The sequence below is a fragment of the Nocardia wallacei genome (assembly GCF_014466955.1).
Classification (GTDB): Bacteria; Actinomycetota; Actinomycetes; order Mycobacteriales; family Mycobacteriaceae; genus Nocardia; species Nocardia wallacei.
Map to the genome: position 1 here is coordinate 7,559,083 of NZ_AP023396.1, position 57,671 is coordinate 7,616,753.

The following is a 57,671-nucleotide window of genomic DNA, read 5'->3' on the forward strand; positions in this document are numbered from 1 at the left end:
TTCGAACTCGGCGGCAACTCGCTGAGCGGAGCCCAGGTCGTGGCACGACTGACGGATGCCTTCGGGACTCGCACGACCGTCCGGGACCTGTTCGAGGCCCCGACCGTCGCCATGCTGGCCGAACACGTCGAAAGCGCGGCGACAGAACCGCCGCGTATCCCGCTGGAAGCCCGGCCGCGCCCGGCTCGCATTCCACTGGCGCCTGCTCAACGACGCATGTGGTTGCTCAATCAGCTCGACCCCACGTCACCGGTCGACAACATGCCGTTGGCGATTCGACTCTCCGGCGAACTGAACGTGCCTGCCCTCGAACACGCCGCGCGTGACCTCGTCACACGTCACGAAATTCTGCGCACTCGATATCCCGAGACGCCCGAAGGACCTGTGCAGCAGGTACTACCGCCGGATGCGGTGCGGATCGACCTGGAGCCGCATGTAATCGATGCCGAACGGGTCTCAGCTGCGGTGGACGACCTCGTCGGCGCCGGATTCGATGTAACCATCGAAGTCCCCTTTCGCCTGCGCCTATTCCGTACGGCCGCAACGGAATACATCTTGGTCGCGGTTGTCCACCACATCAGTGCGGACGGTTGGTCGATGCTGCCTCTGACACGGGACCTGATGGCCGCCTACACATCACGCTGCCGGAACGAAATGCCGACCTGGTCACCACTGCCCGTCCAGTACTCCGATTACAGCATCTGGCAACGTGCGCTGCTGGGGTCGGAGGACGACCCGGACAGCTTGCTGTCCACGCAGGCGGAGTTCTGGCGCCGCGCCCTGGCCGGGCTGCCGGACGAGATCGGCCTGCCGACAACTCGTCCGCGTCCTCCAGCACGATCGTTCCGCGGGGGGCGCGTGCGGTTCCGAATCGGAGCCGACCTCGACAAACGGCTGCGCCAGTTCGCGCACCGGCAGGACGTGACGTACTTCATGGTCGTGCACACCGCGTTCGCTGTGCTGCTTGCCCGCTTGTCCGGAAACGACGATGTCGCACTCGGTGCGCCGATCGCCGGACGCGGCGAGGCCGAACTCGATGGTCTTGTCGGCATGTTCGTCAACACTCTCGTGCTACGGACGCAGGTGTCGCGGGAGCTGACCTTCATCGAGCTGCTGGCCCGCACAAGGGCCGCGGACCTGGAAGCGTTCGCGCACGCCGACATTCCTTTCGAGCAGCTGGTGGACATGCTTCGTCCGCAGCGTTCGCCCGCACGGCATCCACTGTTCCAAGTGGCGCTGGTCTTCGATAACACACCGGACAGTACATTTCAGCTGCACGGATTGCGCATCACACCCGTCGATCTCGGATCCGGCGCCGCGAAGTTCGACCTCACACTGAGTCTTCGCGAAAGTGCCGACACTGGATCGGATCTGGCGGCGACATTCTCATTCGCTCGCGATCTGTACGACGAGGCCACGATCGAGGTGTTCGCACAAAGGTTTGTGCGGCTGCTGTCGGCCATTGTCGCCGAACCTGATATACCTGTCGGTGACCTGCCGATCCTCTCCGCCGAGGAGTACCGGCTACTCACCGCGGGACCTTGCGACCAAGACGCCGCCACCGGTCTCCTTCCGGATCTCATGACCCATGGACTGCGGCTCGGTCGCGATCGGATCGCCCTCCGCGCGGCCGGCACATCGATGACCTACGGCGCGCTCGACGAATCGTCATCCCGCTTGGCGCGCGCGCTGATCGCTGCGGGTGTCGGCCCGGAAACCGTTGTGGCCGTGGCCTATCCGCGCTCCCACGACTTGGTGGTCGCGGTCCTGGCTATCGCCAAGGCCGGCGGGGCGTACCTTCCGATCGACCCGGCGTATCCGGCGGAGCGGATTCGCCACATGCTCACGGACTCGGTCACTGTGCTCGGACTCACCAGCTCCGAGCACATCGACTCCCTGCCCGGTGATGTGCCATGGCTGGCTCTGGACGATCCCGCGACGGTGCGAAGCTACGCGGACATGTCCTCCGCACCCGTCGATGATTCCGACCGTCGCGCACCGCTGCGGACGATGCATGCGGCATACGTGATATTTACGTCCGGGTCGACGGGGAAACCCAAGGGGGTCACCGTGACCCATGGGGGACTAGCCGGTCTCGTTCGGGAGCTGACCGGAGTCATGCGGGTGACACCAGACCATCGGTTCCTGAATATCTGCTCCCCCAGTTTCGATCCGTCGCTGCTCGAGTGGCTGTGCGCTCTTCATAGCGGAGCCACACTGCTGATCGCGCCTCCAGAACTCGTGGGCGGTCCGGATCTGGCCGAATTCCTTCGTACGGAACAGGTAACGCATGTCGCGACCACGCCCGGTGTCCTCGCGACAATGGAGCCGGACGGCCTGGACCAGCTGATCGCATTAGGCATCGGCGGGGACCTGGCAGCAGCCGAGCTGGTCGACAAATGGGCACCGGGGCGCACCTTGTTCAACTTCTACGGCCCCACCGAGACCACGATCGTTTCCTCGTACACACGACTGACGCCCGGTAACCACATCACCATCGGTCGGCCTGTCCGCGGCATGTCGGCGCTGGTACTCGATTCACGGTTGCACCCCGTGCCGCCGGGAGTGACCGGCGAGTTGTACCTGGCGGGCCCGGGGCTCGCTCGCGCCTACAGCGGAGCACCGGGTGCCACAGCCGAGCGCTTCCTGCCGAACCCGTGGGGCGAGACCGGATCGCGGATGTACCGCACCGGCGACCTGGTGCGCTGGTACACCGGGCCGGACGCATCGACCGACAATACCTTGATCGACTCCGTCGACTGGCGACTCGATTTCCTCGGGCGCTCCGACACCCAGGTCAAGATCCGCGGTTTCCGGATCGAGCCAAGTGAGATCGACGCGGTCCTCGGACGGCATCCGCGAGTCGATTTCGCGGTGACGATCGGACGCCGTAGCCCAGCCGGCACCACTGCGCTCGTGTCCTACGTGCTCCCCACCTCCGGTGGGGCGTTCGACCCGGGCGAACTCGTGGAGCATGCGGCATCGAGCCTGCCGCGGCACATGGTTCCCTCGGCCGTCGTGGTATTGGACCAGTTGCCGCTAACTCCGGTCGGAAAGCTGGACCGCGATGCGCTGCCGGAACCACCCACCCCGCAACGGGATTTCCGGGCGCCGGTGGGCGGAATCGAGCAGACCATAGCGGAGACATTCGCTACTGTTCTCGGGCTCGAGGTACCGGTGGGTCGCGACGAGGACTTCTTCGAGCTCGGTGGAAACTCACTGATCGCCACTCAGGTCGTGGCCCGGTTGGGGGTAGCGCTGGATGCCCGGATTCCGGTGCGCCTGTTGTTCGAGGCGTCGACCGTCGCTGGGCTGGCGCGGACCGTGGCGAGCCGGGTCGGCCGTGGTCGCCACGTCCTGCGGCGCGGTGCCCGGCCCGAGCGAATTCCGCTGTCGCCGGCGCAACAGCGAATGTGGTTCCTCAACAGATTGGATCCGCAGTCGGCCGCCTACAACATGCCGGTAGCCGTGCGACTGTCCGGATTGCTGGATGTGGAGGCGTTGCGGGCGGCAACGGCTGACCTCGTGGACCGCCACGAGGTTCTGCGAACCGTGTATCCCGCGACCGACGGTGGGCCGGTACAAGTGATCTTGCCACCGGACCAGGCCGTCCCGGCACTCGTGCTCCGATCCGCCAGTCCGGACACGGTCGAGGCGGCCGTGCGGGAACTGGCCTCGGTAGGTTTCGATGTCACTACCGAAGTACCGGTACGGGTAGCGCTGATCGAGATTTCGAATTCTTCGGACACCGTCGAGCCATCCACGGAAACTGCCGTACCGCCGACTGAATACGTGTTGGCGATGGTGATTCATCACATCGCCGGCGACGGATCATCGATGACGCCGCTGGCTCGAGACCTGTTGACTGCCTACGCCGCCCGATCCGCAGGCACCGCACCGAGTTGGGCGCCACTGGCCGTGCAGTATGCCGACTACACCATGTGGCAGCGAATGCTCCTGGGCGACGAAGGCGATCCGGCGTCGGCCGCGTCCCGCCAGATCGCGTATTGGAAACAGGCGCTGGCCGGACTGCCGGATCAACTGGCCCTCCCGGCCGACCATCCGCGCCCGGTCATGCAGACCTTCAAAGGTGCGCGAATCCCGGTCGCGATCGATGCCGAGACGCACCACGGCCTGACAGAGCTGGCACGATCGCAAGACGCGACTCTGTTCATGGTGCTGCATACCGCCTTCGCGGTGCTGCTCGCACGATTGTCCGGCAGCAACGACATCGCGATCGGCACCCCGACAGCCGGACGCGGCGAACCCGAGCTGGACCACCTCATCGGGATGTTCGTCAACACCCTGGTATTCCGAACCCGGGTCGACACGAACGAAACATTCACACAACTACTTGCCCGGCAACGCGAAACCGACATCGAAGCCTACGCACACGCCGACGTACCCTTCGAACGACTGGTCGAAATACTCAACCCACCAAGATCAACCGCCCGCCACCCACTGTTCCAAGTCGGACTGTCATTCCAAAACCTACGCCGGACGTCCCTGGAGTTACCCGGTCTCACCGTATCGGAGGTGGACTTCGACAGCCGATTTTCGCAGTTCGATCTACACCTGATCGTTTCCGACGGCTATGACGAGTCAGGGGCCCCGGCCGGGCTCCACGGTGCCATCACCTATGCCACCGATTTGTTCGACGCTGCCACCGTCGAAAGGTTTGCCGAGCGGTACGAGCGTTTGCTTCGAGAGATCGCTACCACGCCGTGGTCACCGGTGGGTGACCTGGACTTGATGTGTACCGACGAGCGTGCGGCAGTGGTGTCCGGGCGGAATGCGACCGAACATGATCTGGATGTCTCGCTGACGCTGGTGTCGTTGTTTGCGCGCACCGTGTCGAAGACGCCCGACGCGGTGGCACTCGTGTCTCCCGCAGGTGAAACAGTGACGTACGGCGAAGTCGGCGATCGAGTGAATCGCCTTGCACGGCATTTGGTTTCGCTGGGTGTTCGCCCGGAGTCGCGGGTGGCTCTCGCGTTCCATCGATCGGTGGACCTGGTTGTGGCAATGTACGCCGTGGCGGTCGCTGGTGGGGCATATGTGCCGGTCGACCCGAACCAGCCGACGGAACGGACGGGGTACGTCCTCAGGATTGTCGATCCCGTGTGCGTGTTGACTACATCGTCGACTGCTGCCGACTCGACTGTGGTCTCCGGGGCGGCGACCGCTGGAATGACGGAACGACTTGTGCTGGTGGACAAGGTGAATCTGTCGATGTGGTCGGGCGCTCCGGTCGACGATGCGCAGCGAGTCACACCGCTGCACCCCGCGAATACGGCCTATGTAATTTTCACATCTGGTTCGACCGGACGACCGAAGGGCGTGGCGGTACCCCATGCGGCAGTGGTGAACCAATTGTTGTGGAAGATGACCGCACTCGGGCTGAGCGCCGATGACGTGATCTTGTTGAAGACCGCGGCGACGTTCGATTTGTCGGTTTGGGAGTTCTGGACCGCACCGGTCACAGGTTGCCGTGTAGTGATCGCCGCGGCCGATGGGCATCGGGATCCGGCGTACCTGAACAGCCTCATGGCTCGAGAGGGTGTAACGACTCTGCACGCGGTGCCATCGATGCTGGACGCATTGCTGACGGTATCCGGTGACGCGTTAGCGCCTTCGTTGCGTCGAGTGCTGGCGATCGGTGATGTGTTGCCGGGTGCGGTGGCGCAGCGGTTCCGTAGTGCCCATCCCACAGTGAGCTTGGTCAATCTGTATGGACCGACGGAGGCGACGGTGTCAGTCACCAGTCATACGGTGACCGACGCGGACCAGCATTCGGTGCCGATCGGTGCGCCGGAGTGGAACAACCGGGTATACGTCTTGGATTCGCGTCTGCACCCTGTCCCGGACGGCGTCGCGGGTGAATTGTATATTGCCGGTTCACAATTGGCACGTGAATACTTCGGTCGTGCGGATTTGACAGCGGTACGGATGGTTGCGAATCCATTCGAGCCGGGGGCGCGGATGTATCGCACCGGTGACCTGGTCGCGTGGAATGCCGAGGGCGAGCTGAATTATCACGGCCGCACCGACTTCCAGGTAAAGATTCGCGGCTTCCGTATCGAGCCGGGCGAGATCGAAGCCGTGCTACTCAGGCTGCCTGAGATTGCACAGGCCGTGGTACTCGCTATATCGGCTGGCCATATGGGCGACCGCCTCGTGGCCTACCTCGTACCGGCAGATGCTGGCCTCGACGTGGATCGGGTGAAGGCCGAGCTGAGTTCCGTCCTCCCGTCGTACCTGGTGCCATCCACATTCGTAGTGCTGGATATGTTGCCGCTCAACATGAACGGCAAGCTGGATCGCAACGCTTTGCCCGACCCGGAGTTCGAGAGGATCACCTATCGTGCGCCGTCGACTCCAACCGAATATTTCGTGGCACGCGTGTTCGCCGAGGTGCTCGGCGCCGAACAAGTCGGCGCCGACGACGACTTCTTCGCGCTTGGCGGCAATTCCTTGCTCGCAACGCAGGTGGTAGCCCGACTCGGCGCCGACCTGAATACCCAGGTGCCGGTTGGGGCGGTGTTCGAGGCACCGACCGTCGCCGGCTTGGCGGTGCGGGCCGCGAAAGGTACGTACGCGAACCGTCTTCCCGAGCTGACGGCTGGGCGGCCGCGACCGGAACGGATTCCGTTGTCACCCGCACAGCAGCGCATGTGGATTCTCAATCAGATCGATACCACATCACCCGTTTACAACATCCCGGTCGCGTTACGCCTGACCGGCGACCTGAACCCCGCTGCCCTGCGGGACGCCGTCGCGGAGGTGATCATGCGCCATGAGATCCTGCGCACCGTCTATCCGGCGTGGGGGGAGACAGCACACCAACTGATCCTGCCGACCACCGAGATCCTTTCCGATCTCACACCAGAACCCGTCAGCGCGGACAAACTGCTCGATCGCATCACCGAGATGATTTCCACCGGCTTCGATGTGGCGACCGAGGTACCGTTTCGGGTCGGATTGTTCCGGATCGAATCGGACGGGATCAGCGGCGAGTACGAGACCCAACACGTCCTTGCGTTCGTAGCGCACCACATTGCGGTCGACGGCTGGTCCTTGCGTCCACTGACCCGGGACGTCATGGCGGCTTACGCTGCGCACGCCACCGGTAGGACACCGGTGTGGCCCGCACCCGCGGTCCAGTACGCCGACTTCAGTTGCTGGCAGCGTGATGTCCTCGGCTCCGAGGACGATCCGCACAGCCTGATCTCCGAACAGATCGAGTACTGGCGTGCCGCACTCGCTGGGCTGCCGCTCGAATCCACCTTCCCCACCGACCGACCACGTCCCGCCGCCGCGTCTCGAGCGGGTGGCACGGTCGCCTTCACCATCGATGCCCGCACCACGCAAGGGCTGAGAGAGTTGGCCCGCGCACACGGTGCGAGCATGTTCATGGTTGTGCACACGGCGTTGGCCGTATTGCTCGCACGGTTGTCCGGCATGTCCGACGTGGCCATCGGCACACCTATCGCAGGTCGTGGTATCGGCGCGCTCGATGACTCGATAGGCATGTTCGTCAATACCTTGGTCTTGCGCACTCGACTCGACCCGGCCCAGCCATTCACCGAAGTGCTGGCTCAGCAACGGGATAGCGACCTGTCCGCATTCTCACACGCGGACGTGCCATTCGACCGCGTGGTGGATTCCCTCGACTTGCCTCGGCATCCTTCCCGGTCTCCGTTGTTCCAGGTCGCGTTGTCGTTCCAGAACTTTCCCTCCGAAGCCTTCGAATTGCCGGGTGTGCGTACGAACCTCATCGACCTACCGGTAGGCACCGAGATGTTCGATATCACCGTCGTTCTCGACGCCGGTACCCAGGAAGGCGCAATGATCGGCAGCATTTCCTATGCCCGCGACCTGTTCGACATCCAGACGGCACACCAGTTGGGCGAGCGGCTACTACTCATCCTGCGAACCGTTGTCGCCGAACCGGCCACAGCTGTCGGCGATATCGCGCTACTGCTGCCCGGTGAGGCTGACAGGACCCGTCACGATGCGGATCTTCTCGTGGTCAACCCGTCACACAACACCCTGGTGGACCTCATAGACGCACGGATACGCGAACAGCCGGAGAACATCGCCGTTCGAGCGGGCGCACAATCTATCACCTATGCCGAGCTGTCGCGCCGCGCAGACACACTCGCCCACCTACTGATTTCGCATGGCGTCCAGCCGGGATCAGTGGTCGCGGTCGGGCTGGACAGATCGGTATGGGTACCGATCACCCTACTTGCTGTCCTGCGAGCGGGGGCAGCATACGTGTCCCTCGAGCCGTCATATCCCAGGCCGCGGCTAGAGTTCATCATGGCCGACGCCGGACCCGACTGCCTCGTCACCAGTGCGTCATTGCTCGATGTGATGCCCAGCGGAGAAACACCGGTGTTGCTGGTCGAAGACTCGGAGTTGCAATCCGGGGTCGCGGCCCCCGGACTGCCCGTCTCGATCACGGCCGACGACCTCGCTTATGTCATATACACCTCAGGGACCACGGGCGTTCCCAAAGGCGTCATGGTGACACACCGCAATGTCGTGCATCTGCTGGCGAGCGCTCTGCGGCACTTCGACGTCGGCACTCAGGACGTATGGACCGTCTTCCATTCGTTCGCGTTCGATTTCGCGGTGTGGGAGTTGTGGGGCGCGCTGAGTACCGGCGGTACCGCTGTCGTCGTCGACTACATCACGTCGCGAACACCGGATATGTTCCGGGACCTATTGGTTCGCGAGCATGTCACCGTCCTGAGTCAGACTCCGTCCGCGTTCTATCAGCTCGATCAGGCCGACCGAAGCGCCGCCGCAGACGATTCTCCGCTCGCGCTGCGTTACGTGGTTTTCGGCGGTGAGGCGCTGGAACTGTACAAACTTGCGGGCTGGTTCGAGCGATACGCCGACAGCGCACCGTGCTTGATCAACATGTACGGGATCACCGAGACCACCGTGCATGTGACGATCGAGCCGTTGGCCCGGCACATGGTCACGGTCCCGGCAGTGGGCAGTCCGATCGGTCGAGGTCTCCCGGGCATCGGAGTCCATGTCCTGGACAACCGGTTGCATCCGGTGCCGACCGGCACGACGGGCGAAGCCTACGTCACTGGGCCTCAAGTCGCGCGCGGCTATTTGGGGCAGGCGGGCCTCACCGCTGCTCGCTTCGTGGCGGATCCGTTCGGCCCTCCAGGGGCACGGCTGTACCGCTCCGGTGACCTCGTCCGTCGGACCGCACAACGGCTGGAATATCTCCGGCGAGCAGATCACCAGGTCCAACTGCGGGGTTTCCGGATCGAGTTGGGCGAGATCGAGGCAGTGCTCGGTCGGTTCGGTGACGTCAAAGTCATCGTCCGGGATGGTCGGTTGCTCGCTTACGCCCGCGGGGTCGATCCCGCCGGGGCGGACGAACTTCGGCGCACAGCCGTTCAGCATCTGCCCGAGCACATGGTTCCTGCCGCGGTCACGGTGGTAGACCGCTGGCCGATGACCGTCAACGGCAAGCTTGACAGTCGGGCGCTACCGGAGCCCGACTTCGCGGCGTTGTCCACCGCCCGAGCGCCACGCAACGATCGCGAACGGGCCTTGGCCGCGATCTTCTGCGAAGTACTCGGCCTGACCGATATCGGTATCGATGACGACTTCTTCCAGATGGGCGGTGACTCGTTGAGCGCGGTGCGACTTCGCGCCCGGATCCGCCACATACTCGCAGTGGACGTGCAGGTGCAAGACATATTCGAGCTCCGCACAGTCGCGGGTCTCGCCACTGTCTCCGCTCGCCCGCCTGGACTTCCCGCGCGGGCGGACAGCGTTCGCGCCGCGACACTGCCGCTGTCCTACCCTCAGCGGCGGCTGCTCGACCTGAACGCCCGCGAGCAGTTCGAGCGGGGCCCCGGACGTGCCTATGTACTCCAGCTCCGGCTCCACGGCGCGACACCACCGGACGTCGTAGCACAGGCATTCACGGACCTGACGATGCGCCACGAGGTACTGCGTACAGTATTCCCTGGAGCACAACTGGTTCTCGACGATGCTCTCGATTTCGAGACGGTCCTGACAGACGATATCCCGGCGGCGACAGCCGCGTGCATCGCGCAACCGTTCGATCTGCAGACCGAGGTGCCACTTCGGGTACGGCTGTATCCGGACGACGACTCTGATCTACTGTTGATCATCCTGCACCACATCGCCGCGGACGGCTGGTCACTGACGCCTCTGGTGCACGACGTGGCGACCGCGTTGCTCGCACGCCGCAGCGGCGCTCGACCGGACTGGCGACCGTTGCCGATGCAGTACGCCGAGCACGCGATCTGGCAACGGCGGATCACCGAAAGCGCTCCGGGCCGTCCGGTCGTCGATGCAGAGCTCAACTTCTGGCGCCACACTCTCGCGGACCTGCCCACAGCCGCTCGGTCGGCGCGCCACATCGACTCCTCACAGCCGTATGCAGAACGAGTCTTCCTCTACATACCACCGGAGCGATATCGCCGGAGCATGAGTTACGCGGCAAGGCACGACGCCAGCGTCTTCATGGTGGTTCACACCGCAGTCGTGCTCACGCTCAGGGAATTCGGATACGGAAATGACATCACCGTCTGCGCACCGACGGCTGGACGTACCGAGGTCGGCATGGAGGAGATGATCGGTCGTTTCACGAATTTCCTCGTGCTTCGCACGGAAGTTCACGATGACCCCGACTTCACGCACCTGCTGGAGCGAGTCCGAGTCACCACCCTTGCGGCCATGGACAACCAGGACATCCCCTTCGAGTACCTGACCGACTCGCTCGGCATCGGCGACCGTCTCCGAATCCGTCTCGCATTTCAGAACATCCCGACCTCCGACCTACGGCGGGCAGGCTTGTCGGCAACATGGGAACCCGTCGAAGTGCCCACGCCGGCCGATTGGGATATCTCATTCATTCTCAGCGAGGAAAAGGACGCACAGGGTCGACCGCGAGCGCTGTACGGCTACATCGAATATGTCGCAGATTCCATCGATGCATCGACTGCGCAGCGCATGGCCTCGAGTTTCGATTCTATTCTGTCGGCCGGTATAGGCGCCGATGACGCCGAGTAGCCGGGCCATAAGCGCCGGCCACGATGCCATACAGGCTTTATAGCGCAGTTGTGCTACCATATCGCCACTGCCACTGATACCCGCCCGGGAACAAGGAAGAGGTCCGGCCGTGAACGCATGGTTGACAAACGCATCGGCGAGTAAGGCAACCGAGTGACCATCGGCATAATTCGAATGTTGACAGCCGCCGCAGTTGCCGGCGCATTCACAGTGGCGTGCGCACCATTGCCGCCATCGCCCACAGCAGCATGGTCCGAATGCGAAGATCGGCCGGGTATCGTCGGCGATGTTCACTGGGAATGCGCGACACTGACCGTTCCTCTCGACTATGGCGAGCCCCAGGGGGCACAGATACAACTTGCGCTGATTCGGGCTCGCACAGCCGAACCAGCCAAACGACTCGGGTCACTGCTGTACAACCCGGGCGGCCCGGGAGGCTCCGGATTGGACACCGTATCCGCCGCCGTCTCCCGGTACCGATCCGTACTCGAGAGATACGACCTGGTCTCCTGGGATCCACGTGGCGTCGGGCGGAGCACACCCGTCCGCTGCCCGGAGTCCTCACTGCCGGAACGCATGCCACGTACGGACGAGGAATGGGCCGCACTGGCAGCGGCCGCTGCACAGTTCGCCGATACGTGTCACCGGGAGACCGGTGACCTGCTGGAACACGTTGGGCTTTTCGACTCCGCGAACGACATCGAACGAATCCGCGCGCTGCTCGGTGACGAACGGCTCGGTTTCCTCGGTGTCTCCTACGGTGGGCAGCTGGGTGCCGCATACGTGAGCCTGTTTCCACAGCGCGCCGGGCGAATCGTCCTCGATGCTCCCGGCAGTCCGTTCCGGTCCTACCGAAGTAGCCTGCTCGATCAAGCGGCCGGCAGCGAACGAGCTCTGCAAGATTTCCTCGCGTTCTGCGGTACAACTGGTGATTGCGCTCTGGGCAATACGGAATCGCACGCGTTGGAGCGGTTGGACCGCTTCCTCGCCGACCTGGACCGCAGCCCGCTGCCGACCGACCGCGGCTACGCAGTGGACCGCCCCGGTGCCGTCACCGCGCTGAGTGTGGCTGTCGCCGCGCCCGAAACCTGGCATCAGTTGAATGCCGCTCTGGCGCAAGCACTTTCGGGTAACGGTACGCAACTCGCGGGATTCGCCGATCTGTTCACCGGTCGGCGGCCCGACGGGTCATCCTCGAATTTCTCCGCAGCGAATACGGCGGCGAATTGCGCAGACTACCCCGACAGTTACAATGTTGCGGAAATTCGCGCGTTCATTCCGGAATTCACTGCGGCCTCTCCGCACTTCGGCGAGCTAACTGCGTTGCGGCTACTAGAATGTGCGCATTGGCCCGTACACGGAGTGGGGCGTGGAGTTATCGAGGGCCGCAGTGCCGAACCGGTGCTCCTCATCGGGAATACCGGTGATCCTCAAGCACCGTACTCGTGGGTCTCCGAACTCGCTGATCGGCTCGATTCCGGTGTGTTGCTGACATACAACGGCGTGGGCCACGGAGCTTACGGGGGCGTCGATCGATGCGTCGACGCCGTCGTCGACCGCTATCTACTCGAACATGCCGTACCACCAGCGAATACAAAATGCCCGTGACCGAGGCAGCCCAACCGCTCGCCGCTTCCAGCGCGTCCAGGAAAGATGTGAGTAACAAACGAGAGCCCCGATCCGGCCGCCGCTTCGAGTTGCTGGAGCGCGTAACCGACGCCATTGTCGAATCCGGGATCGAAGGTGTCAGCGTCCGTGATCTCGCGGCGCGAGCAGGCGTCTCCATCGGAACAATCCAGTACTACTTCCCGACCAAGACCGCACTGCTGCTGTCGGCCTGGAATCACCTGCATGGTGGGGTAACCCATCGATTTGCCGGAGTCGGAGCCACGGGCCTCACCGCCGCCGAGGAGCTCCGCTACCTTACGAACCTCCTCCTGCCGCCGACTTCCGGGGACCGGTTGTCTCACCTCTGGCTGGCACTGGTGGCTCGGGCCGGACACGATCCGGAGGCCGCAGTGCTCCACCGGGAACAGTGGCAGCGTATGGAATCTACGCTCGAATCAGCGCTCAGGCGCGCGAACCCGGCTCGCGAGCTCGAGTCCCGCGCTGCCGCGGCGGAATTGCTCGCCTTGCTCGACGGCCTAGCGATCTCGGTCCTCATCGAGCCCGGCCGGATTTCGCCCGACCGAGCACAACGAATCTCACGGAGGTGGTTGGCCGAATGGCTCTCCGAGTAAGGGGACCGCCAATTCGGCTGCGCACCGAGCGATCTGAGGTTGCCGTTCCGGCTCGGCGAGCAGACCCAGAAGCGCAAATTCGGCGATCTCTGCCGGATCGACCGTAGTCTGCGGCAACGCCAGCGCATCGAACAACGCGAGCACCATCCGAGCCGCCGATACAGCATCGACCGATCGAATGTCGCCTTCGCGACGACCGGCATCCACCAGCTCCACGACCGCCCGTTCGAGGCGCCCAAGCAACTCGCGTTCGACATCGAAACGGTCTTGCTGCAATTCAGGGGTTATGAGAATCGAGGCGAGCACATACGGTGCGCCGTGCATGTGCCACAGGGAATCCAACAACCAGCGACGCAGCTTGACGACAGCGGGCGCGTCCACCGCTCGCAACCGCTCCGCTGTTGCCAACGGTTGCTCCAGGCCCAGGTGGACCAGAGCAGCCAGAATATCGTCCTTGGTTGCGAAGTGCTTGTAGATCGCCGGTTGCCGGACACCGGCCCGCCTGGCGATGTCACGAGTTGAGGTGGCCGAGTACCCCTGCACAGCGAAAAGCTCCGCGGCCGTGCGCAAAATGCGTTCAGCCGAGGAGCTCCACCTCGAGGTACTCGGCGGCATACGAGTCACGGCCGGTCCTCGACGGCTGACATATCAACCTTCCTTTAGGCGATCGTCCGATAACCTCACAAAGTATCAGCTGTCATCCGGCGCCGACATCCCCGGCGCATGCACGCCCTGCGGTGGCTCGTCATCGGTACGGTCGCCGCACGGTGCAGGCACTTCGATCACGGCTGCCGGAGACTCCGGTCGTTCCCATGCGAATTTTCGGCGCTGACACCGGTGACGGGACGAGTGTGTCGGACATGGATGACTGCGTCGAAGGTTTCACGCGGGTCGATATCGACCAGAAGGTGTTGACCACGCATGGTGGATACGATTGCCAGTGCCTCAGGGGCCGAACGGGCAATGTCGGTGAAGTGCAGCGCTCCGCGCCGATCGAGCACGGCATCGAGGCAGTCTTCCGGGAAAGGGGCGGGCAGCTCCGTGGTAAACCATTGAGAGGGGTTGTGGTCGGAATCGGTCCGTGGTTCCCCGGGAACTGTTTCGCCGGCGTGCGTCGTGCCGATAACTACAAGATCCGAGCCGAGCTCGTTAGCGAGGATCTGCCCGATCGGAGCGGTTCCGTCGAACGACGGAGTGCGTTGGATATGGACGTTGTGGGCGCTGACCACAATCCGCTCGCCCCGCTCGAGCAATACGCGCAGGTTCTCGGCCATCGTCTCGTTGCGAAGGTTGCGTCCCGGGCCAGGGTACAGACCATGGTCGAGAAACTCTATAACGGCCCGCGCTCCGCGCGCGCATTGCAGAGCAATCCGATCACCGCTGTCCTGACAACGATTGATCAGGTTGTCGACACCGGAGCGGAGCACGTCGGGCACCGGTGAGACGCCACCTGTGGTGGGCGGTATGTCAGTGCCCGAACCGAGGTCGGCCACGTTCAGCAGTTCCCTATCGCCAGGTTGCGGCGGTATCCGCTGCAAGCAGGCGCTGATCGCCGGCAGCGGAGTTGTCAGGCACCCGGGAACGTCCATCCCGAGAAACCCGATCCGTCTGGCAGAAGCCTCGTTCCACTCGCGCATCCAGCGCAGTTGAGCGTGACGTTCGGCCGAACAACCGAACGACCAGGTCATACCAGTGCGAGCGACCTCGTCGAGGCTGCCGGGGCCGCCGCAGATCCACTGGTCGACCAGCAGTCCCTCCGGGTAGCCCGATTCGAACGCGAGAACAGTGAAACCATGCTCGGCTACCAGGTACCGACTGATCCGATCGTGCAACTTCACAAGCTCGGACAGGTGATGTGCGCTCTCCCCCAAACACACCAGGCGCGCCCCGCCGATCGAGTCCGAGAACGCAGACAGGTCGGTGTTGTCGATTTGTTGCGGATCCACATTGTTCAGAGACTTCGAAAACAGACCCATAATCAAAGATACCTCAGGCCATTTCCTCTTCTCCGGCGATTTCCATCGCCGCATCATCCCACTCGTTGTAGCGGGAGAACAATTCAGACCCGGAACGGATAGCGACGGCCTCAGCGATAACGTCCCAAGGCACGAATCCATCGATGCTTCGCGAACTCGCGTAAAGCAGGTCTCTCCGAGGATTGATCTCGGGCCGGTCGTCACCCTCCCATGGTGACGAGGCTTCCCACTCCCACGCAGGAGACCATCCCCACCCGCCCCAGCCGCGGCACATCACCTCGCCGAAATAGGCTGCCGCCCTATCTACGAACGGACGTGTCTCCGTACCAGCCAACTGAGCTGGATCGCTGAATCGACGTAAGACCTCCGACTCGAGCCTGTCCAGTGACACCGGCGTGAAGTCCAACCTGAGTTGGGGTAGATCAGCTGCCAACTCCTTCGCGAACCGCTCGGCAACCCCAGGCCATTCGTCTTCCAAACTCACACGGTCAGCCTAGCCAACCGCTGTATATTTCGGAGGCGAGTGTCATGGTTTCAACTCGCGCATGTGCCGGAGACAATTGCGCGGCAGGATGTTCGGCTCGTGGCCGATGTGCTGTGCAGGGCAGGACGATGGATTCGGACCGCGCGGAACACGCCGGAGCGGCCGGTACGCCTGGCACAGCCGCCCGCGGACTGTGACGCGGATCGCGTCGTGCTCGAGCCTCCACAGCCGGGGATCGTGAGCAATCTACCGCGTGCGCGGGGCTAGCACTCGTGACAGAACGGGTCCGATACCCAGAATTCCTGCGCGAGCAGGGAGGTTACACTGCTCGACGGCTCATCTGCTATTGTCTTCCGGGGCCCACGGGGTCGCCGCCGGTGTAGTTTAGTGGTAGAACATCAGCTTCCCAAGCTGAGAGTGCGGGTTCGATTCCCGTCACCGGCTCCAGCGCGGTATTGCCCCTTACCAGCGGCGACGATCACGTTCACAGTCGAGGCATTGGCGGCGCTGTAGCCGACCACACGGTCTGCTGACACTTCGTGCGGTCCGGCCGGACAGCATGGGCTTCGGCGGGCTCGAGCATTGACATCACAGTTCGTCTGGGACCGGTGAGATGGAGTCACCGGCGCGCAGGGTGTGCGGTCGCGGGGCAATGGGGGCGACCGGCTCGAAGGGGTGGGAGCGTGCAGGCCCTACCAGTTCACGCCGGGGGACGGGCGTGGACTGCTGGGAGATCGCCCGGAAGTTCGGGGGGACAACGTATCCGGCGCGAGGGGCAGCGGGGGCAATGTCGGCGTGGTGGCGTCGAGCTGCACCCCTCATCAGTTGTCCACTCGATGGTCCCGCAGCCGGGTGGCCGTGTGCGCGGATGATCGTACCCCTGCCGCGTCGCGTTAACGCAAATCCATGCGATCGAGCACATAGCAACCGCAGTCCACTCACCACAGACCGAGGTATAGCGAAATTTGCCATCCGACAACGCAATTGGCGATGTGCAGCATGAGCGTGCACCGAATGTCCGGTGGTCGCTCGCGAAAAGCGTTGCATCCGCACCGGCGACGGCTTCGACGTGCACCGACTCAACCGCGGCGGCGCGGAAAAACATCGAGCCGGATCCCACCGGCGGTCCGTGGTCGGGGCAGATGCACTCCGAAATAGATTGCGGCGATGCGCAATACGAACACCAGGCCCGCCGACACGAACGCGGACGGACCGTCGGCGACGCCCGCCGCGTGCAGTGCCAGGCAGCACCCCGCGCCGAGCAGCGCGGCCACCGCGTAGACCTCCTCGCGCAGCAGCAACGGCGGGAACTCACCGCACAACACATCGCGGATCACCTCACCCGTCACGCCGGTCATGACCGACAGGATCAGTACGGCGAGTGGCGTGACGCCTGAGTCGATGGCGGCGCGGGCTCCGATCACGGTCACCACCGCCAGGCCGAGCGCGTCGACCACCAGCAGCGACCGGCGGGGCAGTTGCCAGAATCTCAGGTAGATCATGGTCCCCACCCCGACACAGATGATGAGCGTCAACAGGATCCAGTCTCGCGTCCAGTACAGCGGATGCCGGTCGAGAATGAGATCACGCAGCGTGCCACCGGAGATAGCGGCGGCGAAGGCGAGCGCGAGCCCCCCGAACGGGTCCATGTTGGCCCGATACGCGGCCAATACCCCGCTGGCGGCAAACGCCGCGATACCCACCAGATACAGCGCGTACAGCATGCGCACATGATCTCAGCCCGCCGCTGAAAAGCGCGGCGGGCAACCAGAGGCGCTCCGCTCGGGCGACGGGCAACCAGAGGCGCTCCGCTCGGGCGACGGGCGAGCTGGAGGCGCTTGGCTCGGGCGGCGGCGAGCAGGCCGGAAGTTATGGGCGGCCAGCCAATAGGAAGGAGTCCGTGGGCGGCGGGCGAGCACGAGGGACTTCGAGGAGGCGGGTGGCTGGGCAGGGCTTGTGCGATGGGGTGGGTGGGAAGAAGAAGGCCCCGCGCGGTTGCCGGGTCGGGGGTCTGGCAACAGCGCGGAGCCGTCCTGAATATCGGCGTCGTGCGGGGAGCGTTACACGGAGGGTGGAGAAATTTCCGTACGGTCCACCTAGGACAATCGAGACGGCCCGCGGTGCGGGCGGCCGCCCGCTTCACCACGTAGGGTCGCGGACAGCGGCCGCCAGGCACTGCCAGCAGAGCTCGGACCTGCCGGAGCTCGGACGACTCGAGGAGATGGGTATGCAGCTTGGAATGATCGGGCTCGGCCGGATGGGCGCCAACATCGTGCGGCGCATCGTCCGCGACGGGCACACCGCCGTGGGCTATTCGCGCCACGAGGACCAGATCAAGGAGTTCACCGCCGAACTCGGCGAGAGCTTCACCGGCACCACCGATTACAAGACCTTCGTCGCCCTGCTCGAGAAGCCGCGCATCGTGTGGGTGATGATCCCGGCCGGCGCCACCGGCGCGGTGATCGACCAGGTCGCCGAGCTGCTCGATCCGGGCGACATCATCATCGACGGCGGCAACAGCCGCTACCACGAGGACATCAGGCGCGCGAAGGAACTGGCCCCCAAGGGCATTCACTACCTCGACATCGGCACCTCCGGCGGCGTATGGGGCCTCGAGCGCGGCTACTGCCTGATGATCGGCGGCGAGGCCGAGACGGTGAAGCACGTCGAGCCGCTGCTGCGGGCCATCGCGCCCGGCGTGGACGCCGCCGAGCGCACCCCCGGCCGCACCGGCGAGCCGTCCCCGGCCGAGCAGGGCTACCTGCACTGCGGCCCGGCCGGCGCGGGCCATTTCGTGAAGATGGTGCACAACGGCATCGAGTACGGCGCCATGCAGGCCTACGCCGAGGGCATGAACATCCTGCACAAGGCGAATATCGGCAAGACCGTCGCCGACGAGCACTCCGCCGAGGAGACCCCGCTCGAGCATCCGGAGCACTACCAGTACGACATCGACGTCGCGGAGGTCACCGAGGTGTGGCGGCGCGGGTCGGTCGTCGCGTCCTGGCTGCTGGACCTGACGGCCGCCGCCCTGCACGCCGATCCGGAGCTGAGCACGTTCGGCGGCCGGGTGTCCGACTCGGGCGAGGGCCGCTGGACCATCCACGCCGCCATCGACGAGGGTGTGCCCGCGCCGGTGCTGTCGGCGGCGCTGTACCAGCGCTTCTCCTCCCGTGGCGAGGCGCTGTACTCCGACAAGGTGCTGTCGGCCATGCGCAAGGCGTTCGGCGGGCACAACGAGCTGCCGGGTAAGTAGAGAGACGAGAGTGGCCCCCGACCGGCACGGGTCGGGGGCCACAACCGTGTCCGGGGTCAGTCGAAGGTGCTGTCCAGCCAGTCGATCGTCTGCATGCCGAACAGGTCGGTGCCCCAGCCGTAGAGGTCGGTGAGCATCTTGACCATGCTGCAGTCGGTCGGCTGATAGGTGACGTCGGTGCCCTGCGCACGGTAGGTGTCGGCCAGCCGCCGGGAGTCCGCGGCCGGGACCAGCGACATGAACGAGTCGTCCTTGGCGCAGGACGTGATGAGCACCTTCGACGTCGGCGCCCCGGACCGGCCGAGTTCGTTGTCGTCGAACACGTGCTGGAACGCCGGTTCGTCGGCGGGGTTCAGCCCGGAGGTGAACATGGTGTTCAGCGGAATGAACGGCATCCCGAAATAGACGTCTTGACACTGCTGTCGGAAGATGTCCGCGATCCCCCGCCCGACCGGGTTCAGCTTCGAATCCAGCGCCATCTCCGGGTATTTCGGCTCCAGCCCGAGCAGCGTGGCGAAGGCGAACCCCGAGCCGATCGACCCGTCGGCGACGCGCATGAAGTTGCGCTGATTCACGACCATGCCTTCCAGCACAGTCGATTTCACGTTCAGCTCCGGGGCGTAGGTCGGCTGCAGTTCGGCGGCGAAGCCCGCCCCGACCCCGCCGCCCGCGATGCCGAACAGCGCCAGCTGCGCCTCCGGATTCAGGCCCGCCTCGGTGAAACCCAGTGCGGCGCGGGCGCCGTCGAGCTGGGTGTGCGCGGCGTACTTGCCCGCGAACACACCGTGCGGGCGCGGATCGGCGTCGTTGCCGACATCGGAGATCATCACCGCGAGACCCTTGCCGAACATCAGCGCCAGCGGGCCGAGCGCCGACCAGGACGCCCCGTCGCCCGGGTCGCCGCCGGTCCACTGCGTGCTGGGATGGCAACGGGCGCCGACGCTGTCGTTGGCCTCCTGATAGGAGACGAGCCTGCGTTCCGCGGCGGGCTTGCCGTCACGCGGGATCATCAGGATTCCGGTGCTGATGGTCGGGGTCACGCCGTCGAGGTCGGTGGTGACGTACATCAGCTTCCAGGCATCCAGATCGGCCGGTTTCAGGCCCGTGAACAGCACGTCGACCTTCTTCGCCTTCAGGATCGTGCCCGGCTGCTCGGCACCGGTCAGCGGTGGTTCCTGATAGAACGGGTCGTTGGCGAGCAAGCCCTGGAAGATCTCCTGCGGCGAGCCGGGGGTGGCGCCGGTCAGCGCGCCGACGACGTAGCCGTTGAAGACCTGGTCCAGCCCGGGCGTCCGCGGCGGAACCGGTTCGGCGGCAACGGGTGCCGCGCCGGCACACATGATCGCGACCGCCGCGGCGAGAGTCCGCAGACGCATCTCAGTTCTCCTGTCCGGCCGGGGTGATCTTCAGCTCCTGCACGGCAGAGGTCAGCAGCTGCGGGATGTTCAGCAGCGGCCGATGCGACTCCAGCTGTATCTCGTAGGGGGTGCGCAGGGTGGCTTCCAATGCGGGCCAATTGTTCTCGACCTGCCATTTGTACTTCGGCAGCAGTTCGGTGGTGATGTAGTCCCAGCGGGAGTCCAGCACCGACCAGTTCCAGTCCGGCAGCGGCATGGTCAGGACCATGGCCCGTCCGTCGGAGGCGGTGAACGGGATACGCACCGGCCGGAATTCGCGGGGCGGCACCACCCCGGCGACCGAGGGCGACCCCACGGCGCCGCTGAGGTAGGTGATGGCCTCGCCGACCGGTCCCTTGTAGTTGCGGACCTGATCCCACTGATCGCCGATGGCCCACTGCTGTTCGCGGCGCAGCAGCGTGCCGTTGCCCGCGGCGATCCGGTCGTGGTCACCGGAGGCGACATCGCGCCACGCGTCCATGATGTCCGCGCCGAACAGGCCCGCCGCCTGGAATTCCGCCAGCGCCGGCAGTCCCCCGGTGACGTACGCGTCGTGCATCGGCATCAGGTCGGAGAAGATGTTCTTCTGCATCACCAGGATCAACCCGAGGATCCAGTGCAGGTCCTCCGGGGCGATCTGCGGCGCGGCCTGGGCGAGCGCCCGCAACCCCTCCGGCAGCAGCTCGACCGCCTGCGGGCCCGCGGCCTGCTGGACGGCGCCGAGCACGGCGTGCGCGGCGTCGGCGATGCCGGGCAGGTCGTACACGCTGCCCATCAATTCGAAATCGACCAGCCCGCCGCCGAAATCGGCGCCGACCTGGCCGCCCATTCCGGCCCATTGCAATTCACGGTGATCGAGCTGGAGATTCTCGTAATAGCGGTAGGACTTGATCAGGTTGTCGCGGTTGGCCTGTACGCCCGCGCGCGGATTCCAGGAGGCCAGATCGATTCCCGCCTTGCCGGTCGCGTCCACCAGCCAGTACTGGAACAGCAGGGCGGCATATCGGGTGGGCGCCACCCCTTCCGCGCGGGCCTGGTCGAGCAGCCGGCCCAATTCCGCGTGATCGTAGGGGAGGTCGGGGTTCACGCCGCCCGGCCCCTGGGCCGCGTCGCGGTTGACCAGCGGTAGGTCGAGGTAGCGATCCACCTCGCTCGCCGTCGCCGGGCCCGCCCCGACCAGGCCGAGTCCTACCACTGCCGCGAGAGCCAGTCCCGCGCCGCGCACCTTTGCGCCGATACGCATCGTTGTTTCAGCCTTCCGCTTGTGCCGTGAGTCGGAGAATGACATCGAAAGCCCTAGCCGTCGTTCAGCTGCACTGTGTCGATACCAGTTCCCGACGATTTCGCGAACGTGGCGCGCCGAGGCCGCCGTCGCGCCGGTACTTTTCGGTGAGGCTACCAATAAACGATCGACCGATAGATATACCGGTGGGTCCGGGCTGTCCCGGCGCCGCTCGGACCGCTACCGTCAACTCCCATGCGCACCGTTCCCGGGATCGTTCTCGCGGTATTCGCGGTCACCCTGACCGCTTGCTCCGGCGGCAGCAGCACGACCGCCGAAACCTCCGGCGCCACCAGCGCGCCACCGAGCCAGACCACCGCCGCCACCGGCACGCAACCCGATTGCACCGCGGGCTTTCTCGCGCAGTACACCACCCGGCAGAAGCTGGCCCAGTTGCTGACCGTCGGCGTGAACGGCCTCGCCGACGCGGAAGCGCTGGTACGCACCGAGCAGATCGGCGGCGTATTCCTCGGCAGCTGGACCGATCAGGCGCTGCTGAGCGAGAAGCAGATCGACCGCGTCGAGGCCGCCGCGCGCACCCCCCTGATGGTGACCATCGATGAGGAGGGCGGCCGGGTGTCGCGGCTGAGCAACCTCATCGGCCCCGCGCCCTCGGCCCGCGCCAGCGCACAGACGATGTCCGCCGAGGAGTACTACACGCAGAGCGTCGCCCGCGGCCGGGCCATGAAGGACCTCGGCATCACCGTCGACTTCGCACCCGATGTCGACGTGTCGAGCCAGCCCGACGACAGCGTCATCGGCGACCGCTCCTATTCCGACGACCCGGAGGTGGTCACCCGTTACGCCGACGCGTACATCCGCGCCATGCGCGACGCCGGGCTGGGCGCGGTGATGAAGCACTTCCCCGGGCACGGCTCGGGTTCGGGCGATTCGCACACCGGCGCGGTGCGCACGCCGCCGCTGGAGCAGCTGCGGCAGGTGGATCTGGTGCCGTTCCGCAACCTGATCGGGTCGGGCGCCGGGGTGATGGTCGGGCATCTGGACGTACCGGGCCTGACCACCGACGGCATCCCGGCCAGCATCAGCCCGCAGGTGATGACGCTGCTGCGGCAGGGCGCCGGTTACGGGGCCGCGCCGTTCGACGGGCCGATCTTCACCGACGACCTGAGCGGCATGGCGGCGATCACCAGCCGGATGGGCATCGCGGACGCGGTCGCCGCCGCGCTCGAGGCCGGCGCCGACAACGCGCTGTGGATCAGTTCCGACGCCGTCACCGCGGTCCTGGACCGGCTCGAACAGGAGGTCCGCGCCGGACGGCTGCCGATGCAGCAGGTCGACGCCTCGGTGCTGCGGATGGCCCGCTTCAAGGGCATTCCCATGCACTGCTGACCGGAGCCGCGAATCATCGGCAATTGTCTCGCATGGAACTTACCTTGGAGTAAGATAGGGGTTTCATCATGGTCTAGGAGAGCGAATGGCAGGCGGTACGAAACGGCTTCCTCGGGCGGTTCGTGAACAGCAGATGCTGGACGCCGCCGTAGAGGTGTTCTCGCGCAAGGGGTATCACGATACCTCGATGGATGCCATCGCCGCCGAGGCGAAGATCTCCAAGCCGATGCTCTATCTGTACTACGGGTCCAAGGACGAGTTGTTCCGCGCCTGCATCGCGCGCGAGAGCGTCCGGTTCATCGAGGCGGTCGCGGTGGCGGGCAACCCCAAGCTGACCCCGCACGAGCAGTTGCGCGCCGGTCTCGAGGCGTTCCTGTCCTATGTGGACAACAATCGGCTGTCCTGGCAGGTGCTGTACCGCCAGGCGCTGGGGCAGCAGCCCTTCGCCTCCGAGATCGCCAACAGCCGCGAGCGGGTCATCGAGCTGACGGGCAAACTGCTCGAGTCCAGCGCCAAATACGCCGAGCCCGGCACGAATTTCGACATCGTGGCGGTGGCTGTCATCGGCGCCGGTGAGGCCATCGCCGACCGGATCGCCGACGGTGAGGTCGCGGTGGCCGAGGCCGTCGACCTGCTCGACGATCTGGCCTGGCGCGGCCTGGCGGGCCGGAAGAAGGCCGAATAGCGAAGAGCCGCACACCTTCTCGGTACTCGCCGCCGATCGAATCCCCCTTGCGACTCGATCGGCGGCGGCCGAGAAGACGTGCGGCCGCTCCGCTCGGTCCCCCGACGAGACCGAAGATTCGATTCAGCGCAGCGTAGCCGTCAGGTGCGGGTAGCCCTTCTTCGGGTGTTTCAGCGACAGGTCCCAACCGGCCTCCACCTGGTCGGCGTAGGCGTTGACCGTGGCGGGCAGCAGCACCGGCTTGCCGAACTTCACCGAGTAGGTGGCCTGCGCCGGGACGCGGCCCTCGATGACGCCGAGAATCGCTGCCGCCGACCACATTCCGTGCGCGATCGAGCGCGGGAAGCCGAACGCCTTGGCGCTCAACGCGGACATGTGGATCGGGTTGCGGTCACCCGAGGCCGCGGCGTACCGATGGATCAGCGCCTGATCCACGCGCAGCGTGCGCAGCGGCGGCGGGGGCACCTCTTCCGGTTTGGGCTCGGGCTTCGGGCCGCCCGACAGCGACGTCTTCTGCTGGTGCAGGAAGGTGGTGACCTGCCGCCACACCAGCTCCCGGCCCACCCGGATCTCGCTGATGGCATCGACCAGCAGGCCCTTCGGGTGCTCGCGCAGATTTTCCACATGGGCGTGGATGTCCAGCGGCTCACTCACCGAGATCTCGCGGGTGCGCTCGATGACGTTCTCCGCGTGCACCGCGCCCACCGCGACGAACGGGAAGTCGCGGGCGACCACCAGTTGCATCACCACGGGGAAGGTGAGCACGAACGGATAGGTCAGCGGCAGCGAGTCGCCGAAGCGCTGGCCGGTCGCGTGGCAGTACGCGGCCAGGTTGTCGACATCGACCGTGACACCGTTCAATTCGATGGCGCGGTCGGGGATCTCGGACTTGCGGCCGGAGACCAGCGGCAGCGGCACGGCCCCGAGGGCGGCCTTCATATAGAGGTTGCCGGTCTTCGGCGGCTCGGTCAGCGAAATGGTCTGGGTCATGATGCTCCGATCAGGCGCCGATGAGGCTCTGGCCGCAGACCCGGACCACGTTACCGGTCACCGCGTTGGACGCCGGGCCGGCGAAGTAGGCGATGGTCTCGGCGACGTCGACGGTCTGGCCGCCCTGCGACAGCGAGCTCATCAGCCGGCCCGCCTCGCGGGTGCCCAGCGGGATGGCCGCGGTCATGGCGGTCTCGATGAAACCGGGGGCGACGGCGTTGATGGTGATGCCCTTCTCGGCCAGCTTCGGGGCCTCGGCGTTCACCATGCCGATGACGCCGGCCTTGGAGGCGCCGTAGTTGGTCTGGCCGCGGTTGCCCGCGATGCCCGCGATCGAGGAGATGTCGATGACCCGGGCGCCTTCTTTCAGCACGCCCTTGGACACCAGCGCCTCGGTGATCCGGTGCGGCGCCGCGAGATTCACGTTGAGCACCGCGTTCCAGCGGCCCTCGTCCATGTTGGCGAGCAGCTTGTCGCGGGTGATACCGGCGTTGTGCACCACGATGTCGAGGCGGCCGAAGCGCTCGGCGGCCAGCTCGGCGATCTTGTCGGCGGCGTCGGCGGCGGTGACGTCGACCGCCAGCGCGGTGCCGCCGACCTTGTTGGCCGTCTCCGACAGCGCCTCACCGGCGGCCGGGATGTCGGCGACGATGACCTGGGCGCCGTCGCGGGCGAACACCTCGGCGATGGTGGCGCCGATACCCCGCGCCGCGCCGGTGACCAGGGCGACCTTGCCGTCCAGCGGCTTGTTCCAGTCGATCGAGGAGACGGCGCTGTCCTCCTTGCCGACCCGGAACACCTGACCGTCCACGAACGCGGAGCGGCCCGAGAGGATGAACCGCAGCGTGGACTCCAGCCCGGTGGCGGCCGAGGCGGCCTCCGGGTGCAGGTAGACCAGGTTGGCGGTGGCACCGCGCAGCAGCTCCTTGCCGACGCTGCGGGTGAAGCCCTCGAGGGCGCGCTGCGCGATCTGCTCCTCGACGCCGGTGGTCAGCTCGGGGGTGGTGCCGATGACCAGGATGCGGCCGGACGGCGCGATCGACCGCATGGCCGGCTGGAAGAACTGGTACAGCTGCTCGAGCTCCTCGATGGAGGCGAGCGCGGTGGCGTCGAAGACCAGGGCGCCGAACTTCACGCCCGGGGTGAGGGAATCGACGAAGGTGTAATCCGACAGCAGGGTGCGGGTCGCGTCGGCGACGCGGCCCTTGCCGCCCAACAGCACCGGGCCCGGCAGCGCCGGCTCGCCCGGGGTGTAGCGGCGCAGATTCTCCGGTTTGGGCAGCCCCAGCTTGCTCGCCAGGAACGCGCCGGGGGCCGAGTGAACGAACGATCCGTACAGGTTGGGAGCGCCCTTGCTCTTGCTGGCTGCCACTGTTCCTACCTTTTCCTCGAGTCGAATGTGGACGTCTGCATCGGCGTGCCGCCCCGAGCGTTGTTGCGCACATCTACGGGGTACGGTGTCGACAACGAACTTACTCCAGAGTAAGTTTAAAGTAAACCGAGAGCGATGGGGCATCGGTGCTGAGCCGAGTTTCTCGGCCACGCCCCGAGCGCCGAACAATCCCCGAACATCCCGACGAGACAGTGGAGACTCGAGTGACTACCAAAGCCCGTTCGGCGAAGGCCGCGTCATCGACCAACAGGTCATCGACCAACAGCCGGTCCAGCAAGCAGGCCCGCCTCGTCGCGGTGTTGGGCGGTAACCGCATTCCGTTCGCCCGCTCCGACGGCCGCTACGCCCACGCCTCCAACCAGGATATGTTCACCGCGGCCCTGAACGGGTTGGTCAGCCGGTTCGGTTTGCAGGGCGAGCGGCTCGGGATGGTGGTCGGCGGCGCCGTGCTCAAGCGCGTCGGCGAGCACGGGATGGTCCGCGAGAGCGTGCTGGGCAGCGAGCTGTCCCCCTACACTCCGGCCCACGACCTGCAGCTGGCCTGCGGCACCGGCCTGCAGTCGATCGTCACCGTCGGCGACGCGATCGCGCTGGGCCGCATCGAGGCCGGCGTCGGCGGCGGCACCGACACCACCTCCGACGCGCCGATCGGCGTGAGCGAGTCCATGCGGGAGTGGATGCTCGACGCCAACCGCGCCAAGAAGAACTCCGACTACGTGAAGCTGGTCGGCCGGCTGCGGCCGCGCATGGTGGGCATCGAGATCCCGCGCAACGCCGAGCCGCGCACCGGGCTGTCGATGGGCGAGCACGCCGCCATCACCGCCAAGGAGTTCGGCATCGCCCGCGAGGCGCAGGACGAGCTGGCCTACCTGTCGCACCGCAACATGGCCGCCGCCTACGACCGCGGCTTCTTCGACGATCTGGTCACCCCGTTCCTGGGCCTGACCCGCGACGACAACCTGCGCCCGAACTCCACCATCGAGAAGCTGTCGACGCTCAAGCCGGTGTTCGGCAACAAGCTCGGCGACGCGACCATGACGGCGGGCAACTCCACCCCGCTCACCGACGGCGCCTCCGCGGTGCTGCTGGGCAGCGAGGAGTGGGCCGCCGAGCGCAACCTGAAGCCGCTGGCCTACCTGGTGGACAGTGAGGTCGCCGCGGTCGACTACGTGTGGGGTCCGGACGGTCTGCTGATGGCGCCGACCTACGCCGTACCGCGCCTGCTCGCCCGCAACGGCCTGACCCTGCAGGACTTCGACTACTACGAGATCCACGAGGCGTTCGCCTCGGTCGTGCTGGCCACGCTGCAGGCCTGGGAGTCCGACCAGTACTGCAAGGAGCGGTTGGGCCTCGACGGCGCACTGGGCTCGGTCGACCGCGCGAAGCTCAACGTCAACGGCTCCTCGCTGGCCGCGGGCCACCCCTTCGCCGCTACCGGTGGCCGCATCATCGCCCAGACCGCCAAGCAGCTCGCGGAGAAGGGGTCCGGCCGCGCCCTGATCTCCATCTGCGCCGCCGGGGGCCAGGGCGTGGTGGCGATTCTGGAGCGCTGAATCCCGGCGTAGCTCAGGGCAATCGGTGATGCCGCCCGGTCCGACGAGGCCGGGCGGTACCGTCGGCGGTCAGCGGTGGCCGGGCTCTACAGTCGCGGTGTGAGCCCTCTTCGTGTCGGCGAGGAACTGATCACGCCGCGGCTGTCGCTGCGGCGGCCCGTTGCGGCGGATGTCGATGCCATCCTTGCCATTTGCGGCGACCCCCAGCCTTGGGTGAGCACGGTGGCGGATCGGGACGAGGCGCTGCGGCTGTTCGATCAGTGGGACGAGCAGTGGGGGTGGCTGGGTTACGGGTATTGGGTGGTGCGGCAGCGGGGGGAGGCGACACAGCTCGGGTTCTGCGGGTTGCGGACCGCGCGGTTCAAGGGGGAACCGGGGTTGAATCTGTTCTATCGGTTCGCGGCGGAGGCATGGGGGCGTGGGCTCGCCACGGAAGCCGCTGCGGCCGTGGTGAAGTGGTCTCGGCAGTGGCTGCCTACGCTGCCCGTCGTCGCCAGGATCCGGCCCGCCAATACGGCCTCGGTGCGAGTGGCGGAGCGCGTCGGGCTGGTGCGGACGCCGCATCTGGACGAGATCGACGCCGACGGGTTCGACTGGATCCACTACGCGACGTCGGGCGACTGAGCATCGAGATCGGGCCGGGCGCCGCGGCCCGCTCACCCACAGGTGACCTGCTGGCGGGCGAGGTCGAAGGTGCGGCGGGCCAGGGCGGAGATGCCGACGCCGTCGTATCCGGAGACCGCGGTGCGCAGGCGATCGTGCAGGGGTGCGGTCCAGTGCCGCGGGATCGCGCCCGCGCCCAGCAGGACACCGGCCACCGAGCCGGCGGTGGCGCCGTTGGAGTCGGTGTCCCAGCCGCCCTGCACGGTGAGCGCGATGGTGGTGGTGAAATCCCCTGCGCCCCAGAGTAATCCGGCGCTCACCAGGCAGCAGTTGCCGATGGCGTGCGCCCAGTTGTAGTGCCCGTGGCGGGCGTGGATCGACTGCACCGCCTGCTCCCAGTCGAGGCCGCGGCGGTGGTCGTCGAGTACCTGCGCCAGCGCCACCGCGAGCCGCGACCGTTCCGGGATCACCTGGTGCGCCACGGTCAGCGCGGCCGACGGCGCCGCGGCATCGAAGGCCGCGGCGATCAGCGCGGCCGCCCACATCGCCGCCCAGACGCCGTTTCCGGTGTGCGAGACCGAGGCGTCGCGGGCCGCCAGCGTCGACGCGCGCACCGGATCCGCCGGGCACACATAGCCGTAGATGTCGGCGCGCATCATCGCGCCGGTCCATTCGCGGTACGGGTTGCGGTGCCGGGCCGTCGCGGGCGGCACCCAGCCGTCTATCAGGTTGCGGTAGGCGACTCGCTCGGCGGTGTGGGTCTGCAGGAACGGCAGCCGCTCCAGCCATTCGGCGGCGACGTCGGCGGGGGTGAACCCGGTGCCGTGCTGCTCGAGCAGGTTCAGGCCCAGCACGGTGTAGTCGAGGTCGTCGTCGCGCGGGCAGCCGTCCACCCGGCCGCGGGTCGACTCCGGCCAGCTGCGCTGCAGCCGGAAACCGTCCGGCATCGGGCTGAGCACCGGCACGTAGTCCGTCAGCGGGTAGGCGTCGGCCCATTCCAGGTACGCGCGGATCGACCGCGGACTCCACCGGAACCCGTTCTCCAGTGGTTTCCCGAGCGTGCAGCCCACGCACCGGCCCAGCCAGCCGCCGAGGAGGCGGTCGTAGAGCCGGTTACCCGATTGCGACGGGCTCGCGATCGGCTCGGCCGCGATGTCCTCGGCGATCTCGTCGTAGGGCCAGTGCGGATCGCGCGGGGCGGCCTCGATGCGGTCGAGCAGCCGCCAGCACGCCGCGCCGTTGGGCAGCGCGGTATGTGTCAGGTCGCGCACCTCTTCGGCGAAATCGGCGACGGCGTAGCCGGATTCGCGCCGTTGCAGCCATTCGAAGTACAGCAGGGCGCGCGGGTCACCCTCGGGGTGGCCGAAGAAGGCCGATTCGATCGGTTCCATGATGTTCACAGGATGGTGATGACCGCCGCGACGACCTCCGACAGCAAGGGCAGCGATTCGTCGCGCTGCGGCGCACGCGCCCACCAGCGACCCTCGTGGGTGTGCCGCCCGAAACCGGTCGGCAGGATGACGTTGCTGCGATGCGGGCCGATATCCACGCCGTGACGCTCCAGTTGGACGGTATGTTCCAGGGAGGGGTACCCATCGAAGACCGCCAGGAACGTCCGGCGCGGGGGACGTTCGCGCACCAGCACCGGCCCGGGGATGCCGCGCACGGTCAGCTCGCCGAGGATCAGCGCGCCCAGTGGTTCGGGGGTGTTGACCGCCGCGATCGAGTCGACCAGCGGAAGCACCACGAATCCCGGCACGGTGACGTGCACCCGGGGTAGGCCGAACAGCGACCGATACGCCCGGGCCCAATCCTGGGGAGTAGCAAGTTCTTCCAACCGCAAGGTCGACCTCGTTCGGTTTCGATTTCCGGCACCGCGCCGCCGTCCGGCGTCGGGATAATCCAGTGAAGACCGAAAGTCCCTTCGTACGCAGCCGTTTCGGTGAATCACTCGCAAATTGTCAGGTACGACTGCATAGAGGTGGAATAGCGAACAATCGGTCTGAAATCATTGCGGCGCAAACCGTTCGGTCGCGAGGGGGTTGCTGCGGGTGGTTATCGGACCGGTCGCATGCCCATCGACGGGAACCCGAATTGCGGCAACACGCCGATGCCGGTGCGCGGCATACGCAATCACCCGTAGTGCGGACGGCCGTCGGACCGGCGCCCGGCGCATGCCCGGCAAGCGGCGCGAGATCCGCATTTCTACAGGTCGCCCGGGGTACTCTCGCAAACACAGCCGAGGCACGGGACCAGGAGGTTCGCTATGCCCTGCGACACGATGCTGATCGCCTACGACGGATCGGAGAACGCCAAGCGGGCCGTCGAGTACGCGGGCCGCTTCCTGTCCGCGACCAGGGCGGTGGTGCTCACCGCGTGGGAACCGATGGTGCGCCAGGCCGCCCGGCTGTCGGGGCTGTCCGGGGTGATGCAGCCGGAGTGGATGCCCGACGAGGACATCGAGGACGTCGCCTACGTCGACGCCAAGCACATCAACTCCGAGGGCGTGCGGCTGGCCAAACTGGCCGGGCTCAACGCCGAGGCCCGCACGGCCGAGTGCACCTCCACGATCTGGAACGCCATCGTCGATGTCGCCGACGAATTGAACGTCGACATCATCGTGGCGGGCACCCGCGGCGCCACCGGCATCCGCGCGCTGCTGCACTCCAGCGTCGCCGAGGCCGTGCTCAAACACTGTCACCGGCCGATCCTGCTGGTGCCTCCGGGCCGGGACCCGGCCGAGACCCGCTGAGCGGTTGCCGCGCGCGACGCCTCGCGTGCGAGCGAACACAGTGAGACCTCCGTCGCTTCCCCCGAGCCGGGCCCGCGGCCGCGGGCTATCGTCGGTGAATCATGGACGGTTTTCTGCTCGCTCGGCCCGGGAGCGTGATGCGCACCAGCGGCACCCGGCGCGCGTTCGACGACGCGCGGCGAGCGGCCGCCGCCCTGCGCGAGGGGGCCGAACTGATCGTGGGCGCGCTGGCGTTCGACCCGCGCCGCGCCGCCGCCCTGTGCGAGCCGCGGCACGTCGAGCACACCGCGGGGCCGTGGCGGCCCGCGGCGCTCCCGCCGCTGCCCCGAGTGCAGGTGATCACCGAGATACCCAGTGCCGCAGAGCATATCGCGCGGGTGACCAAGCTGGTCGAGCAGTTGTCCGACGCCGCGCAGCCGTTGCGGAAGGTGGTGGCGGCGCGGTCGCTGCTGGCCGAGGCCGACGCGCCGCTCGACCCGGTGGTGGTGGCAGGGCACCTGCTGGCCCGGCATCCGCGCGCCAATGTCTTCGCCGTGGACCTGTCCCCGGCGGGCCGTTGCGGGGCGACCCTCGTCGGGGCCACTCCGGAGGTGCTCGTCGCCCGCTACGGCGACACCGTGACCCTGCGCCCGCTGGCCGGCACCGCGCCCCGGCACCCGGATCCGGACACCGATGCCGAGGTGTCGCGGGAGCTGCTGTGCGACACCAAGAATCGCGCCGAGCACGCCTTCGTCATCGACTGGATCCGGGAGCGGCTCGCGTCGGTGTGCGACGAACTGACCGTCCCCGAGGAGCCGGAGCTGATCAGCACCGCCGAGGTGTGGCACCTGGCCACACCCATCCGCGGGCGGTTGCGCGACCCCGGCACCACCGCACTGGATCTGGCGACACTGCTGCATCCGACGCCCGCGGTCTGCGGCACCCCCACGGACCTCGCGCTGGAGACCATCCTCGAGACCGAGGAGGACCGCGGCTTCTACGGCGGCGCGGTCGGCTGGTGCGACGCTCGCGGCGACGGCGAATGGGTGGTGGCGATCCGCTGCGCCGAGCTGTCCGCCGACGGCCGCACGGTGCGCGCGTTCGGCGGCGGCGGCATCGTCGCGGCCTCGGATCCGCGCACCGAACTCGACGAGACCACCGCCAAACTCCGCACCCTGCTGGGCGGCCTGCGCTGCCCGCTTCCGGACCGCTGACGAATCGTTCGGGGCCGCACCCACCCCGTTCGCGGGTTCATGTTGTAGGTTGACTCGGAATACGCCTGCGTCGATGTATGGGAGTCCCGCGATGAAGTTTGCCGTCCCTGGTGCCGTGAGCGCCGTCGCCGGAGCGCTGCTCGGGCTGGTCGCGGTATTCGTCATCACCATGGCGGCACAGCAGAACTCACGGCCCGAGGTCGATCGCAGCGGTGATGCGTCGTCGTCGCTGCTGAACAACGTTGAGTACGGCTCACGCTGAGTCGCCGACCGTTCCCCTAGCCGCCGATCCCGACCGCGCCGCGCCGCTGGGCCGGCGCTGGTTCGCGGGTACGGTCGTCGTCGCGTTCCTGCTGACCTTCCTGCAGGCGCCCGGCCGCACCGTCGCGGACACCAAATACGACCTCGCCCAGAATCCGCTCGGTTTCCTCGGCCGTGCCGCGCACCTGTGGAGCAGCCAGGCGCCGATGGGGCAGGTGCAGAATCAGGCGTACGGGTACTTCTTCCCGCACGGCGCGTTCTTCTCCCTCGGGCATGTGCTCGGGTTACCGGCCTGGGTGACCCAGCGGATCTGGTGGGCGCTGCTGATCCTGGCCGGATTCTGGGGGATCGTGCGCCTGTGCGAGGTACTGGGCATCGGCTCGCGCGGCTCGCGGGTGGTCGCGGCGCTGGCGTTCGCGCTGTCGCCGCGGGTGCTGACGACGCTCGGGTCCATCTCGTCGGAGACACTGCCGATGATGCTGGCGCCGTGGGTGCTGCTCGCGCCCTGTGCGCTCGGCACGGCCCGGGGGGTGCGGCGGCGTGGCGCGCTCTCGCCCGCGGGCAGTGCGCTGGCGCTCGCGTTGATGGGGGCGGTGAACGCGGTGGCGACGGCGGCCGCGTTCGTGCCGGCGGCGCTGTGGTGGCTGTCGTATCGGCCGAATCGACGCTGGTGGCGCTTCACGCGGGCGTGGATTCCGCTGCTCGTGCTCGCCACGTTCTGGTGGGTGGTCCCGCTGCTGCTGCTCGGCCGGGTGAGTCCGCCGTTCCTGGACTACATCGAATCGTCGGGCGTGACGACACAGTGGGCGTCGCTGGGCGAGGTGTTGCGCGGCACCGACAGCTGGACCCCGTTCGTCTCACCGGAACGCATCGCCGGGGCGGTGCTGGTCACCCAGCCCGCGGCCGTGCTGGCGACCGGGCTGCTGGCGGCGGCGGGGCTGGCCGGGCTGGCGCTGCGGTCGATGCCGTATCGGGGGCGGTTCGCGCTCATCCTGCTCGTCGGGCTGGTCGGGATCTGCGCCGGATACGTGGGCGAGATCGGCGGGCCGTTCGCCGAGCAGGTGCGGATCTTCCTCGATTCCGGCGGGGCGCCCCTGCGCAATGTGCACAAGCTGGAGCCGCTCATCCGGATTCCGCTGGTGATCGGGATCGCGCACCTGCTGCGACGGGTGCCGCTGCCCGCGTCGGTGCCGATGCCGGTGTGGCGGCGGGCCTTCGCCCATCCCGAACGAGACAAGCTGGTCGCGGTCGCGGCGCTGATCCTGACCGCGCTGGCGCTGTCGACCTCGCTGGCGTGGACCAGCAAGCTCGCGCCGCGCGGCGCCTACGACGAGGTCCCGCCGTACTGGCGGCAGACGGCGGAGTGGCTGGCGCACAACGCTTCCGACACCCGGGCGCTGGTGGTTCCGGGCGCGCCGTTCGGCAGCCAGATCTGGGGACTGACCCGCGACGAACCGTTGCAGGCGCTGGCGCGGACGCCGTGGGCGGTGCGCGACGCGGTGCCGCTCACCCCGCCGGGCGCGATCCGGGCGATGGATTCGGTGCAGCGCCTGATCGCCGACGGCCGGCCGTCGACCGGGCTGGCGCCGACGCTGATCGCGCAGGGCATCGGGGTCGTGGTGCTGCGCAACGACCTCGACCCCGAGACCTCCCGGTCGACCCGGCCGATGCTCGCGCACCAGGCCGTCGAGCACTCCCCCGGCCTCACCAAGGTGGCCGAGTTCGGCAACGACATCGAGATCGGGCACGGCGACGGCCTGGTCGCCGACGGCGATCTCCGACCGGCGTATCCGGCCGTCGAGATCTACCGCGTCGAGGCGCCGCGGCCGGGAACACCCGCCGAAGTACGCAGCGGCTCCGGCGCACCACCCTCGTTCCCAGGCGCCTACACCGTCCCCCTGAACTCGGTCCCCGTCGTCCAGGGCGGCCCCGAAGCACTCGAGCGACTACGCCGAGACGCCCTGCGGGCTCCCGCCTCACCCGGACCCGACGGCCCGCGGACTACCACGTCGGAGGCATACGACCGGCCGGGAGATCCCGCGTCGGATACGCGAGAACACCCGGGGAGCTCCGCGGTGGGTTCACGCGACAACCCACCAGCCACCACATCGGACACACACGACAACCCACCAGCCACCACGCCGGACACACACGACAACCCACCAGCCACCACGCCGGACACGCGCGATGCTCCGCGTGGCCCCGCGTTGGTCGCGGGCGACGGGCCGTGGGTTCCCGCGTTGCTGGCTTCGGATGCCGCGCGGGCAGGGTTGTCCGGTGGGGCGGTGATGGTGACCGATACTCCGATGGAGCGGGAGGCCGACTTCGGGCGGGTGGACAATCACCACTCGGCGTTGCGGGCGGCCACGGACGCGCGGCGCACGCACAATCTGGTGGCGGACTATCCGGTGCCCGGGGCGGCGCCGGTGGTGGGTGAGTGGTCGGGGGCGACCGTCACCGCCTCCAGTTCCGCCGCCGATGCCACGCAGCTCGGCGGGGCCGCGCCCGGCAGTTCGACCGCCGCCGCGGTCGACGGCGACCCGTCCACGGCATGGCTGAGCAACAGTGCCGAACACGCTGTGGGGCAATGGCTTCGGCTCGATCTCGACCGGCCGATCCGCTCGGGATCGCTCCAGGTGACCACCACGCGGGCCGCGATCGGGGATCCGGTGAAGTGGATCGAGGTGCGCACCAACAACGGGACCGTCGCGGCGCGTATCTCCGAACCCGGTGTGCCCGTGTCGGTTTCGCTGCCACCGGGCCGCACCGACTGGCTGCGGATCATGGCGACCCGCACCGAGGGCGGCACGGCCGGTGGGCAATTCGGCATCAGCGAGTTCGGGCTCACCGACTACTCGAATCCGGACGCGCCGGTGCCCGTCGACATCCGGCACCGCACCGTGCTGCCGCCGGTGGCGGGCGGCGCAAAGGTGGCCGGGTGGTCGCTCGGACAGGAATTCCCCGGCCGCAGTGGGTGTTTCGACGCACCCGACCGGGTGCGGTGCAGCAAGGGACTGGCGTTGTCGGCCGAGGAGCCGGGGGCCTTCCAGCGCACCCTCGACGTTCCGGCGCCGACCGATGTCACGCCGCAGCTGACCGTCCGCACCCGGCAGGGTCCGGCGCTGGAGGCGCTGCTGACCGATCCGGACCGGCCGATCGCCCGGGGTCAGGCCGACGTCGGTGACCTGCGCGGCTCGGCGTTCGCCGCCACCGACGGCGACGTGCGCACCAGCTGGACGGCACCCGAGGAGACGGTGCGCAACCCGGCCGGGCCGAAGCCGACGCTCACCATCGAACTGCCCCGACCCGAGCTGGTGACAGGTCTCGAGGTGACGCCCTCGCTCGGCGCGCTGCCCGCTCCCCCGACCTCGGTCGCGGTGAATCTCGGTGATGGACCGCAGGTTCGCGAGATCCCCGACGACACCGAACCGGGCACACCCGCGACACTGACCCTGCACCCCAGGGTCACCGACCGCATCGAACTCAGCATCGACACCTGGAAGTCGGTACTGGACCGCAACGCCCTCGGCTTCACCCAGCAGCAACCCCCCGGCCTCGCGGAAATCTCCGTGCTCGGCCCCGACTACCCGCCGCCCGCCCCCCTCGACCGGCCCGTCACAGTCGACTGCGCCCACGGCCCGACCCTCGCGGTAGCGGGCAAACTCCTCCACACCACCCTCACCGCAACCGCCGCCGAACTCCGTTCCAGCGCCCCGGTACCCGCCCACGTGTGCGCTGTGGACACCGTCGAGCCGGTGCCGGGGAACTCGGCTGACGTGGTCTTGCCCGGCGGCCGGGTGGATGTGGCCGTTGCCCCCACCGACCTGTTCTCGGTCGACGAATTGCGACTGAACCACAGTGACACTGTGCCGCAAGCGATTTCGGCGGCCCCCGGCACCCGGCTGCTGGTGCTCCCGTTGAGTTCGAATGTCGGCTGGCGCGCGCATACCGCCGACGGGCACGGTTTGCGGCCGGTGGTAGCGGACGGCTGGGAGCAGGCTTGGCTGCTCCCGCCGGATGCCCGCGGCCCGGTCACCATCGAGTTCCCCATCGACCGCTGGTACCGCCTCGCCATCTTCGGCGGACTCCTACTTCTGCTTCCCCTTCTGGCTCTGGCGATTCCCCGGCGCGAACGTACCTCCGCACCCCGAACCGCCGACCGTTCCGAGACCACAGGCACCGTCCCCGCCGGAGCCGATGTAGCGCAAGCTGATTCGGATCGGGCCGGGCCGAACATGCCGCCACGCCCGTGGCAGGGACGGGTGCCGGGCATGGTCGCGCTGGCCGCGGCGGCGCTGGTGATCGCCGGTCCGATCGGAATCGCCCTGACGGCAGCGGGTGTGGTCGCCGGACGATTCGCGGGCGGGATCATGCCTCGCGTACTGGTCGGCGTGGCGGGCGTCGGGACGATGCTGTCGATGGCGGCGCTGTCCACCGGGCCTTGGCGCTCGCCCGAGGGTTACCTGGGTGGCTCGATCTGGGTGCAACTGCCCGCGCTGGCAGCAGTCGTCGCGGTCGGCATCGCCGCACTGCCGCCGCGCCGACGCGGCCGACCGATCACCCGAAGCGCTGCTTGACCCACTGCCGGACGGGCTCCTCGACCAGGGCGTAACTGGCGGCCGCCAGCGGCAGCGTGAAGGCCACGGTCAATGCGAGTACGTGCAGGAAGCTGCGCTGGAACGGGATGAAACCGAAGATCGGGAACACCATGGCCAGCACGGCCAGATGCCAGAGGAAGATGCCGTAGGACCAGCGCCCGATCGTGGCCGCCACCCGGCTCTCCAGCAGGCGATGCGGCCGACCGCCCAGCACCAGCGGCGCCAGCAACCCGAATCCGACGACCGCGCCCAGCCCCATCTTCATCACGTACTGCCACGACGCGCCCCGGTCCAGTCCCTCCGGCCCGGCCAGATCGGTCGCCGACAGCAGAAAGGCCACGAGCGCCAATGTCCACATCGCCCAGCGGTTTCCAGCGATCCGCCGCCACCGCGCGCGCGTCGGTCGCACGGCATCGTCTTCGACCAGCTCCGCCAACAGCATCCCGGCCACGAACCACGGCAGGTAACCGGGCAACCAGTTGTCGGAGTGGATGGCGTCGGGAGTCGGCACGGGCAGGAAGTTCCACCCCAGACTCACCACCCCCAGTGCCAGCACCACGGGAATCCGCCACCGCGCCGACGGACCCCGCAGCCGCAGCACCACCCACGCCAGCACCGGCAGCACCAGATAGAACGCCACCTCCACCGAGAGACTCCACATCTGGGTCAGCCCGTCGGTGAGCGTCAGCGGCACGAAGACCTGCAGCAGTGCGAGATTCGCCCCCCACACCCGCCATCCGGCCGAATGCGCCGCCGACGGCAGCAGGATCAGCACCGCGCACACCACCACCCAGTACGCGGGCAGGATGCGGGCCGAGCGGTGCAGCAGGTAGCGGCGTGCGGACGGAGCGGTCCCGAGCCCGCGCGCGGCCGCGGCGTGCGGACGCCACAGCAGGAACCCGGACAGTCCGAAGAACACGGCCACCGCCATGTCGAACCGGCCCCACACCCGGCCGAGCACGGGCATGCCCGTCGCCCCGGTCTGGAAGGCGACGTGAGTGAGCACCACTCCGAGCGCCGCCAGCCCGCGCATCCCCTCCAGGGCGGGAACGAACGTCCGGCGCCCGGCGGGCGAATCGACGGCGGCAGGCCCGGTATGCGGTGTCACGGACGTGCTCATCGGGTTCCAGTCTGCCGCCTCCGCGCCGGCGGCGATATTCCGCCGTAGGATTCACCAAATTTCGGGCCTCAGCTCGGCATGCGAACGGACCGGACTGTTAGTGTCGGGGCTCACGAACGCTGCGCGCGGCCGTAGTGTTCCCGGAACGACCTGTTCGACGACGAGGAGAGTTTGCATGGCACTCAGTGCCGGAACCAAGAGGACGGTGGCCTGCCTGCTCGTGGGACTCGGCACGCTGCTGATCGTGGCAGCGCTGCTGGTCCCGACGTACGCCGTCGGCCAGCTGGCCAAGACTCCCCTCGATATCGAGATCACCACCATCGCGAAGAACAAGCCGGACGCGCCCAGCGAGGTACTCGATTCCAAGTCGCTGACCTCGGGCGACGGCGCGGCGAAGGTCGACCAGAACGTTCGGCTGCTCTCGCAGCGGTTCCTCACCGTCGAGGATCCGTCGGACAAGTCGGAGATGACCATCCAGGCCGGTCAGACCCTGCGCAATATCGACAAGCAGGGCGACACCGGCCTTTTGAGCGCGACCATCGACCGGGTCACCGTGGACCGCAAGACCGGCGAGCCGGTCGACACCGACCCCAACGGTTCGATCGCGTCGACGGTGAACAGCAAGGGCGAGAGCGTCGCGGAGCCGGTGCAGCACACCGGTCTGCAGTACCGGTTCCCGATCGGGACCGAGAAGCAGACCTACCCGTACTTCGACATCAACGCGCGCAAGACCTTCGACCTGAACTTCGTCGAAGAGACCGAGATCAACGATCTGAAGGTCTACCACTTCCAGCAGCAGATCCCGGCCACCGATCTGGCCAAGGTCGCCAACTCGCCGACCAACCGGCTGGCGCTGCCCGCGTCCAAGTGGGGCGTCGAGGGCGGCGACGAGACGGTCACGATGGATCGCTACTACACCAACACCCGCGACATCTGGGTGGAGCCCGAGACCGGCACCATCATCAAGGGCTCCGAACAGCTGCACATGTACTACGGCCGCACCGAGAAGCCCGAGGTCACGGCGCTGAAGACCACCCTGGTCTTCGACGACAACACCGTCACCTCGCAGGTTTCCGAGGCGAAGAAGTACAGGGACGAGCTGTCGCTGTACCGCCGCACCCTGCCGATCGTGTTCGCCATCGTGGGCGTGATCGCGCTGATCGTCGGCCTGGTGCTGGGCCTGCGCGGCGGCGGCGACTCGGGTCAGCCCGGGCGGCTCGTGCAGCGGCGCCGGCCGAACGACCCGCGGGCCGGGGCCGATGTGGCCGACGCTCCCACCCAGCAGATCAATCTCGGCGGTAACCAGTAGGTTTCCCGCTCCACAGTGGCTCCCCGCGCGAATGCCGGGGAGCCACTTCATATTTCGCGGGGCTCGAGGCTTCGGGACCACGTACCACCACCGAGACGATCACCGCCGCGCCGCACGCAGCACCACCGCGACAATCACCGCCGCGCCGCACGCAGCACCACCGTGACGATGACCGCGGTGGTGGCGGCAGCGACTGCGGTGGCGGTGCCGATCAGCGCGGGCAGGGAGCGCGCGAGGGTCAGCATGATCGTGATCTCGACCGCCAGTCCCGCCCAGGTGAGGGCGGCGGGCGCGGTGCGGTCGGCCGCGATCGCCGACAGGAGTGCGCCTTGCAGCAGCGCCAGCAGCGCGCCGTCGAGCGCGAACAACCACAGCCAGTTCTCGATCGGCGCGTAGTCCTGCCCCGCGAACAACGGAGCCAGCGGCGCACACACGGCCGCGCCGATGACGGCCACCACACCGATCGCCGACAACACCCCCAGCGCATCCCGCACGGCCCGAGCCGAATGCTGCGGCTGCGCCATTCGCGGATACAGCACCACCCCCACCGCCTGCGGCAACCAGAACGCGATCTTGGTAGCGATGGCGCCGAACGCGTACCGCCCGGCGTCCGCGTCATCGAGCACGATCCGGGCCACGATCAGATCGGCCGAAGACAATGCCATCAACGCCGCCTGTACCTGCGCCGCCCGCAGAACTGGCAGCACACCACCCACCGGAGCGCCACCCGAGTCGGGCCCGAGCGCATCATCCGGGGCGCCGGGAGGGACGGTCGTGGACCCGGTACGCCCGGACCGGCTGAGCGCCTTCATGTTTCCGGCGGCGCGCCGGGCACCGGCAGCGGCGGCCGCCAAGCCCAGCGCGGTACCCCACAGCGCGACGGCCGCGGTACCGCCGAGGGCCAGCGCCACCAGCGCCGGGGTGACCCGCGCGATCCCCGCGCCCCCGAGCACCGTCGCCAGCGAACGGAATCGCCGCCCACCCTGCAGGACGCCCTGCTCCCCCGACAGCAACACCAGCATCGGCGCCGCGGCCAGCGCACCGGCCGCGGCGACCCAGCTCACCTCCAGCACAACCGCGACAACGGGAATCAGCACCGCGGCGAGTGCCGCCACGATCGCCGCGCACCGCCACCCCAACGCCCGCACCGCCGCCACCGGCGCTCCCCGCACCAACTCCCGCGCCACCACATTCTGCAGCGCCAACGCCGGCACCGCGCACAACAACTGCACCGCCAGCAGACTCGCGAACTCGCTGTATCCCCCCACCCCGAGCCACCGCCCCGCCAGCAACTGCAACAGATACCCGGCGACATTCGCTGTCATCGCCCCCGCCGTAACCAACGTCAAATCCGCGACCACAGGCAGCCGACGTCGACCAAGCATCCCGCCATGCTCCCACCCGCCCCCGCCCCCCGACATCCGACCCGGCCGAGCGAAAACCCCACCCGCCTTCCCGCCCTCCAGACGAGCGAAAAGCCACCGGCCTTCCCGCCCTCCAGGCGATAGCAATACGGCCCCGACTCTCCCCCTGAGAACCCACACGGGCGAACAACGACAGCCACTCGACCCCACAGCCCGAGTCCCGGTCACGTAGGCATCGACCACGAAGACACAGCACGCAAACCCGGACGCGCCGGGCATCCACCACGAGGGCACGACACAACAAGACCAGGACGCGTTGAGCACCGGCCACGAGTGCACGACACAGCAGGACCCGAGCGTGTCCAGCACCGACGGCGATCGGACGGCACGGTAAGACCCGGGGGCGTTGAGCATGGATCCCGAGCACGCGACACGGCAAGCCAAGGCCCGGGCACGTTGGGCATCGACCACGAAGACACAGCACGCAAACCCGGACGCGTCGGGCATCCACCACGAGGGCACGACACAACAAGACCAGGACGCGTTGAGCACCGGCCGCGGGTGCGCGACACCGCAAGACCCGAGCATGTGCAGCACCGACCCCGAATGCACGACACAACACGACCCGAGCGCGTACAGCACCGACGGTGAATGCACGACACAACAAGGCCCGAGCGCGTACAACACCGAGGGCGATTGGGCGGCGGGGCAGGGCCCCGGGCGCGTTGGGCATCGATCGCCGGTGCGCGACGGCAAGTCCCAGAGGCGCTGGGCATCGACCTGGAATGCACGGCGCGCGTGACCCGGGGGCGTTGGGCATCGACCGGCACGTAGGGTGGCTGAGCGTGATCTCGGGTGGCTGGGGGTGGGGCGGGCGGTGGGGTCGGGTCGTGCCCGCTGTCTACAGTCTCGTGCTGGCGCTGGTTGTGGTCGGGCCGCTGCTCGGGCCCGGGTACCTGTTGCTGCGGGATGCGGTGAGCACGCCGCGGTCGTATCTCACCGATTCGGCGCTCGGGCTGGGGGATGCCGCGCCCCGGGCCGTGCCGCAGGACGCGCTGCTGGCCGTGGTGTCGACGGTCGTGGACGGCGGTGTCGCGGTCAAGGTCATCCTGGTGGCGGCGCTGTGGGCGGCGGGCTTTGGCGCCGCGGTCCTGGCCCGCCGACTCCTGCACGTCTCGACCGCACCCCAACTGGTCGCCGCCACGGTCGCGATATGGAACCCGTACGTGGCCGAGCGCCTCCTCCAAGGACATTGGAGCCTGCTGACCGGATACGCCGCCCTTCCCTGGACAGTGCTCGCCGCCCAACGCCTCCGCGACACAACGGCGAACCAGCAAGGCGTTTCCGCCAGCGGCCACGGCACCGGCGAGTCCGACACCCGCGACGCCAGGGCGGCCGCCGCACACGGGCATTCGGGGAGGAGCGCAGCCGGCAGCGGGACCGGAACTGTTGCGGGGGCGGGCGGACCGAGTGTGGTGTCCAAGGGCAGGCCGGTGGTTGTCGCGTGGCTGGGGTTGGGGAGTTGTCTCGCGGCTGCGGGGTTGACGCCTACCGGGGCGGTGCTGGCGGGGAGTGTGGCGCTCGTTGTGGCCGGATGGCGGAATGTCGTTGGCGTGCTGGGTGTTTGGTGTGCTGCATCGGCGCCGTGGCTGGTCGCTACGGCATTGTCGGGGGCGGGGGCCGAGCCGTCGGATCCGGCGGGGGTCGCGGCGTTCGCGGCGCGGGCCGAGCCCGGGCTGGCGACGGTGGGTAGTCTTGCCGGGCTGGGTGGGATATGGAATTCGGATGCCGTACCCGGCTCGCGCACAACACTGTTCGCGGTGGCGGGGACGGCTGTGCTGCTCACGCTCGTCGCCGCGGGTGTGCGGCGGGTAGGCGCGGCAGGTGACGGCGGAACCAGGCACGCCCGCCGAGCACTGTTGCTGGTGGCGGTCGTGGCCGTGGCGCTGCCCGCGCTCGGGGCGACCGGATGGGGACTGCGGATCGGAGAACTTCTGGTCACCGGGATTCCCGGTGCCGGATTGCTCAGGGACACACAGAAGTACGTCGCATTGGCCATGCCCGCCTTCGCCCTGTGCGCGGCGGCGGGATGCCGGACCTTCGCCGATGTCGGGCGACGGTGGGGCAGCACGCTCGGAACAACCGCGACAGCAACGTTTTTCATCGCCGCGCTGGTACTCACCCTGCCCGACCTCGCCTGGGGCGTCGGTGGCGAATTGCGTCCGGTGCGCTATCCGTCCGGCTGGCAGCGCGTCGCGGGGCTCGTGCACGGGCCGGGCGACGTCGCGGTGCTGCCCGGTGGCATGTTCCGGAAGTTCCCGTACAGCGGCCAGGCCCCCGTGCTCGATCCAGCGCCGCGCATGCTGCCGCGGGACGTGCTGCAGACCGGGGAACTGCCGGTTCGCGGGCGCGTAGTCAGTGGCGAGGGAAACCGCGCCCACGAGGTCGAACAGCTGCTGCTGCACGGTGGTCCGGCGACCGATCTCGCGGCACACGGCGTCGGCTGGGTTCTGGTGGAACGAACCACCCCGGGTCCACTGGGCGATTCCGAAACCGCCCTCGCGCAATTGATTCCGGCATACGCCGACGCGGATCTGGCCCTCTATCGAGTCCCGGGCACCATCGACCCCGGCCCGCGATCTCGCGCCGAACACCGTCGTATCGCCGCCGCGGCCCACCTGCTCTGGGCACTGCTACTCGTCGCCGGACCCGCGACCATGATCGTTCGGCGGGCCCTGCCCCACCTCCGAAACCCCACCCGGTGAGCTATTCCGAATCTGCTGAAGGCACCCCGACCAGGCCCGAAACGTAGTCCCCGGCGACTGCCGCGGCGAGCACCTCGAGAACTCCGTTGGCCGTTTGCTCCCAGGAGAATTCGCGGGCTCGGGCGCGGGCCTTCTCGCCCATGACGGTGCGGGATTCGGCCGAGTCGAGCAGTTCTCCCACCGCCGCCGCCAACTGGGGGGCGTCGTCGACCAGCATGCCGGTGACGCCGTCCACCACCGAATCGGTGAGTCCGCGCGAGCTGCGATAGCCGACGGTCGGGACGCCGTGCTGGGCGGCCTCGATCACGGCCAGGCCCCACCCCTCCTTGCGCGAGGGCAGCACGTGAACCCAAGCGCGCGAGAGCAATTCGTGTTTGCGGCATTCGTCCACGTGGCCGTGGAAGGTTACCGCGTCGGCGATGCCGAGTTCGCGCGCGCGGCTCTTCAGGTTCTCGGCCCACCAGCCGTCGCCGACCACGTCCAGCCGCAAGGCCGGCAGAGCGGGGCGCAGTTCGGCGACGACGGCCAGGGCATCCTCGATCTGCTTGTGCGGCACCAGCCGCGACAGCACCACGATGCTCGGATGCGCCGTCCGGCTCCCCGGCGCTCCGGTCGGCGCCCGGTGCGGTATGGGCTCGGCGCCGTTGCGCACCACCGCGATTCGCTCCCGGTCCACACCCAGCCCCGCCAGTTCCTCCGCCGACGGCAGGGACACCGTCAGGTACTGGTTGCGCCGATGCACCCGCGGGGACAGCCGCGACTCGATCCACCAACCGATCCGCCCCACCAGCCGACCGGCGACCGGCCACTGCTCGCGGTGCCCGTGATGCACGAGCACCACCGACGGCGCCCGGGTCGCCACCCGGGCGAAGAAGGGAATGCCGTTCTGGGTGTCGACCACAGCGTCCGGCCGCGCCCCACGCAGCGGTCCGAGGCCGAACCGCGCCGCCACCATCGCGGCCAGCGCCCGCGGGTACACGGTGTAGCGGCCCCCGGCACGGCTGATATCGATCCCGTCCACCCGCTCGCGCCGCGGTGCGCCGGAGTACCGCGCGGTCCGCAACGTCACCTTCACTCCGCGCGCGGCCAGATGCGCGCCGACCTGCTCGAGATACCGCTCGCTACCGCCGCCCTGCGGATGCCCGGTGTCCCGCCAGCACAGCAGCAACACCTCGCGCACCCCGTGCGGATCGATCCCACCGGCACCGCGCCCGGTTACGCCCCGCGCAACCGGATCGAGTTCACGGAAGCCGGTATCGCGCACGGCACATCTCCAGGTGGCACTAGGTCGGACGACTGACAGTTCGCTCCACCCTATAGCCCCCTCCCGAGATCAGTGTGATCACCAGGCCACCGGTCGGCGCCGCCGGATGCGCAGCATGGCGACCGACGATGTCGCCGTGGCCGGGAAGTGGGTGCAACGATATTGTGCGAGACTGGTCCGCTGTGCGCGGGCTAGTGGGGATGTGGAGTGCGGGGGGCGGGGTACGGTTCGCGCGACGGGCCACATTGCGGCGGTCGCTGCGGCTGCTGGGTAGTTTCCGGCACGAGCAGAGCGATCCCGCGCTGTTCTACGGTGGCATCGCCACCGATACCGCCGAGCTGACCCGGGACTTCTACGCCGATCTGACGGGCCGCGATCTCACCGGCACGACCGTGCTCGACGTGGGCGGCGGGCCGGGTTACTTCGCCGACGAGTTCACCGCCGCGGGCGCGCGCTACATCCCGGTGGAACCGGATCCCAGCGAGATGCACGCCGCCGGATTGACCGTGCCGGGCGCGGTGCGCGGCTCGGGGATGGCGTTGCCGTTCCGCGACGACGCCGTGGACATCTGCATCTCCTCCAACGTGGCCGAACATGTCCCGCGGCCGTGGCTGATGGCCGACGAGATGCTGCGCGTGACCAAGCCGGGCGGGCTGATGATCTTCTCCTACACGGTCTGGCTGGGCCCGTTCGGCGGGCACGAGACCGGCCCCTGGCACTACCTCGGCGGCGAGTACGCCGCCCGCCGTTATCGGCGTCGGCACGGCCACGAGCCGAAGAACCGTTTCGGCCGGTCACTGTTCGTGGTGACGGCGGCCGAGGGCATGCGCTGGGCCGACCAGGCCCGCGACCGCGCGCACATCCTGGCTACCTTCCCGCGCTACCACCCGCACTGGGCCTGGTGGCTGGTCCGGACGCCGGGACTGCGGGAGGTGCTGGTCAGCAACCTCGTCGTGGTCGCGGCGAAGCGCTGACCGTCAGCGCGCCGGGCGGCCGCGTCGCCAGAAGCGGCCGGTGCCGGTGTGCGACGGTTCGCTCCAGGGTGGCTCCTGCATTGCCAGGCCCACCGTCTCCAGTGGGGTGAGGCCCACTCGGTCGGCCAACGCGCGCACGGCGGACACGGCTTCGGCCGCCTGTAGCGCCGCGGTGGCCTGCTCCAGCGTGAGCGTTCGACCCGGGAGGAACGAGACGACCCAGCCCCCTTGGCCGACACACCTCGCCTGATGTGGGGTCTGGTCGCTGGTCATCAATGACCGCCCGACCACTTGCACCGCCATGATTCGGACTCCCCTGCGATTGCATTTGAAAAATCAAACGGGCGAAGCAGATTGCTCTAAGCATGCTCTGCGACCGTCCGGAATGCAATAGTGCGTTCTGCGAAAAGCGAACCGGCAGGTTGGGTTTCGAATTGGTGCGCGTCAGTCCTCGGGCATCCGAATGCGCAGGACGGGCTCCGGCCGCCGCCCGGGGCCGCGCGGCACATCCGCGACCTCCACCCACCAACCCGGCGGCAGCACGTCCTGCAAACGGTCGGCGGCCCGGCGCAACGGAGTACTAGGGGAGTCCAACCGAAGGCTGGCTACCTCCGGGACAACCATGGCTTCGAACGTCGGATCGATCATGCCCACCACCCACCTCTCCACGTTCAGCCCCGTGCGACCGCGGCGGGGACACATCCGCGAGCAACTTCGAGGCTACCGGTGCCGTCGACCAGTCGATATCCGGCAGTCGAAACTGGTCAGTCCTGAGACGTAGAACACATCCAGGATAAAGCAGACGACCACGATTACCCCACAACGATTGCGGCACGGCGTACGAAACCGCCCGCCCCGTACGAACTACGGTGCGGGCGGCGGAATTTCGTGATCGGCCGGGAATTACCCCAGTCGCTGCTTGAGCGCCTCGAACTCGTCGCGCACGCCGGAGGGCAGTTTCTCGCCGATGAACTCGAACCATTCCTCGATGAGCGGGATCTCCTTGCGCCACTCCTCGACGTCGACCTTCAGCGCCTCGTCGACGTCGGCGGGGTTCACGTCCAGACCGTCCAGGTCCAGTTGCGCGGCGGTGGGCACATTGCCGATCGCGGTGGCCTCGGCGTCGGCCTTGCCCTCGATGCGGTTGATGATCCACTCCAGCACGCGCGAGTTCTCGCCGAAGCCCGGCCACAGGAAGCGGCCGTCCTCGCCGCGGCGGAACCAGTTGACGTAGAAGATCTTCGGCAGCTTGTTCGCGTCGGCGTTCTTGCCGATGTTGATCCAGTGGCCCAGGTAATCGCCCACGTGGTAACCCATGAACGGCAGCATCGCCATCGGGTCGCGGCGCACCGTGCCGACCTTGCCCTCGGCCGCGGCGGTCTGCTCCGAGGACAGCGTGGCGCCCATGAACACGCCGTGCTGCCAGTCGAAGGACTCGGTCACCAGCGGCACCGTGGTCTTGCGGCGGCCACCGAACAGGATCGCCGAGATCGGCACGCCCTGCGGGTCGTCCCACTCCGGCGCCAGGATCGGACACTGCGACATCGGGGTGCAGTAACGCGAATTCGGGTGGGCCGCAAGGGTTTCGGTCTCGCGCAGGTACCAGTCGTTGCCCTTCCAGTCGACCAGATGGTCGGGCTCGCCCTCCAGGCCCTCCCACCACACGTCGCCGTTGTCGGTCAGCGCGACGTTGGTGAAGACGGTGTTGCCGGCGTCCATGGTGGCCATGGCGTTCGGGTTGGAGCTGTGGTTGGTGCCCGGCGCGACGCCGAAGAAACCGTATTCGGGGTTGACCGCGTACAGGCGGCCGTCCTCACCGAACCGCATCCAGGCGATGTCGTCGCCCAGGGTCTCCGCGCGCCAGCCCGGCACGGTCGGCTGGATCATCGCCAGGTTGGTCTTGCCGCAGGCGCTCGGGAAGGCGGCGGCCACGTAGTAGTTCTTGTTCTCCGGCGAGATCAGCTTGAGGATCAGCATGTGCTCGGCCAGCCAGCCCTCGTCGTGCGCCATGGCCGAGGCGATGCGCAGCGAGTAGCACTTCTTGCCCAGCAGCGCGTTGCCGCCGTAACCCGAACCGTAGGACCAGATCTCGCGATCCTCCGGGAAGTGGGTGATGTACTTGGTGTCGTTGCACGGCCACGGGACGTCGGCCTGGCCCGGCTCCAGCGGGGCGCCGACCGAGTGCAGCGCCTTCACGAACGGCTTATCGGCGCCCAGCTTCTCCAGCGCCGCCTTGCCCATGCGGGTCATCACCCGCATGGAGACGACCACGTACTCCGAGTCGGTGATCTCCACACCCAGCTTCGGGTCGGCCGCGCCGAGCGGGCCCATGCAGAACGGCACCACGAACATGGTGCGGCCCTTCATCGACCCGCGGTACAGGTCGGTCATGGTCTTGCGCATCTGGGCCGGGTCGACCCAGTTGTTGGTCGGGCCGGCGTCGGCCTCGTCACGGGAGCAGATGAAGGTACGCGATTCCACCCGGGCCACGTCGGACGGATCGGAGAGCGCCAGGAAGGAGTTGGGGCGCTTGGCCTCGTTGAGTTTCTTGAAGGTGCCGGCCTCGACCAGCTGGGTGGTCAGCCGGTCCCACTCCTCGTCGGAGCCGTCCGCCCAGACGACGCGGTCCGGCTGGGTGAGTTCTGCGACCTCCTGCACCCAGGCCAGCAGTCCTGCGTGCGCCGTCGGTGCGGTGCCATCGGATCCGTGAAGACCAGGAATGGTCACTGAGGTCATGAAAACTCTCCTGAGACGGGCGGCTCTGAGGGGTGGATTCGAGGGCTGTGGCACAGCCCGCGACGCCGGGGGAGCCACCGTTGGCGGTGGGTACCCGCTCCGGCTTGCGAAAGCACGCCCCGGCTGGGCGGCGTACAAGGACGAAAGCGGACGCCCAGGTTCCTTGTTTAAGAGGTTAACGCGATGTGACCCCAGGTACGGAATGGGGTCGCTCACTCGGTACCCGGTCGAGATGCTCGGCAATCCTCCGTACCGCAGGTGCAGACGGTCGGATACTGATCGGTAATGCCGCACTTGCGGGGCTCATAGGTGGTCCGGGCCTATTGATAGGAATCACGGCATCCGCCCAGCATGTGATGCGTCACACACGGGTACGCCGGAATGGCGGGGCGGCCGCACGCCCCGATCTCGGCGCCATTACCGATCCGCATGGCCGTTCGGGCCCGCTTCCGGGACTATTCCGGGAACGCCTTGGCGATGACGGCCAGGTCTCGTTCACAGGCGGCCACCTGAGCGGGCTGCTGGGTGGCGAGTTCGCGCAGTTGCCGTTCCAGTTCGGCGACGCGGCGATCGGTTTCCAGCACGCGAGCGGTGGTGGCTCGCACCACCTGATCGGTGAGCCGGGACTCGGCCTCCACCAACGCGGTCGCGACCCGCTGCTCCAGTTGCGCCTTGACGTTCACCAGCGCGTCCGACACCCACTGCCGCAGATGCGCGCGATCGGCGAGGTGGCCGCGCGCGCGGACGACCCAGTACGCCACGCCGCCGCCGAGCGCCAGGGTCACCGGGACGGTCGCGTAATCGAGTTCCGGAACGAGCGCCAGCGGTGCGACGACCAGGCGCCCGAGCCCGAACCCGGCGGAGGCGCCGAGGGCGATCATCAGCGTGTCCTCGAGGCCGCGAGGCCGGGGTTCGAGGTCCGGGCCCAGGCGCGGGGGCGGGTCCGACCGCGATCGGGCGGGCTCGCGGGCGGGCTCGGGCGGCGGGCCGCTGACGGACTCCAGTTGGCGGGCCAGTTCCGCCAGCCGCTGCTCGACCACCGCATCCAGTTCGGCGGACAGCTGGTTCACCGACTGCTGCAGGTCGTCGGGGAAGCCGCGCGCCGACCGGCGGCCGAGGCGCTCGACATCGGTGCGGGCCGCGGCGTTCAAGGCCCGGATCCGGGCGCCGACATCGTGCAGCAGGTCCACCCGAGCCAGATGCAGGCGGTTGCGCAGCGCGGCCATGGCCTGCGCCCGGCCGCCGTCGCGAGCGGCCAGCAGAGTCGCGCGCTCCTCCCGCAATTGCGTCAGCGAAGCGCCGGAGCGCAGGGTTTCGGCCTGGGCGCGGATGCGCCGACGGGTTTCGGCGAGCACGTGGGCGATGATCGCCGCCGCGCGCCCTTCGCCACCGGCGCCGACTGCCCGCGTCAGGTGCGCGTGCAGGGCGCCGAGTCCGGAACGGTCCAGCAGGGCGGCGTCGCCGGAGGCGCGGGCGGCCACCGCGAGCCGCGCCGACACCGCCACCAGGTCCGGGTCCGCGCCCAGCACCGGAATCAGCAGCGCCCGGTTGCGTTCGAAATCCGTGCGCCAATCCGGGTGCGCGTGAATCCCGTTCATAGCGAACACAATTCGCGTACCACCCGTCCGCAGCCGACCCACCAGTTCCAGCAGCGCGGCCCCGAGCGTGGTACCCGCGTCGATAAGGAACAGCGCTACCGGGGGCGGCGCGACCAGCGCGGCGGGATCGGTCTGCGGATCGGACAGGTCGATATGCGGCTCGAACCGCGCCAGCTCGGTACGCAACAGCGTGGTGTTCGTATCGGCGGGCCCGATCAACGCGACCGGCACCGTATGCCCCACCTCCGCCTCCCCCGGCACCGCCTCCAGCAACGCACTCCCCTGCGGATTCCACCGCGACACCACCGCCCCCACCTCAGGGGGCAGCACCACCCCATCCCCCGCCGTCCCCCCACCCGCCGATGCAGCGGCCGCCGCGAACGGCTCACCCCGAGCCGATGACACTGCGCCGCCGACAGCCGACGCAGCGCGGGCAGTTGCCGGGGGTGTGGCGGACGGGGATGGCGACGATGCGGCGGGCGGGGGCGCGGCGGGGGTGGGGGTGGGTGGGGGTCCTTCGTTCTCGGGTGGTTGTGGGTGGGGAGCGGGGGGCGCCGGGTGGGCGGGATCAGAGGCCGGCACTGCTCATTCGCTCCCAGATGCGGACGTAACCGTTGTGGACTCGGATGGCGGCGCGGCGGGCGGGGGCGGGCATGTCGCTGGCTACGACGGCGCGCCAGCGTTGGGCTCGGGCCAGGGCGTCGTCGGCGTCGGCGGGCTGCGGGGCGGGGTAACCGGTCGCGAGGTGCCGCACGTCGGGGCAGGCCAGGCCGGCTTGCAGGCCGAGCCACAGCGCCTCGTCACCGGCGAGATAGTCCTCGATCAGGTCGCGGCCGCGGCCCGCGCTCGCCGATAGGCCCGGCACCGAGCGCGCGGCCAGGCGGGCGAGCTCGTCGAGGAACGCGCCGCCGCGCCGCGCGCCGATCTGCTCGTAGCGCCGATGCAGGAGATCGTGCACCGGATCGATACCGCTGACGGCGTGCAACAGCTGCAGGAGTTCACGCGGGCCCAGATCCGGCTCGTAGCGCAGCGCGGTCAGGGCGCACGACACCCCGTACAGGCCCCAGCGCGCCAGCACCTCGGTGCGCTCGGCCACGTCGGGACCGGCAGTGGGGGCGGTGAACAGTTCCGGCGACAGCGTGAAGTTCGGATCGGCGTTGGCGGCGTGGCGGCGCAGCGTGCGCAGGTCGTCGTCGCTCGGTGTCCCGGCCCGGGTGCGCACGGCCAGCGCGGACACCAGCGGCAGGACCGGAACGCCGAGGCCGTAGGCGATCTGGTCGGCGGTCGCGACGGCTTCGGCCCACTGGGAACCGATCGCGTCGGCCTTGTTGAGCACCACGATCGTTCGGTCCCGGGGCAGTTCGGCCAGGATGCGGCGATCGGCGGCCTGCAGCGAGGCCGACACCACGTACACCACCAGATCGCCGTCGAGTACCGGATCGGGTCGGCCCGGTTCGTCGACCGGTTCGGTCTCCACCGCCGACATCAGCGCCAGCGCCTGCAACAGTGTCGTCTTGCCCGCGCGGGCGCGCCCGGTCACCTGGATGCGCGGCGGCCGCCGCCACTCGCTCGCCGCGGCCACGAGCTGATCGGCGAGCTGCGGCTCGTGGCCCCCGCCGACGCGCAGGGCGGCGATCAGCTGATCGAGTTCCGGTGCGGGACCGCCGTGATCGTTCACGACTCCCGATGCGGTGGGTGTCGACACGAGTAACCCCCTTCCGCCGCACAATTCTGTCAGAAAAGGAACCGGCTGTCGGCATCGACCGCCGAGGTCGGCGGGGGATGCGCGCGGGCGTCGCGGCCCGGTCCGCGCGCATCGGATCAGTGTGAGCGCGTGATGAGCGCGTTGGCGGTACGAACGAGCCAGTTGGGGGCGTATTTCCCGGCGGCGGCAAGGACTTTCGCCTGTGCGCCGATCGAGTAGTGCACCCGCGGCAGCAGGCCGCGGCGCCGGGTGGCATGCCAGATCCCTTCGGCCACATCGTCGACGGTCAACCGCACCCCCAGCGATCGGGTGGACCCGGTCTGCACTCCCGCGAGCATTCCGGTCGCGACGAACAGCGGCCAGACCGCCAGCACCCGGATGTCGTGCCGGCGCCATTCCAGGTCGAGCGCCTCGGTGAGGTTGCGCACCGCGGCCTTGCTCGCCCCGTACGTCGCGAGTTCGGCCTGCCCGTAGATCGCCGAGGCCGAACACAGGTTCACCACCTGAGCCCCGGGCGTATCCCGTAGATACGGGAACGCGGCCTGAGTGCCCGCGATGACCCCGACCAGATTCACCGCCACGATCGCCTGGTGCGCGGCCGGGTCGACGGTTTCGAACGGACCGGCGCGCAGGATTCCGGCGTTGTTCACCAGCACATCCAAACGCCCTGTGCTGGAATGTAGTTCACCCAGACGTTCGGCCCACTGCGCGGCATCGGTCACATCCAGCACCCCGATATCGGCGGTCCCTCCGGCCGCACGGATCTCCCCCGCCAGCTCCCGCAGCCCCGCGTCATCGAGGTCGTAGGCGCCGACGTGATATCCGCGCGCGGCGAACAGCAACGCCGTCGCGCGCCCGATTCCCGCGGCCGCGCCGGTAACGAAGACCACCGGTTTCTCCATGTGCCGCAGCATATGCGGCCCCACCCGGCCGCGGCCCCGCGAACACTCTTCGCGCACCCCGTGCCCATTCCCGCACCCCCGAGCATTCCCATCCGGCGGGCGAGGAGACGGTGCAGGACGGGCCGATGCTGTGCGTCCACTCACAACCGCGCCGGGTCGGCTATCGCGGACGGTGGGTGGGCATCCGTATCGTCGCAGCTGGGAAGGGCTGCGCGGAAGTCGGGAAGGTTCGCCGCACCGTACCGGTACTCATTGTGGCACAGCACAATTGGCAGGTCATCCGCTGTTTGCGGGGGCGGTGGTCCCCTAGTCTGGAGCGATCGGCCGCCGGTGTGGCGGTGGGGTCGGCCGGCCTCGGGATCGGGCGCGCCCGCCGTCGGCCGCGGCGACAGTGAGGAGAATGCGATGACCGTCATCGGCGTCGTCGAGAAAGTCGGCGGCATCGCGATACCGGGCGTCGCCACGCTCGCCGGAATCGTCAGAACCATCGCCCGCACCGACCCGGCCGGGCGGTCCGCGGCCCGACCACTGCTGCCCTCGCGGGATCCGTTCCGGCACGCACCCGCCGACCTGGCCGACTACGCCCCGGGCACCGTCCTGCGCAGCCGTCCCGTGCAGATCGCGCTGTTCGGTCTCATCCCGCAGCGGATCCGGGCCTGGCAGCTGCTGTACCGCAGCACCGATCTACACGGCCGCCCCGAGGTCGCCGTCACCACCGTGCTGCTGCCCGACGGCGACGACTCGGACACCACCGAGCGCCCCCTGCTCGCGTTCCAATCGGCCATCGACGCGGTCTGCGAGCAATGCGCGCCGTCCTATGCCCTGCGCCGCGGCGCCTTCGTATTCGGGTCCATCACCCAACTGGAGTATCTGCTGGTCGCCAATGCGCTGCGGCGCGGCTGGGCGGTGAGCATCGCCGACCACGGCGGTCCGAGCGGGCATTTCGGCGCCCCGCGCGAGCCGGGCTACCGTGCGCTCGACGGCATCCGCGCGGCACAGCGCTTCGCGCCGCTCGGTCTGCACACCGGCACACCGGTCGCGGTGTGGGGTTATTCGGGCGGCGGCATGGCCAGTTCGTGGCTGGTGGAGATGGCCCCGGCCTACGCACCCGAACTCGATATCGTCGGCGCGGCGATGGGCGCGCCGGTCGGCGATCCCGGCGAGGTCTTCCTGCGGCTCAACGGCGGCCGCTACGCCGGATTCCCGGCCATCGTGATCGCGGCGCTGCGCAAGATCTATCCGGTGCTGGGCCGAGTTCTCGACGAGCACCTCTCACCCGAGGGCCTGGAGCTGGTCGACAAGGCGGCCCGGCTGACACCGCTCGTCGCGCTGCCCGCACTGGCCCGCCGCAACGTTTCCGACTACCTGACCCGCCCGCTGGAGGAGATCCTGGACGAACCGGAAATGCGCGACGTATTCGACGACCTACGCCTGGGCACCGCCGCCCCGCGCTGCCCGCTGCTGGTGACCCAGCCGGTGCACGACCGCATCATCCACGCCGACGGCGTCGAGGCTCAGCTCGACCGCTACCGCCGCGGCGGCACCACCGTGGTCTATCTCCGCGACCGTCTCAGTGACCATTTCTCGCTGCTGCCGCTGTCCACGCCGCTCAGCCTGAACTGGCTCGCCGACCGGATCGCCGGGCACCCGGTGACGGACACCACATCACGGATTGTCTGGTCGGTGCTGGCGGCTCCGGCAAGCTGGCGGGGCCTACTCGAAATGGCAGGTACGGCAACACGAGTCGTACTCGGCCGGCCGCTGCGCCAGCGGTCCGAGCCCGTCCTGCGCCGCGCCGACACCTTGGCCGCCTGAATGCGGTGCCACAGCCGTCGGTGCGGTCGATTGCTGCGCTAATCATCGAATACTGGACAATGGACGCCGTGAACGACGCCGCGAAACCCAACGCCGGGAGCGACGGGCCTGTGGGCGGCAGCCTGCGCCACGACGACGGGCCCCGCGGACGGCGCATCGACACAGCCGAGCCCGGCGGGCATCCGACCGGCTCCCGCCTCTATCCCCGAGTCACCAGCTTCCGCTCGCGGCGCGGCGCGCTCACGCCGTCCCAGCAGCAGGCGTGGGAGCGGACGTGGCCACGCATCGGCCGCGAGGTGTCCGACGATCCGCTCGACGCCGCCGCCTGGTTCGGCCGCGAGGCGCCGCTCATCGTGGAGATCGGCTGCGGTACGGGCACCGCCACCGCGGCCATGGCACAGGCGGAACCGCAGTTCGACCTGATCGGCATCGAGGTCTACAAACCCGGCCTGGCGCAGCTGGTGCAGCGCATCGAACGCGAGGGCATCGAGAACATCCGGCTGCTGCGCGGCGACGCGGTCGACGTACTCGAACACATGATTGCCAAAAATTCGCTCACTGGCGTCAGAGTCTTCTTCCCGGATCCGTGGCCCAAGGCGCGCCACCACAAGCGGCGATTGCTGCAGCCGGACACGGTGGCGCTGATCGCCAGCCGCCTGAAGTCCGGCGGCGTGTTGCACGTCGCCACCGACCACGCGGGCTACGCCGAGCACATCGCCGCGGTCGGCGCCGAAGAACCACAGCTCATCGGCATGAACGAGGCGACAGGCGGAGATCCGGAGCGGTTCCGCGCCACCGCCCCGATCGGGTTCGACCGGCCCGTCACCAAGTTCGAAAGCAAGGCACATCGTGCCGGTAGCGCCATCACCGAGCTCATTTGGGGGAAGATCGACTTATGAGCGTGAGCGAGATGGCCCACGAGGTCATGGATGTTGCCGGAATAATGCACGGCACCTCCTCGGAGGGGCACGCGGGCGTGCCCGGATCGGGTAACACCGCGGACATGCGCCGGGTGCTACTCGTCTGGGACGCCCCGAACCTCGATATGGGCCTGGGCGCGATCCTCGGTGGCCGGCCCACCGCGGCGTACCGGCCGCGCTTCGACGCGCTCGGCAGATGGCTGCTGGCCCGCACCGCCGAACTGTCGGTGGGCAGTGTGCAGCGGGTCGAGGCGGAGGCGACGGTGTTCACCAACATCGCGCCCGGCACCGCCGACGTGGTCCGCCCGTGGGTGGAGGCGCTGCGCAACGTGGGCTACGCGGTCTTCGCCAAGCCCAAGATCGACGAGGATTCCGACGTCGACAGCGACATGCTGGCGCACATCGAGACGCGCCGCCGCAACGCCGGACTGGCCGGCATCATGGTCGCGTCGGCCGACGGCCAGGCCTTCCGCGAGCCGCTCGAGGAACTCGCGGCGAGCGGAGTTCCGGTGCAGGTGCTGGGATTCCGCGAGCACGCCAGCTGGGCGGTGACGTCCGATATCCTCGAATTCATCGACCTCGAGGACATCCCGGGTGTGTTCCGCGAACCGCTGCCCCGGGTCTCTCTCGACTCGCTGCCCGAAGAGGGAGCCTGGCTGCAGCCCTTCCGGCCGCTGTCGGCCCTGCTCACCTCCCGCCCCGCTCAAGGAGTCGCTTAGTGTTCACCCGCTGGGGCGAGCTGGTCTACAGATTTCGCTTCCTCGTTCTGGCCGCGGTCGTGGCCGCGCTGCTCGCCCTCGGCGGCTTCGGCTTCGGCATCGAGAAACACCTCAGCGCCAGCGGATGGGACGATCCGACCTCGCAGTCGACACAGGCCGCGCAGCTGAAGGACGCGGCCTACGGCCGCGACCACACCGGCGACGTGATCCTGCTCTACACCGCGCCGGACGGGAAGACCGTCGACGACCCCGAGTTCAGCAAGAAGGTCACCGACAGTCTCGTCGCGCTGCCGAAGCAGTACCCGGATCAGATCGACAAGATCAATGTGGCGTACTGGCGGGCCACCGGCGGCGCCCAGTGGACGACGACGGGCGTGGCCACCCCGGACAAGAAGACCACCTTCGCCACCCTCGCCATCAAGGGCTCCAACGACACCGAGATGGTGAACAACTTCCGCGAGGTCAAGGACGTCTTCGACATCCCGGGCGTGGAGGTCGAGGTCGCGGGCATGCAGGCGGTCTCCGGCACGCTCAACGACACCATGGCGCAGGACCAGAAGCGGATGGAAGTCATCGCCATCCCGGTGGTCGCGGTGCTGCTGTTCTTCATCTTCGGCGGTGTGGTCGCGGCCGCGCTGCCGCTGATCGTCGGCGGGCTGACGGTGCTCGGCGCGAACGGCATCGTCATGGCGATCACCAAGTTCACCGAGGTGAACTCGTTCGTCAGCCCGGTGGTGTCGATGATCGGGCTGGGTCTGGCCATCGATTACGGCCTGTTCATAGTCAGTCGTTTCCGCGAGGAACTCGCCGAGGGGTACAGCACCGGTTCCGCGGTGCGCCGTTCGGTGATGACCGCGGGCCGCACGGTGGCGATGTCGGCCACCATGATCATCGCGGCCAGCGCGGGCATGCTGTTGTTCCCGCAGGGCTTCCTGAAGTCGGTGGCCTACGGCACCATCGCGACGGTGCTGCTGGCGGCGCTGACGGCACTGACCGTGCTCCCCGCGATCCTGTCCATCCTCGGTCGTCGCGTGGACATGCTGGGGCTCAAGTGGTTCCGCAAGACCAAGACCGCCGAGGAGATCGAGAACGGCTTCTGGGGCAAGAGCACGCAGTGGGTGATGAAGCACCCGCTGAAGGTCGCGATCCCGCTGTGCATCCTGCTGTTGCTGCTGATCATTCCGGTGAAGGACCTGAAGTTCGGCGGTATCAGCGAAACCTATCTGCCGCCGGACAATCCGACCCGGGTCGCGCAGGAACAGTTCGACGCGCTGTTCCCGCAGTATCGGTCCAATCCGTTGCAGATCGTCATGGTCACCGACAACCCCAGCGGCATCTACAACATCCTGCAGGAAGCCAACGAGGCGCCGGGTCTGGCCACCAAGTTC

General features: G+C 68.1%; 38 protein-coding genes and 1 tRNA gene (2 of these 39 only partly in view). 20 read left to right on the plus strand and 19 right to left on the minus strand.

Annotated elements, in window-relative coordinates:
- The 3 genes from NWFMUON74_RS33950 to NWFMUON74_RS33960 all read left to right on the plus strand — a co-directional run.
- Positions 1-11,079: the 3' portion of a non-ribosomal peptide synthetase gene (locus NWFMUON74_RS33950; protein WP_187685771.1), read on the plus strand. The gene continues 3,024 nt to the left of window position 1, outside the view; the window shows 11,079 of its 14,103 coding nt (coding positions 3,025-14,103); its start codon lies beyond the left edge, outside the window; its stop codon occupies positions 11,077-11,079.
- A gap of 174 nt (positions 11,080-11,253) precedes the next feature.
- Positions 11,254-12,687 carry an alpha/beta hydrolase gene (locus tag NWFMUON74_RS33955; RefSeq protein WP_232111264.1) on the plus strand — a complete coding sequence of 478 codons (1,434 nt, stop codon included), beginning with the start codon at positions 11,254-11,256 and terminating at the stop codon, positions 12,685-12,687.
- Entirely contained in the window at positions 12,684-13,319 is a 636-nt protein-coding gene (locus NWFMUON74_RS33960) for a TetR/AcrR family transcriptional regulator (RefSeq protein WP_187685773.1), read from the plus strand. Before NWFMUON74_RS33955 ends, NWFMUON74_RS33960 begins: the two co-directional genes overlap by 4 nt.
- Here the strand turns inward: NWFMUON74_RS33960 and NWFMUON74_RS33965 are convergent.
- The 3 genes from NWFMUON74_RS33965 to NWFMUON74_RS33975 form a co-directional block, all read right to left on the minus strand.
- Positions 13,284-13,934 carry a TetR/AcrR family transcriptional regulator gene (locus tag NWFMUON74_RS33965; protein ID WP_187689584.1) on the minus strand — a complete coding sequence of 217 codons (651 nt, stop codon included), beginning with the start codon at positions 13,932-13,934 and terminating at the stop codon, positions 13,284-13,286. The two genes, NWFMUON74_RS33960 and NWFMUON74_RS33965, sit on opposite strands and share 36 nt — an antisense overlap.
- Before the next feature lie 167 nt (positions 13,935-14,101).
- Entirely contained in the window at positions 14,102-15,295 is a 1,194-nt protein-coding gene (locus NWFMUON74_RS33970) for an erythromycin esterase family protein (RefSeq protein WP_187685774.1), read from the minus strand.
- A gap of 13 nt (positions 15,296-15,308) precedes the next feature.
- Positions 15,309-15,779 carry a hypothetical protein gene (locus NWFMUON74_RS33975; RefSeq protein ID WP_187685775.1) on the minus strand — a complete coding sequence of 157 codons (471 nt, stop codon included), beginning with the start codon at positions 15,777-15,779 and terminating at the stop codon, positions 15,309-15,311.
- A 373-nt stretch (positions 15,780-16,152) separates the two neighbouring features.
- On the opposite strand from NWFMUON74_RS33975, the gene NWFMUON74_RS33980 reads away from it, so the two are divergent.
- Positions 16,153-16,226: transfer RNA gene (locus tag NWFMUON74_RS33980), tRNA-Gly, on the plus strand.
- A gap of 632 nt (positions 16,227-16,858) precedes the next feature.
- On the opposite strand, the gene NWFMUON74_RS33985 is transcribed toward NWFMUON74_RS33980, so the two are convergent.
- Positions 16,859-17,503, minus strand: coding sequence for a trimeric intracellular cation channel family protein (locus NWFMUON74_RS33985; protein ID WP_187685776.1), 645 nt, complete (start codon positions 17,501-17,503; stop codon positions 16,859-16,861).
- A 503-nt stretch (positions 17,504-18,006) separates the two neighbouring features.
- Here NWFMUON74_RS33985 and gnd point away from each other — a divergent pair.
- Positions 18,007-19,035: a phosphogluconate dehydrogenase (NAD(+)-dependent, decarboxylating) gene (gene gnd, locus NWFMUON74_RS33990; RefSeq protein WP_187685777.1), complete on the plus strand. Its 1,029-nt coding sequence runs from the start codon at positions 18,007-18,009 to the stop codon at positions 19,033-19,035.
- A gap of 56 nt (positions 19,036-19,091) precedes the next feature.
- Here gnd and NWFMUON74_RS33995 read toward each other — a convergent pair whose 3' ends face one another.
- Positions 19,092-20,411 carry a lipase family protein gene (locus NWFMUON74_RS33995; protein WP_187685778.1) on the minus strand — a complete coding sequence of 440 codons (1,320 nt, stop codon included), beginning with the start codon at positions 20,409-20,411 and terminating at the stop codon, positions 19,092-19,094.
- Between the two features lies 1 nt (position 20,412).
- The gene (locus NWFMUON74_RS34000; protein WP_187685779.1) at positions 20,413-21,675 is read right to left on the minus strand and encodes a hypothetical protein; all 1,263 of its coding nucleotides are present in this window, start codon (positions 21,673-21,675) and stop codon (positions 20,413-20,415) included.
- 234 nt (positions 21,676-21,909) lie between these two features.
- On the opposite strand from NWFMUON74_RS34000, the gene NWFMUON74_RS34005 reads away from it, so the two are divergent.
- Entirely contained in the window at positions 21,910-23,064 is a 1,155-nt protein-coding gene (locus NWFMUON74_RS34005) for a glycoside hydrolase family 3 N-terminal domain-containing protein (RefSeq protein WP_187685780.1), read from the plus strand.
- A gap of 85 nt (positions 23,065-23,149) precedes the next feature.
- Positions 23,150-23,749 carry a TetR/AcrR family transcriptional regulator gene (locus NWFMUON74_RS34010; protein ID WP_187685781.1) on the plus strand — a complete coding sequence of 200 codons (600 nt, stop codon included), beginning with the start codon at positions 23,150-23,152 and terminating at the stop codon, positions 23,747-23,749.
- A 123-nt stretch (positions 23,750-23,872) separates the two neighbouring features.
- Here NWFMUON74_RS34010 and NWFMUON74_RS34015 read toward each other — a convergent pair whose 3' ends face one another.
- Both NWFMUON74_RS34015 and NWFMUON74_RS34020 read right to left on the minus strand, forming a co-directional pair.
- On the minus strand, positions 23,873-24,739 hold the full coding sequence (locus NWFMUON74_RS34015) for a MaoC family dehydratase (protein ID WP_269475307.1): 867 nt from the start codon (positions 24,737-24,739) through the stop codon (positions 23,873-23,875).
- Positions 24,740-24,749: 10 nt separating this feature from the next.
- Positions 24,750-26,111, minus strand: a complete 1,362-nt coding sequence (locus tag NWFMUON74_RS34020; protein WP_232110734.1) for a 3-oxoacyl-ACP reductase — start codon at positions 26,109-26,111, stop codon at positions 24,750-24,752.
- Between the two features lie 224 nt (positions 26,112-26,335).
- Between NWFMUON74_RS34020 and NWFMUON74_RS34025 the strand changes: the two genes are divergently transcribed.
- A complete protein-coding gene (locus NWFMUON74_RS34025) occupies positions 26,336-27,685 on the plus strand; it encodes an acetyl-CoA C-acetyltransferase (protein WP_187685782.1) in 1,350 nt (449 codons plus the stop codon).
- 99 nt (positions 27,686-27,784) lie between these two features.
- Positions 27,785-28,309: a GNAT family N-acetyltransferase gene (locus NWFMUON74_RS34030; protein WP_187685783.1), complete on the plus strand. Its 525-nt coding sequence runs from the start codon at positions 27,785-27,787 to the stop codon at positions 28,307-28,309.
- Positions 28,310-28,341: 32 nt separating this feature from the next.
- Here the strand turns inward: NWFMUON74_RS34030 and NWFMUON74_RS34035 are convergent, their stop codons facing one another.
- Both NWFMUON74_RS34035 and NWFMUON74_RS34040 read right to left on the minus strand, forming a co-directional pair.
- Positions 28,342-29,679 (minus strand): ADP-ribosylglycohydrolase family protein, encoded by a 1,338-nt coding sequence (locus tag NWFMUON74_RS34035; RefSeq protein ID WP_187685784.1) that lies wholly within the window; start codon positions 29,677-29,679, stop codon positions 28,342-28,344.
- Positions 29,680-29,684: 5 nt separating this feature from the next.
- Positions 29,685-30,131 carry a hypothetical protein gene (locus NWFMUON74_RS34040; protein ID WP_187685785.1) on the minus strand — a complete coding sequence of 149 codons (447 nt, stop codon included), beginning with the start codon at positions 30,129-30,131 and terminating at the stop codon, positions 29,685-29,687.
- Positions 30,132-30,554: 423 nt separating this feature from the next.
- Between NWFMUON74_RS34040 and NWFMUON74_RS34045 the strand changes: the two genes are divergently transcribed.
- The 4 genes from NWFMUON74_RS34045 to NWFMUON74_RS34060 all read left to right on the plus strand — a co-directional run bounded on the left by NWFMUON74_RS34045 (position 30,555) and on the right by NWFMUON74_RS34060 (position 37,071).
- Positions 30,555-31,040, plus strand: a complete 486-nt coding sequence (locus tag NWFMUON74_RS34045; protein WP_187685786.1) for a universal stress protein — start codon at positions 30,555-30,557, stop codon at positions 31,038-31,040.
- A gap of 101 nt (positions 31,041-31,141) precedes the next feature.
- Positions 31,142-32,233 carry an isochorismate synthase gene (locus NWFMUON74_RS34050; protein ID WP_187685787.1) on the plus strand — a complete coding sequence of 364 codons (1,092 nt, stop codon included), beginning with the start codon at positions 31,142-31,144 and terminating at the stop codon, positions 32,231-32,233.
- Positions 32,234-32,324: 91 nt separating this feature from the next.
- Positions 32,325-32,495 (plus strand): DUF2613 domain-containing protein, encoded by a 171-nt coding sequence (locus NWFMUON74_RS34055; RefSeq protein ID WP_187685788.1) that lies wholly within the window; start codon positions 32,325-32,327, stop codon positions 32,493-32,495.
- Positions 32,476-37,071, plus strand: coding sequence for an alpha-(1->3)-arabinofuranosyltransferase domain-containing protein (locus NWFMUON74_RS34060; protein ID WP_187685789.1), 4,596 nt, complete (start codon positions 32,476-32,478; stop codon positions 37,069-37,071). Before NWFMUON74_RS34055 ends, NWFMUON74_RS34060 begins: the two co-directional genes overlap by 20 nt.
- Here NWFMUON74_RS34060 and NWFMUON74_RS34065 read toward each other — a convergent pair.
- A complete protein-coding gene (locus NWFMUON74_RS34065; protein WP_187685790.1) occupies positions 37,052-38,212 on the minus strand; it encodes an acyltransferase family protein in 1,161 nt (386 codons plus the stop codon). The genes NWFMUON74_RS34060 and NWFMUON74_RS34065 overlap by 20 nt on opposite strands.
- Positions 38,213-38,387: 175 nt before the next feature.
- Here NWFMUON74_RS34065 and pgfA point away from each other — a divergent pair, with 175 nt between their 5' ends.
- The gene (pgfA, locus tag NWFMUON74_RS34070) at positions 38,388-39,521 is read left to right on the plus strand and encodes a cell envelope lipid trafficking protein PgfA (protein WP_187685791.1); all 1,134 of its coding nucleotides are present in this window, start codon (positions 38,388-38,390) and stop codon (positions 39,519-39,521) included.
- A gap of 134 nt (positions 39,522-39,655) precedes the next feature.
- Here pgfA and NWFMUON74_RS34075 read toward each other — a convergent pair whose 3' ends face one another.
- Complete coding sequence (locus NWFMUON74_RS34075) at positions 39,656-40,846, minus strand: polysaccharide biosynthesis protein (RefSeq protein ID WP_232110735.1); 1,191 nt, start codon at positions 40,844-40,846, stop codon at positions 39,656-39,658.
- Between the two features lie 824 nt (positions 40,847-41,670).
- Between NWFMUON74_RS34075 and NWFMUON74_RS36460 the strand changes: the two genes are divergently transcribed.
- Positions 41,671-43,650 (plus strand): MmpA family trehalose lipid delivery protein, encoded by a 1,980-nt coding sequence (locus NWFMUON74_RS36460; RefSeq protein ID WP_425301360.1) that lies wholly within the window; start codon positions 41,671-41,673, stop codon positions 43,648-43,650.
- A 1-nt stretch (position 43,651) separates the two neighbouring features.
- Here the strand turns inward: NWFMUON74_RS36460 and NWFMUON74_RS34085 are convergent, their stop codons facing one another.
- Positions 43,652-44,830 (minus strand): glycosyltransferase family 4 protein, encoded by a 1,179-nt coding sequence (locus NWFMUON74_RS34085; protein WP_187689587.1) that lies wholly within the window; start codon positions 44,828-44,830, stop codon positions 43,652-43,654.
- A 284-nt stretch (positions 44,831-45,114) separates the two neighbouring features.
- Here NWFMUON74_RS34085 and NWFMUON74_RS34090 point away from each other — a divergent pair, with 284 nt between their 5' ends.
- Positions 45,115-45,888: a class I SAM-dependent methyltransferase gene (locus tag NWFMUON74_RS34090; protein ID WP_187689588.1), complete on the plus strand. Its 774-nt coding sequence runs from the start codon at positions 45,115-45,117 to the stop codon at positions 45,886-45,888.
- A 3-nt stretch (positions 45,889-45,891) separates the two neighbouring features.
- Here the strand turns inward: NWFMUON74_RS34090 and NWFMUON74_RS34095 are convergent, their stop codons facing one another.
- The 6 genes from NWFMUON74_RS34095 to NWFMUON74_RS34120 form a co-directional block, all read right to left on the minus strand.
- A complete protein-coding gene (locus tag NWFMUON74_RS34095) occupies positions 45,892-46,191 on the minus strand; it encodes a hypothetical protein (protein ID WP_187685793.1) in 300 nt (99 codons plus the stop codon).
- Between the two features lie 141 nt (positions 46,192-46,332).
- Positions 46,333-46,536, minus strand: coding sequence for a hypothetical protein (locus NWFMUON74_RS34100; protein WP_232110737.1), 204 nt, complete (start codon positions 46,534-46,536; stop codon positions 46,333-46,335).
- 255 nt (positions 46,537-46,791) lie between these two features.
- On the minus strand, positions 46,792-48,624 hold the full coding sequence (locus tag NWFMUON74_RS34105; protein ID WP_187685794.1) for a phosphoenolpyruvate carboxykinase (GTP): 1,833 nt from the start codon (positions 48,622-48,624) through the stop codon (positions 46,792-46,794).
- A 455-nt stretch (positions 48,625-49,079) separates the two neighbouring features.
- A complete protein-coding gene (locus NWFMUON74_RS34110) occupies positions 49,080-50,552 on the minus strand; it encodes a hypothetical protein (protein WP_232110738.1) in 1,473 nt (490 codons plus the stop codon).
- A gap of 238 nt (positions 50,553-50,790) precedes the next feature.
- Positions 50,791-51,927: a GTPase domain-containing protein gene (locus NWFMUON74_RS34115; protein ID WP_232110739.1), complete on the minus strand. Its 1,137-nt coding sequence runs from the start codon at positions 51,925-51,927 to the stop codon at positions 50,791-50,793.
- Positions 51,928-52,043: 116 nt separating this feature from the next.
- Positions 52,044-52,829: an SDR family oxidoreductase gene (locus tag NWFMUON74_RS34120; RefSeq protein WP_187685795.1), complete on the minus strand. Its 786-nt coding sequence runs from the start codon at positions 52,827-52,829 to the stop codon at positions 52,044-52,046.
- A gap of 405 nt (positions 52,830-53,234) precedes the next feature.
- Between NWFMUON74_RS34120 and NWFMUON74_RS34125 the strand changes: the two genes are divergently transcribed.
- The 4 genes in view from NWFMUON74_RS34125 to NWFMUON74_RS34140 are tightly spaced (at most 59 nt apart) and all read left to right on the plus strand, a layout consistent with a single transcriptional unit that may run on beyond the window.
- Positions 53,235-54,644 (plus strand): lipase family protein, encoded by a 1,410-nt coding sequence (locus NWFMUON74_RS34125; protein ID WP_187685796.1) that lies wholly within the window; start codon positions 53,235-53,237, stop codon positions 54,642-54,644.
- A 59-nt stretch (positions 54,645-54,703) separates the two neighbouring features.
- Positions 54,704-55,543 (plus strand): tRNA (guanosine(46)-N7)-methyltransferase TrmB, encoded by an 840-nt coding sequence (trmB, locus tag NWFMUON74_RS34130; RefSeq protein WP_187685797.1) that lies wholly within the window; start codon positions 54,704-54,706, stop codon positions 55,541-55,543.
- The gene (locus NWFMUON74_RS34135; protein WP_187685798.1) at positions 55,540-56,283 is read left to right on the plus strand and encodes an NYN domain-containing protein; all 744 of its coding nucleotides are present in this window, start codon (positions 55,540-55,542) and stop codon (positions 56,281-56,283) included. The genes trmB and NWFMUON74_RS34135 overlap by 4 nt, the downstream gene beginning before the upstream one ends.
- Positions 56,283-57,671 carry the beginning of an MMPL family transporter gene (locus NWFMUON74_RS34140; protein ID WP_232110740.1) on the plus strand. Its footprint extends 2,601 nt past the window's final position, so only the first 1,389 of its 3,990 coding nucleotides appear in the window; the start codon lies at positions 56,283-56,285; its stop codon lies beyond the right edge, outside the window. Before NWFMUON74_RS34135 ends, NWFMUON74_RS34140 begins: the two co-directional genes overlap by 1 nt.

What these genes read in the sequence shown, in the direction of transcription:
- NWFMUON74_RS33955 (WP_232111264.1), top strand. Translation starts at nt 11,254, where the DNA reads ATGTTGACAGCCGCCGCAGTTGCCGGCGCATTCACAGTGGCGTGCGCA.
- NWFMUON74_RS33965 (WP_187689584.1), bottom strand. Translation starts at nt 13,934, where the DNA reads ATGCCGCCGAGTACCTCGAGGTGGAGCTCCTCGGCTGAACGCATTTTG.
- NWFMUON74_RS33970 (WP_187685774.1), bottom strand. Translation starts at nt 15,295, where the DNA reads ATGGGTCTGTTTTCGAAGTCTCTGAACAATGTGGATCCGCAACAAATC.
- NWFMUON74_RS33985 (WP_187685776.1), bottom strand. Translation starts at nt 17,503, where the DNA reads ATGCTGTACGCGCTGTATCTGGTGGGTATCGCGGCGTTTGCCGCCAGC.
- gnd (WP_187685777.1), top strand. Translation starts at nt 18,007, where the DNA reads ATGCAGCTTGGAATGATCGGGCTCGGCCGGATGGGCGCCAACATCGTG.
- NWFMUON74_RS33995 (WP_187685778.1), bottom strand. Translation starts at nt 20,411, where the DNA reads ATGCGTCTGCGGACTCTCGCCGCGGCGGTCGCGATCATGTGTGCCGGC.
- NWFMUON74_RS34000 (WP_187685779.1), bottom strand. Translation starts at nt 21,675, where the DNA reads ATGCGTATCGGCGCAAAGGTGCGCGGCGCGGGACTGGCTCTCGCGGCA.
- NWFMUON74_RS34005 (WP_187685780.1), top strand. Translation starts at nt 21,910, where the DNA reads ATGCGCACCGTTCCCGGGATCGTTCTCGCGGTATTCGCGGTCACCCTG.
- NWFMUON74_RS34010 (WP_187685781.1), top strand. Translation starts at nt 23,150, where the DNA reads ATGGCAGGCGGTACGAAACGGCTTCCTCGGGCGGTTCGTGAACAGCAG.
- NWFMUON74_RS34015 (WP_269475307.1), bottom strand. Translation starts at nt 24,739, where the DNA reads ATGACCCAGACCATTTCGCTGACCGAGCCGCCGAAGACCGGCAACCTC.
- NWFMUON74_RS34035 (WP_187685784.1), bottom strand. Translation starts at nt 29,679, where the DNA reads ATGGAACCGATCGAATCGGCCTTCTTCGGCCACCCCGAGGGTGACCCG.
- NWFMUON74_RS34045 (WP_187685786.1), top strand. Translation starts at nt 30,555, where the DNA reads ATGCCCTGCGACACGATGCTGATCGCCTACGACGGATCGGAGAACGCC.
- NWFMUON74_RS34050 (WP_187685787.1), top strand. Translation starts at nt 31,142, where the DNA reads ATGGACGGTTTTCTGCTCGCTCGGCCCGGGAGCGTGATGCGCACCAGC.
- NWFMUON74_RS34055 (WP_187685788.1), top strand. Translation starts at nt 32,325, where the DNA reads ATGAAGTTTGCCGTCCCTGGTGCCGTGAGCGCCGTCGCCGGAGCGCTG.
- NWFMUON74_RS34065 (WP_187685790.1), bottom strand. Translation starts at nt 38,212, where the DNA reads ATGAGCACGTCCGTGACACCGCATACCGGGCCTGCCGCCGTCGATTCG.
- pgfA (WP_187685791.1), top strand. Translation starts at nt 38,388, where the DNA reads ATGGCACTCAGTGCCGGAACCAAGAGGACGGTGGCCTGCCTGCTCGTG.
- NWFMUON74_RS34075 (WP_232110735.1), bottom strand. Translation starts at nt 40,846, where the DNA reads ATGACAGCGAATGTCGCCGGGTATCTGTTGCAGTTGCTGGCGGGGCGG.
- NWFMUON74_RS36460 (WP_425301360.1), top strand. Translation starts at nt 41,671, where the DNA reads ATGCACGGCGCGCGTGACCCGGGGGCGTTGGGCATCGACCGGCACGTA.
- NWFMUON74_RS34090 (WP_187689588.1), top strand. Translation starts at nt 45,115, where the DNA reads ATGTGGAGTGCGGGGGGCGGGGTACGGTTCGCGCGACGGGCCACATTG.
- NWFMUON74_RS34095 (WP_187685793.1), bottom strand. Translation starts at nt 46,191, where the DNA reads ATGGCGGTGCAAGTGGTCGGGCGGTCATTGATGACCAGCGACCAGACC.
- NWFMUON74_RS34100 (WP_232110737.1), bottom strand. Translation starts at nt 46,536, where the DNA reads ATGATCGATCCGACGTTCGAAGCCATGGTTGTCCCGGAGGTAGCCAGC.
- NWFMUON74_RS34105 (WP_187685794.1), bottom strand. Translation starts at nt 48,624, where the DNA reads ATGACCTCAGTGACCATTCCTGGTCTTCACGGATCCGATGGCACCGCA.
- NWFMUON74_RS34120 (WP_187685795.1), bottom strand. Translation starts at nt 52,829, where the DNA reads ATGGAGAAACCGGTGGTCTTCGTTACCGGCGCGGCCGCGGGAATCGGG.
- NWFMUON74_RS34125 (WP_187685796.1), top strand. Translation starts at nt 53,235, where the DNA reads ATGACCGTCATCGGCGTCGTCGAGAAAGTCGGCGGCATCGCGATACCG.
- trmB (WP_187685797.1), top strand. Translation starts at nt 54,704, where the DNA reads ATGGACGCCGTGAACGACGCCGCGAAACCCAACGCCGGGAGCGACGGG.
- NWFMUON74_RS34135 (WP_187685798.1), top strand. Translation starts at nt 55,540, where the DNA reads ATGAGCGTGAGCGAGATGGCCCACGAGGTCATGGATGTTGCCGGAATA.